The 55,748-nt window shown below is 66.3% G+C and carries 51 protein-coding genes and 1 tRNA gene (2 of these 52 only partly in view); 29 read left to right on the top strand and 23 right to left on the bottom strand.

Annotated features, from left to right (window positions below):
- The 3 genes from AC5YGJ_RS18195 to AC5YGJ_RS18185 form a co-directional block, all read left to right on the top strand.
- Window positions 1-300, top strand: the 3' portion of a protein-coding gene (locus AC5YGJ_RS18195; RefSeq protein WP_249843017.1) for a GNAT family N-acetyltransferase. It extends 297 nt beyond the left edge of the window; 300 of the gene's 597 nt are visible here — the last part of the coding sequence; its start codon lies beyond the left edge, outside the window; it ends in the stop codon at window positions 298-300.
- 180 nt (window positions 301-480) lie between these two features.
- Window positions 481-1,989, top strand: coding sequence for an alanine/glycine:cation symporter family protein (locus AC5YGJ_RS18190; protein ID WP_496187339.1), 1,509 nt, complete (start codon window positions 481-483; stop codon window positions 1,987-1,989).
- Window positions 1,990-2,823 carry a TrmH family RNA methyltransferase gene (locus AC5YGJ_RS18185; RefSeq protein ID WP_309334174.1) on the top strand — a complete coding sequence of 278 codons (834 nt, stop codon included), beginning with the start codon at window positions 1,990-1,992 and terminating at the stop codon, window positions 2,821-2,823. It begins immediately after the preceding gene.
- A 79-nt stretch (window positions 2,824-2,902) separates the two neighbouring features.
- Here AC5YGJ_RS18185 and AC5YGJ_RS18180 read toward each other — a convergent pair whose 3' ends face one another.
- The 4 genes from AC5YGJ_RS18180 to AC5YGJ_RS18165 form a co-directional block, all read right to left on the bottom strand.
- Complete coding sequence (locus AC5YGJ_RS18180; protein ID WP_249843020.1) at window positions 2,903-4,324, bottom strand: M28 family peptidase; 1,422 nt, start codon at window positions 4,322-4,324, stop codon at window positions 2,903-2,905.
- 222 nt (window positions 4,325-4,546) lie between these two features.
- Window positions 4,547-4,951, bottom strand: a complete 405-nt coding sequence (gene mscL / locus AC5YGJ_RS18175; protein WP_249843021.1) for a large-conductance mechanosensitive channel protein MscL — start codon at window positions 4,949-4,951, stop codon at window positions 4,547-4,549.
- A 56-nt stretch (window positions 4,952-5,007) separates the two neighbouring features.
- Window positions 5,008-5,724: a fumarylacetoacetate hydrolase family protein gene (locus tag AC5YGJ_RS18170; RefSeq protein WP_249843022.1), complete on the bottom strand. Its 717-nt coding sequence runs from the start codon at window positions 5,722-5,724 to the stop codon at window positions 5,008-5,010.
- A 75-nt stretch (window positions 5,725-5,799) separates the two neighbouring features.
- Entirely contained in the window at window positions 5,800-6,081 is a 282-nt protein-coding gene (locus AC5YGJ_RS18165) for a hypothetical protein (RefSeq protein WP_249843023.1), read from the bottom strand.
- 178 nt (window positions 6,082-6,259) lie between these two features.
- Here AC5YGJ_RS18165 and AC5YGJ_RS18160 point away from each other — a divergent pair, with 178 nt between their 5' ends.
- Window positions 6,260-6,595, top strand: a complete 336-nt coding sequence (locus tag AC5YGJ_RS18160) for a Rieske (2Fe-2S) protein (protein ID WP_409460410.1) — start codon at window positions 6,260-6,262, stop codon at window positions 6,593-6,595.
- A gap of 308 nt (window positions 6,596-6,903) precedes the next feature.
- On the opposite strand, the gene AC5YGJ_RS18155 is transcribed toward AC5YGJ_RS18160, so the two are convergent.
- The 4 genes from AC5YGJ_RS18155 to thiS all read right to left on the bottom strand — a co-directional run bounded on the left by AC5YGJ_RS18155 (window position 6,904) and on the right by thiS (window position 10,614).
- Window positions 6,904-8,751, bottom strand: coding sequence for an SLC13 family permease (locus AC5YGJ_RS18155; RefSeq protein WP_107231713.1), 1,848 nt, complete (start codon window positions 8,749-8,751; stop codon window positions 6,904-6,906).
- Between the two features lie 27 nt (window positions 8,752-8,778).
- Entirely contained in the window at window positions 8,779-9,513 is a 735-nt protein-coding gene (gene trmB, locus AC5YGJ_RS18150) for a tRNA (guanosine(46)-N7)-methyltransferase TrmB (RefSeq protein WP_496187338.1), read from the bottom strand.
- Window positions 9,513-10,307, bottom strand: a complete 795-nt coding sequence (locus tag AC5YGJ_RS18145) for a thiazole synthase (RefSeq protein ID WP_005410813.1) — start codon at window positions 10,305-10,307, stop codon at window positions 9,513-9,515. Before AC5YGJ_RS18145 ends, trmB begins: the two co-directional genes overlap by 1 nt.
- Before the next feature lie 106 nt (window positions 10,308-10,413).
- Window positions 10,414-10,614, bottom strand: coding sequence for a sulfur carrier protein ThiS (thiS, locus tag AC5YGJ_RS18140; RefSeq protein WP_057498832.1), 201 nt, complete (start codon window positions 10,612-10,614; stop codon window positions 10,414-10,416).
- A gap of 207 nt (window positions 10,615-10,821) precedes the next feature.
- On the opposite strand from thiS, the gene AC5YGJ_RS18135 reads away from it, so the two are divergent.
- Both AC5YGJ_RS18135 and AC5YGJ_RS18130 read left to right on the top strand, forming a co-directional pair.
- Window positions 10,822-12,657 (top strand): autotransporter outer membrane beta-barrel domain-containing protein, encoded by a 1,836-nt coding sequence (locus AC5YGJ_RS18135; RefSeq protein WP_107231716.1) that lies wholly within the window; start codon window positions 10,822-10,824, stop codon window positions 12,655-12,657.
- Between the two features lie 116 nt (window positions 12,658-12,773).
- A tRNA-Gly gene (locus AC5YGJ_RS18130) sits at window positions 12,774-12,847 on the top strand.
- A gap of 80 nt (window positions 12,848-12,927) precedes the next feature.
- Here AC5YGJ_RS18130 and AC5YGJ_RS18125 read toward each other — a convergent pair.
- On the bottom strand, window positions 12,928-13,419 hold the full coding sequence (locus AC5YGJ_RS18125) for a hypothetical protein (protein ID WP_496187337.1): 492 nt from the start codon (window positions 13,417-13,419) through the stop codon (window positions 12,928-12,930).
- A gap of 332 nt (window positions 13,420-13,751) precedes the next feature.
- Here AC5YGJ_RS18125 and AC5YGJ_RS18120 point away from each other — a divergent pair, with 332 nt between their 5' ends.
- Window positions 13,752-14,909 carry a hypothetical protein gene (locus tag AC5YGJ_RS18120; protein WP_496187336.1) on the top strand — a complete coding sequence of 386 codons (1,158 nt, stop codon included), beginning with the start codon at window positions 13,752-13,754 and terminating at the stop codon, window positions 14,907-14,909.
- Here AC5YGJ_RS18120 and AC5YGJ_RS18115 read toward each other — a convergent pair whose 3' ends face one another.
- Both AC5YGJ_RS18115 and AC5YGJ_RS18110 read right to left on the bottom strand, forming a co-directional pair.
- The gene (locus AC5YGJ_RS18115) at window positions 14,910-15,347 is read right to left on the bottom strand and encodes an acyl-CoA thioesterase (protein ID WP_496187335.1); all 438 of its coding nucleotides are present in this window, start codon (window positions 15,345-15,347) and stop codon (window positions 14,910-14,912) included. It abuts the gene before it with no gap.
- An 80-nt stretch (window positions 15,348-15,427) separates the two neighbouring features.
- Window positions 15,428-15,793, bottom strand: coding sequence for a hypothetical protein (locus AC5YGJ_RS18110; RefSeq protein ID WP_249843080.1), 366 nt, complete (start codon window positions 15,791-15,793; stop codon window positions 15,428-15,430).
- A 167-nt stretch (window positions 15,794-15,960) separates the two neighbouring features.
- On the opposite strand from AC5YGJ_RS18110, the gene rimK reads away from it, so the two are divergent.
- The 7 genes from rimK to AC5YGJ_RS18075 all read left to right on the top strand — a co-directional run bounded on the left by rimK (window position 15,961) and on the right by AC5YGJ_RS18075 (window position 21,582).
- Window positions 15,961-16,839, top strand: a complete 879-nt coding sequence (gene rimK, locus AC5YGJ_RS18105) for a 30S ribosomal protein S6--L-glutamate ligase (RefSeq protein WP_496187334.1) — start codon at window positions 15,961-15,963, stop codon at window positions 16,837-16,839.
- Between the two features lie 255 nt (window positions 16,840-17,094).
- On the top strand, window positions 17,095-17,574 hold the full coding sequence (locus AC5YGJ_RS18100) for a hypothetical protein (protein WP_057498810.1): 480 nt from the start codon (window positions 17,095-17,097) through the stop codon (window positions 17,572-17,574).
- A gap of 95 nt (window positions 17,575-17,669) precedes the next feature.
- Entirely contained in the window at window positions 17,670-18,152 is a 483-nt protein-coding gene (locus tag AC5YGJ_RS18095; protein WP_309334197.1) for a hypothetical protein, read from the top strand.
- Between the two features lie 115 nt (window positions 18,153-18,267).
- Window positions 18,268-18,729, top strand: a complete 462-nt coding sequence (locus AC5YGJ_RS18090) for a hypothetical protein (protein ID WP_107231725.1) — start codon at window positions 18,268-18,270, stop codon at window positions 18,727-18,729.
- A 159-nt stretch (window positions 18,730-18,888) separates the two neighbouring features.
- Window positions 18,889-19,566 (top strand): response regulator transcription factor, encoded by a 678-nt coding sequence (locus tag AC5YGJ_RS18085; RefSeq protein ID WP_005410804.1) that lies wholly within the window; start codon window positions 18,889-18,891, stop codon window positions 19,564-19,566.
- Window positions 19,529-20,899 (top strand): sensor histidine kinase, encoded by a 1,371-nt coding sequence (locus tag AC5YGJ_RS18080; protein ID WP_249843082.1) that lies wholly within the window; start codon window positions 19,529-19,531, stop codon window positions 20,897-20,899. Before AC5YGJ_RS18085 ends, AC5YGJ_RS18080 begins: the two co-directional genes overlap by 38 nt.
- Window positions 20,900-21,165: 266 nt before the next feature.
- Entirely contained in the window at window positions 21,166-21,582 is a 417-nt protein-coding gene (locus AC5YGJ_RS18075) for a hypothetical protein (protein WP_249843083.1), read from the top strand.
- 95 nt (window positions 21,583-21,677) lie between these two features.
- Here the strand turns inward: AC5YGJ_RS18075 and coaE are convergent, their stop codons facing one another.
- The 3 genes from coaE to AC5YGJ_RS18060 are packed head-to-tail and all read right to left on the bottom strand — an operon-like array spanning window position 21,678 to window position 24,432.
- Entirely contained in the window at window positions 21,678-22,289 is a 612-nt protein-coding gene (gene coaE, locus AC5YGJ_RS18070) for a dephospho-CoA kinase (RefSeq protein ID WP_496187333.1), read from the bottom strand.
- A gap of 11 nt (window positions 22,290-22,300) precedes the next feature.
- Window positions 22,301-23,164, bottom strand: a complete 864-nt coding sequence (locus AC5YGJ_RS18065) for a prepilin peptidase (protein ID WP_309334225.1) — start codon at window positions 23,162-23,164, stop codon at window positions 22,301-22,303.
- Window positions 23,165-23,172: 8 nt separating this feature from the next.
- Window positions 23,173-24,432 (bottom strand): type II secretion system F family protein, encoded by a 1,260-nt coding sequence (locus AC5YGJ_RS18060; protein WP_496187332.1) that lies wholly within the window; start codon window positions 24,430-24,432, stop codon window positions 23,173-23,175.
- A 357-nt stretch (window positions 24,433-24,789) separates the two neighbouring features.
- On the opposite strand from AC5YGJ_RS18060, the gene AC5YGJ_RS18055 reads away from it, so the two are divergent.
- The 3 genes from AC5YGJ_RS18055 to pilB all read left to right on the top strand — a co-directional run bounded on the left by AC5YGJ_RS18055 (window position 24,790) and on the right by pilB (window position 29,166).
- The gene (locus AC5YGJ_RS18055; protein WP_496187331.1) at window positions 24,790-25,188 is read left to right on the top strand and encodes a pilin; all 399 of its coding nucleotides are present in this window, start codon (window positions 24,790-24,792) and stop codon (window positions 25,186-25,188) included.
- Between the two features lie 129 nt (window positions 25,189-25,317).
- Window positions 25,318-27,348 carry a sulfatase-like hydrolase/transferase gene (locus AC5YGJ_RS18050; RefSeq protein WP_496187330.1) on the top strand — a complete coding sequence of 677 codons (2,031 nt, stop codon included), beginning with the start codon at window positions 25,318-25,320 and terminating at the stop codon, window positions 27,346-27,348.
- Window positions 27,349-27,438: 90 nt separating this feature from the next.
- Window positions 27,439-29,166, top strand: coding sequence for a type IV-A pilus assembly ATPase PilB (pilB, locus tag AC5YGJ_RS18045; protein ID WP_496187329.1), 1,728 nt, complete (start codon window positions 27,439-27,441; stop codon window positions 29,164-29,166).
- A gap of 81 nt (window positions 29,167-29,247) precedes the next feature.
- On the opposite strand, the gene AC5YGJ_RS18040 is transcribed toward pilB, so the two are convergent.
- Together AC5YGJ_RS18040 and AC5YGJ_RS18035 are read right to left on the bottom strand one after the other, a co-directional pair.
- Window positions 29,248-30,621 (bottom strand): sigma-54-dependent transcriptional regulator, encoded by a 1,374-nt coding sequence (locus tag AC5YGJ_RS18040; RefSeq protein WP_249843091.1) that lies wholly within the window; start codon window positions 30,619-30,621, stop codon window positions 29,248-29,250.
- A gap of 60 nt (window positions 30,622-30,681) precedes the next feature.
- Window positions 30,682-32,295, bottom strand: a complete 1,614-nt coding sequence (locus AC5YGJ_RS18035; RefSeq protein ID WP_496187328.1) for a sensor histidine kinase — start codon at window positions 32,293-32,295, stop codon at window positions 30,682-30,684.
- 382 nt (window positions 32,296-32,677) lie between these two features.
- Between AC5YGJ_RS18035 and sucC the strand changes: the two genes are divergently transcribed.
- The 3 genes from sucC (at window position 32,678) to AC5YGJ_RS18020 (ending at window position 36,579) form a co-directional block, all read left to right on the top strand.
- Window positions 32,678-33,847 (top strand): ADP-forming succinate--CoA ligase subunit beta, encoded by a 1,170-nt coding sequence (sucC, locus tag AC5YGJ_RS18030; RefSeq protein ID WP_004154430.1) that lies wholly within the window; start codon window positions 32,678-32,680, stop codon window positions 33,845-33,847.
- 21 nt (window positions 33,848-33,868) lie between these two features.
- Window positions 33,869-34,744, top strand: a complete 876-nt coding sequence (gene sucD / locus AC5YGJ_RS18025) for a succinate--CoA ligase subunit alpha (protein WP_005410793.1) — start codon at window positions 33,869-33,871, stop codon at window positions 34,742-34,744.
- A 200-nt stretch (window positions 34,745-34,944) separates the two neighbouring features.
- Window positions 34,945-36,579 carry an NAD+ synthase gene (locus AC5YGJ_RS18020; RefSeq protein ID WP_249843093.1) on the top strand — a complete coding sequence of 545 codons (1,635 nt, stop codon included), beginning with the start codon at window positions 34,945-34,947 and terminating at the stop codon, window positions 36,577-36,579.
- A 29-nt stretch (window positions 36,580-36,608) separates the two neighbouring features.
- On the opposite strand, the gene AC5YGJ_RS18015 is transcribed toward AC5YGJ_RS18020, so the two are convergent.
- Entirely contained in the window at window positions 36,609-37,802 is a 1,194-nt protein-coding gene (locus AC5YGJ_RS18015) for a lipase family protein (protein ID WP_496187327.1), read from the bottom strand.
- Window positions 37,803-38,007: 205 nt separating this feature from the next.
- Complete coding sequence (locus tag AC5YGJ_RS18010; RefSeq protein ID WP_107231747.1) at window positions 38,008-38,895, bottom strand: outer membrane protein assembly factor BamD; 888 nt, start codon at window positions 38,893-38,895, stop codon at window positions 38,008-38,010.
- Window positions 38,896-39,008: 113 nt separating this feature from the next.
- Here AC5YGJ_RS18010 and rluD point away from each other — a divergent pair, with 113 nt between their 5' ends.
- Genes rluD through AC5YGJ_RS17990 form a run of 4 tightly spaced genes read left to right on the top strand, consistent with a single transcriptional unit; the run spans window position 39,009 to window position 41,707 of the window.
- Window positions 39,009-39,998, top strand: coding sequence for a 23S rRNA pseudouridine(1911/1915/1917) synthase RluD (gene rluD / locus AC5YGJ_RS18005; protein WP_496187326.1), 990 nt, complete (start codon window positions 39,009-39,011; stop codon window positions 39,996-39,998).
- The gene (gene pgeF, locus AC5YGJ_RS18000) at window positions 39,998-40,768 is read left to right on the top strand and encodes a peptidoglycan editing factor PgeF (RefSeq protein ID WP_496187325.1); all 771 of its coding nucleotides are present in this window, start codon (window positions 39,998-40,000) and stop codon (window positions 40,766-40,768) included. The genes rluD and pgeF overlap by 1 nt, the downstream gene beginning before the upstream one ends.
- Window positions 40,769-40,788: 20 nt before the next feature.
- Entirely contained in the window at window positions 40,789-41,295 is a 507-nt protein-coding gene (locus tag AC5YGJ_RS17995) for a DUF4166 domain-containing protein (RefSeq protein ID WP_496187346.1), read from the top strand.
- Window positions 41,270-41,707 (top strand): thiol-disulfide oxidoreductase DCC family protein, encoded by a 438-nt coding sequence (locus AC5YGJ_RS17990; RefSeq protein WP_249843096.1) that lies wholly within the window; start codon window positions 41,270-41,272, stop codon window positions 41,705-41,707. Before AC5YGJ_RS17995 ends, AC5YGJ_RS17990 begins: the two co-directional genes overlap by 26 nt.
- 74 nt (window positions 41,708-41,781) lie before the next feature.
- Here AC5YGJ_RS17990 and AC5YGJ_RS17985 read toward each other — a convergent pair whose 3' ends face one another.
- The 5 genes from AC5YGJ_RS17985 to AC5YGJ_RS17965 all read right to left on the bottom strand — a co-directional run bounded on the left by AC5YGJ_RS17985 (window position 41,782) and on the right by AC5YGJ_RS17965 (window position 49,967).
- Entirely contained in the window at window positions 41,782-43,080 is a 1,299-nt protein-coding gene (locus AC5YGJ_RS17985) for an OmpA family protein (protein ID WP_496187324.1), read from the bottom strand.
- A gap of 342 nt (window positions 43,081-43,422) precedes the next feature.
- Window positions 43,423-44,787 carry an alpha,alpha-trehalose-phosphate synthase (UDP-forming) gene (otsA, locus tag AC5YGJ_RS17980; protein ID WP_496187323.1) on the bottom strand — a complete coding sequence of 455 codons (1,365 nt, stop codon included), beginning with the start codon at window positions 44,785-44,787 and terminating at the stop codon, window positions 43,423-43,425.
- On the bottom strand, window positions 44,784-46,565 hold the full coding sequence (locus AC5YGJ_RS17975) for a glycoside hydrolase family 15 protein (RefSeq protein WP_409460397.1): 1,782 nt from the start codon (window positions 46,563-46,565) through the stop codon (window positions 44,784-44,786). The genes otsA and AC5YGJ_RS17975 overlap by 4 nt, the downstream gene beginning before the upstream one ends.
- 41 nt (window positions 46,566-46,606) lie before the next feature.
- Window positions 46,607-47,365 (bottom strand): trehalose-phosphatase, encoded by a 759-nt coding sequence (gene otsB / locus AC5YGJ_RS17970; protein WP_309334252.1) that lies wholly within the window; start codon window positions 47,363-47,365, stop codon window positions 46,607-46,609.
- 166 nt (window positions 47,366-47,531) lie between these two features.
- The gene (locus tag AC5YGJ_RS17965) at window positions 47,532-49,967 is read right to left on the bottom strand and encodes a TonB-dependent receptor plug domain-containing protein (RefSeq protein WP_496187322.1); all 2,436 of its coding nucleotides are present in this window, start codon (window positions 49,965-49,967) and stop codon (window positions 47,532-47,534) included.
- A 214-nt stretch (window positions 49,968-50,181) separates the two neighbouring features.
- Between AC5YGJ_RS17965 and AC5YGJ_RS17960 the strand changes: the two genes are divergently transcribed.
- From AC5YGJ_RS17960 to AC5YGJ_RS17940, 5 genes are all read left to right on the top strand, one after another.
- Window positions 50,182-50,664: a DUF3574 domain-containing protein gene (locus AC5YGJ_RS17960; protein WP_496187321.1), complete on the top strand. Its 483-nt coding sequence runs from the start codon at window positions 50,182-50,184 to the stop codon at window positions 50,662-50,664.
- 36 nt (window positions 50,665-50,700) lie between these two features.
- Window positions 50,701-51,558 (top strand): XAC2610-related protein, encoded by an 858-nt coding sequence (locus AC5YGJ_RS17955; protein ID WP_496187320.1) that lies wholly within the window; start codon window positions 50,701-50,703, stop codon window positions 51,556-51,558.
- Window positions 51,559-52,037: 479 nt separating this feature from the next.
- The gene (locus tag AC5YGJ_RS17950; RefSeq protein WP_496187319.1) at window positions 52,038-52,670 is read left to right on the top strand and encodes an SH3 domain-containing protein; all 633 of its coding nucleotides are present in this window, start codon (window positions 52,038-52,040) and stop codon (window positions 52,668-52,670) included.
- Window positions 52,671-52,778: 108 nt separating this feature from the next.
- Complete coding sequence (locus AC5YGJ_RS17945) at window positions 52,779-54,497, top strand: thiamine pyrophosphate-dependent enzyme (protein WP_496187318.1); 1,719 nt, start codon at window positions 52,779-52,781, stop codon at window positions 54,495-54,497.
- Between the two features lie 160 nt (window positions 54,498-54,657).
- Window positions 54,658-55,748, top strand: the 5' portion of a protein-coding gene (locus AC5YGJ_RS17940; RefSeq protein WP_496187317.1) for a SulP family inorganic anion transporter. The gene runs 520 nt beyond the window's last position; only the first 1,091 of its 1,611 coding nucleotides appear in the window; it begins with the start codon at window positions 54,658-54,660; its stop codon lies beyond the right edge, outside the window.

Raw genomic sequence — 55,748 nt, 5'->3', positions numbered from 1 at the left:
GGTGCGCAGCAGGGCAGCGCCGAGCGCGGTCATATGGCTGAACTTGGCTACTGGCTGGGCCAGGCCCATTGGGGCCAAGGCCTGATGACCCGCGTGGTCGGCCTGTTCGCGCCGTGGGTGATGGACGAACTGCGCCTGTTCAGGCTGCAGGCCGGGGTGGTCGACTTCAACCTCGGCTCGGCGCGGGTGCTGGAAAAGAACGGCTTCCAGGAAGAGGGGGTGGATCGCTGCGCGGTCTACAAGCGCGGCGTGCTGCACGACCTGCGCCGCTTCGCCCGGGTGCGCACGCAGCTGCCCTGACGCGCGGGCGGGTCGCTGTAGAGCCGAGCCCATGCTCGGCTGCCCCCCGGGGCCCCAAGCCGAGCATGGGCTCGGCTCTACAAAACAGCGCTACCGCAGCGGCCTTCGATCAGGGAGAATCGACCGGTCCCTTCCAGCCGACGGGACGTCCTTACAACCCGCCGACTGGAGAGAGCGCGCGTGGAAGCTACCGTACATTTCATCAACAGCATCATCTGGAGCAAGGCACTGATCTTCGTGTGCCTGGGCGCCGGCCTGTTCTTCAGCCTGCGCACGCGCTTCATGCAGATCCGCGGCTTCCTCGAGATGTGCCGCCTGACCGTCAAGGGCGAGAAATCCGATGCCGGCGTGTCCTCGTTCCAGGCCCTGGCCATGTCGATGGCCGGTCGCATGGGCATCGGCAACATCGCCGGCGTGGCCACCGCCATCGCCTTCGGCGGCCCCGGCGCGATCTTCTGGATGTGGGTGATGGGTTTCCTCGGCGCGTCCACCTCGTACGTGGAATGCACCCTGGCGCAGATCTACAAGACCAAGGACGCCGAAGGCCGCTACCGCGGTGGCCCGGCGTACTACATCGAAAAAGCGATGGGCCTGAAGTGGTACGCGCTGGCCTTCGCCGTCGCCACGATCATTGCTGCCGGCTTCCTGATGCCGGGCGTGCAGGCCAATGCCATCGCCGACAGCATCATCAATGCCTGCCGTGGTACCGCGCTGTGCGGCCCGCTCGATGGCCAGGCCTTCGGCATGGAATCGGTGCAGGCGCTGAAGCTGGGCATCGGCATCGTGGTAGCCCTGCTGCTGGGCGTGGTGATCTTCGGTGGCGTCAAGCGCATCGCCAACTTCGCTGAAGTGGTGGTGCCGTTCATGGCCGCCGGCTTCATCCTGATGGCCATCATCATCATGATCATCAACTACGACCGCGTGCCGGAGATGTTCAACATCATCTTCAGCAGTGCCTTCGGCACCCACGCTGCGTTCGGAGCGATGATGGGCCTGGCGGTGGAGTGGGGCATCAAGCGCGGCATCTATGCCAACGAGGCCGGCCAGGGCTCGGGCCCGCATGCGGCCGCCGCCTCGGAAGTCTCGCACCCGGCCAAGCAGGGATACGTGCAGGCCTTCGCCATCTACTTCGACACCATGATGGTGTGCACCGCCACCGCGTTCCTGATCCTGGCCAGCGGCACCTACAACGTGTACTCGCCGGTGGCCGGCGGCGCACCGATCTTCCAGGGCCTGGCCGGCATTCCCGAAGGCGCCGGCTATGCGCAGGCGGGCGTGGAAGCAGTGCTGCCGGGCTGGGGTTCGGCGTTCGTATCGGTGGCCATCTTCTTCTTCGCCTTCACCACCATCATGGCGTACTACTACATGGCCGAGACCAACCTCAGCTATGTGAACCACAACAGGAAGCGTCCGCTGACCGTGCTGCTGCTGCGCCTGGGCATCATCGGCATGGTGGTGTTCGGCGCGTTCCACAATGCAACCCTGGCCTGGGCGCTGGGTGACATCGGCGTAGGCCTGATGGCCTGGCTGAACATCATCGCCATCCTCATCATCCAGAAGCCGGCGATGCTGGCCCTGCGTGACTACGAACGACAGAAGAAGCTGGGCCTGGATCCGGTGTTCGACCCTGATGCTCTTGGCATCAAGAACGCCGATTTCTGGCGCCAGCGCAAGCAGGAGAGTGTGTAAGTGAACAACCCTTGGAACAACCGCCGCCCGTCCGCCCGTCCGCCGCGTGCAACCCCGTTGCCGCGCCCGGAGGTGCCGGCCACGGGCGGTGGCGGGCGTGGCGGCAGCGATGAGCTGCGCCTGTACGGCCTCAATGCCGTGCTGGCCGCGTTCGAAGCGCGGCCGCAGGCGCTGCGCAAGCTGTACCTGCTGGAGGCACGTATTCCGCGCCTGCAGCCGCTGTTGAAGTGGTGCGTGGCCAACCGCGTGGGCTACCGCGTGGTCGAGGATGGCGATCTGAACAAGCTCGCCGGCACCACCCATCACGAAGGCGTGGTGGCCGACGTGCTGCGCGCACCGGCACTGCCGCTGGCGCAGTGGCTGCAGCAGGTGGGTGATGGCCCTGCGCTGGCGCTGTGGTTGGACGGTGTGGGCAATCCGCACAACCTCGGCGCGATCCTGCGCTCGGCCGCGCACTTCGGCGCCAAGGCGCTGCTGCTGCCGGCCGGCAGCACGCTGGCCCTGTCCGGCGCCGCCGCGCGCGTGGCCGAGGGCGGTGCCGAGGCGGTGCCGCTGGTGCAGCTGCCGGAGACCGCACAGGCGATGGCGCAGCTACGCGCTGCCGGTTTCGGCCTGGCCGCGACCCTGGTTGAAGGTGGTGATGACGTATTCCGGGCGCCGTTGCCGGCACGCTTGGTGTATGTGATGGGCGCCGAAGGTGAAGGCATGGACCGCAGCCTGGCCGCGCAATGCGACCTGCAGGTCTCCATTCCTGGCAGCGGCGCGGTGGAGAGCCTGAACGTGGCCTCGGCCACCGCGGTGCTGCTGGCGCAGTGGGCGAGTCGCCGCGGTTGAGTGACGCCCGGTGGGTGCGAACCTTGGTTCGCACCGCCGCTGCTGCTGCGCTCGCCGGGCATGGCCCGGCGTTACCGCATCATTCGTTCGGCGGCGTGGTCGCCTTCGCCTCACTGCCGAAGTTGCCATCGGCTTCGGCAGCCAGATAGGCAAACACGGTGTACGCGGCCACGTTCTGCGCCAGCGCCTTCGGGTCGATCTTGTCCAGCGTGTCGTCGGCGGTGTGGTGCAGGTGGAAGTAGTCCGATCCATCCTGCGCCAGCCACGCCCATGCGCCACCCTTGGCTGCCAGCGGGCCGACGTCCGGGCCCGGGCCACCCTTGTCGGCCTGGTATTCGATGCCCAGCGGCTTCATTACTTCGGCAATCTGCTTCGTCGCTTCGCGCGAACCTTCCGGATTCGGCGAACCGGTATTGAAGGCATAGATGCGGCCGGCGCCGAAGTCGCTCTCGGCGGCCAGCTGGTGCAGGGCCACGTCCTTGGCATGCGCTTCGGCGTAGGCCTTGCCGCCATACAGGCCCTGTTCTTCGTTGGCGAAGGCAATCACGCGGATGGTGCGCTTCGGTGCCTGCTTGAGCTGGCCGATCAGGTGGCCGGCGGCCATGGTGATGCCCACGCCTGCGCCGTCATCGACGGCACCGGTGCCCAGGTCCCACGAATCCAGGTGGCCACCAATCACCACCACTTCCTTCGGCAGGCTGCGGCCGGTGATCTCGCCGATCACGTTGTACGACGTCGCCGTGCCATCCCAGCCGCAATCCAGCGCCACCTTCACCGTGGTGCTGCCACGGGCCAGCAGGCGCGCCAGCTGGTCGGCATCGGGCACCGACAGCGCGGCCGACGGCACCGGGGTCAGGCCATCATCGAAACGGGTGATGCCGGTGTGCGGCACGCGGTGCGAGTCGGTACCGGCCGAGCGCATCAGGAAGCCGACCGCGCCCTTGCGGATCGCTTCGGAAGGGCCCTTGCTGCGGATCGCGCCGCCCCGGCCGTAGTCGCGGCCATCGCGGAACGGCAGCATCTGGTAATCGACGAAGGCGATCTTGCCCTTCAGTGAACCGGCCGGCGCAGCCTGCAGCGCGGCCAGGTCGGCGAAGCGCACCACCTCCGCTTCCACGGTGCCGCCGGGGCTGCCACCCAGTGCGGTGATCTGCAACGGCTGCGGGTGCTTGCCGGTTACGGCGGCGTGCTCACTGCGGCGTTCCCATTTCGGGAAGGTCACCGGTTCCTTCCACACCTTGTCAAAGCCCAGGGCTTTGAACTTGGCTTCGGCCCAGGCCACGGCGCGAGCGTCGGCTTCGCTGCCGGCGATGCGCGGGCCGATCTCGGTGGTCAGCGATTCGACCACCTTCCAGCCGGTGTCGTCGGCCAGCGCCTGGTCGCGCAGCTGCGCGGCGGTGGCCAGCGAGGCCGGGGGCAGGGTGGTGGTGCGCGGCGCCGCGAAGGCCGGGGCGGCCAGCAGGGCGAGGGAGGATGCGATGGCAAGGACGCGGCGACGCATGGGCAACTCCGGAAGGGACCAAGCCTTGGAGCTTAACAGTCGTTCAGGCCGGCGCATGGGCGGGAGGTCATGGCTGGCGCGAACGCTGTTTTCCGCCACGACCGGCAAAGCGAAAGCCCCGCCGGAGCGGGGCTTTCGCGTGCCTCTGCGTAGCGCCGGGCCATGCCCGGCGAGCGCAGCGGCAAGATGGCGTCCCGCCGGGCATGGCCCGGCGCTACCACCTTATTTCTTCAGGCTGTCGCGGATCTCGCGCAGCAGCACCACTTCCTCGGCCGGTGCGGCCGGGGCGGCTTCCTTCTTGCGCGACAGGCGGTTGATCACCTTGATCACCAGGAAGATGGCAAAGGCCACGATCACGAACTGGATGACGGTGTTGATGAAGTCGCCGTAGCCAACCACCACCGCCGGGATTTCCTTGCCATCCGGGCCAAGCCGGGCCGGCGACAACGTCCAGGCCAGGCTGGAAAAGTCCACGCGGCCGATCAGGTAACCCAGCGGCGGCATGATGATCTTCTCCACCAGCGCGGTGACGATCTTGCCGAAGGCTGCGCCGATCACCACGCCGACGGCGAGGTCGATGACGTTGCCGCGCATCGCGAATTCCTTGAACTCGGTGAGCATTCCCATTGTTGTTTTTCTCCGGTGGGGGGAAGTGGACAGCGCGCAGGGTAGCGCAGGTGATGTCAGCCGGCGATCACGCCGTGGCGCTCGGCCACGTTCTCCAGGCGCGCACTGAAGCGGTCGCCGGGCTTGAGCGCGGCCACGCCAGAGGGAGTGCCCATGAACACCAGGTCGCCGGCACGCAGCTGCCACAGCTTGGACAGCTCGTGCAGGATCTCCGGCACGTTCCAGATCATCTGGTCCAGCAGCGCCTGCTGGCGCACCTCACCGTTGACCTCCAGTGACAGGTTCAACGCGGCCAGATCGCCCACTTCGGCGGCATGCACGATCTCGCTGATCGGCGCGGAGGCATCGAAGCCCTTGGCCGAATCCCACGGGTGGCCCTTTTCCTTGGCGGCGGCCTGCAGGTCGCGGCGGGTGAGGTCCAGGCCCACGGCATAGCCGTAGACCAGCGCATCGGCGTCGGCCACGGCCAGCTCACCGGCCGGTGCGTCACGGCCGATCGCCACCACCAGCTCCACTTCGTGGTGCAGGTTGGTGGTCGCCGGCGGGTAGGGGATGGCATCGTCGTGGCCGACCACGATCGCATCGGCCGGCTTGCAGAAGAACATCGGGCGGCCGCGGTCATCGGCGGCCGGCACTGCGGCGCCCATTTCGCGGGCATGGTCGGCGAAATTGCGGCCGACGCAGTAGACGCGGTGCACGGGGAAACTGCCACCGCCGACCACCGGTACACGGGGCAGGGCTACGGCAGGAATCACATCGGAGACATCGGACATGCGGGCATCCAGGAAGGGCGTGCCTGCAGTCTAGAACGCATGGCGCCCGCCGTCAGCGGGCGCGAAAGGCGCGGCTCAGCGCGAGGCCGGCAGTACCGGCTTGCGCACCACGCGGTACTCGCCCTCGACCACGGTCGGATCGACCGGACGCGCGCTGCCCGGCTTGCGCGAAGCCAGCAGCTTCCACGCCAGACCGACCAGGATCATCGCTGCACCCACGAACACACCGATGAACACCATCGCGGCCAGGATCGCCAGGCCGAGCAGGCCCACGGCAACGCGCACCAGCGGGTGGCGCGGCTTGCGCGGCGCGAACAGGGTGCGGAACTGGGTAAAGGCGGATGCGCGATTGAACATGGCGGCTCGATAGGCTGGGATCAGCGAAACCAGAGTATCGGGAGGTGCCACTGTCATTGAGTGAAAAACTCGTTAAATATAGCCGAGGCTTATTACCAATCAATGACTTGTGTTCATGTCGCAGCCAGTCACCTGAGCAGGCATGCGACAATTCCGCTTTACCGCCCGAGCCTTCGCCATGACTACCGCTGCTGCCCTGATCGCCCTTGAAGCCATTGCCGATGGTGCGTTTGCCGAGGTCGAAGCGGTGGTTGATGGCGATGCCGAATCGCTGCTGCTGTATCGCGACGGCGAGCAGGTGCGCGCCTTCCTGAACATCTGCCCGCATGCCGGCCGCCGCCTGGACTGGGCGCCGGGCCAGTTCCTGAAGAGCCGCGAGGGCCATCTGGTGTGTGCCGCGCACGGTGCCTCGTTCGCGCTCGACAGCGGCGACTGCATTGCCGGCCCCTGCAAGGGCGACCGCCTGCGCGCGGTGCCGGTGGATATCCGCGACGGGCAGGTCTACCTGGCCTGAGGCCAGAAGCAGTCGAGCATGGCTCGACGCTACAAAGTCCGTGTCGACCAAGGTCGACAGCTGCCAGAACGGGATCCGTGCCGACCAACGGTCGGCACCCATCACCAGCCGCGTGAAACTGTCGAAGGCGGGGCACTGTGGGTTTGCGGGGTGTGAGCGGCATGGATGCGGCGACCAAGCCCCCATGGATGGGTTTACGGCGTCCCCGCAAACCCACAGTGCCCGCCATCCCACGGAATGCACGCTGTTGCTGTTGAGGTTACCGGCCAGCGGCCGGGTGCACGGCGCAGCCCTGCCGATCAATCCCCTCAGAACATCAGGTTGATCATCAGCACCACCACCAGCGTGTAGATCAGCGACAGCGGTCCGCCGACCCGCCACATCTCGCGCGGGGTGTAGTTGGCCGGGCCGGTGATCATCGAGATCACCGGGTTGGAGGCCGTCATCAGATTGTTGGACGCCGACAGCGCCACGATCAGCGCGAACGCAGTCGGGTTGCCGCCGGCCGCCAATGCCAGGTTCACCGCAATGGGCACCATCACGATGGTCGCGCCCACGTGGCTGATCACCAGCGAGAACGCGGTGGTCAGCAGCGCCAGCGCCACTTCCAGCACCCACAACGGAATGCCGGTGGGCAGCTTGTCGATGGTGTGCCCGGCCACCCACGCGGCGGCACCACTGGAATCCATCGCCCAGCCGAGCGGGATCAGCCCGGCCATCATGAACACCGTCTTCCAGTTGATCGAGGCATAGGCCTCGTCCATGCGCAGCACGCCGGTCAGCAGCATGCCGGCCACGCCGGTCATCAGGGTCAGCGCCACCGGCAGCTTGCTGGTCAGCGCAATCAGGATGGTCAGCGCGAAGATTGCCATGGCGATCTTGAACTTGTGCGGGCGCTGCTCGCCGGTCGGGTAGTCGGTTACCACCACGAAGTCGCGGCTGCGTGCGGCCTGCGCCAGGTCGGTCCAGATGCTGTGGAAGACCAGCATATCGCCCGCGCGCAGCTGCACGTCGCGCACATCCTCGCGGATCACCTGCTTGTCGCGGTTGATCGCCAGCAGGCTGATGCCACGTTCCTTGCGCAGGCGCAGGTCGGCCGCGCTCTTGCCGATCACGTTCGAGGTGGGCGGCACCACGGCCTCGGAAATGCCGGCGCGGCTGGGGTTGAACAGATCGCCCAGGTGCTTCAGGCGCGAAGACATGCGCAGGAACTGGTTCTGCGCGAAATCGCTGATCTGCTCGCGTGGGCCCATCGCACCGAGCACGCTGCCCACCCAGATGCGCATCTCAGCCGGCGGCGCCAGGCGGGTGTCGTTGCCGGTCTTCAGGGCCAGCAGCAGCGGCGCGTCGTGCAGATTTTCCGCCTCGCCCAGGGTCATGCCCACCAGCGGGCTCTCGGCGGTCACTACCAGTTCGAAGACATCGCCCTCAATGCCGTAGGTCTTGGCGAAGTAGCTTTCGGTGCGCGCCGGGGTCACCCCGTCGTTGACCAGGTTCTCTTCCTCGATCAGCTTGCGGTCGCCGTAGTAGCGGAAGTACAGCAGCGAGGCGACCAGCAGCGCCACGCCGATCGGCAGCGGCGCGAACATGCGCAGCGGCTCGATGGTGGCCAGGCCGGAGGGCAGGTTGTTGTTGGCCGAAGCCAGCAGATCGTTCAGCAGGATCAGCGGCGAATTGCCGACCATGGTCAGCGCACCGCCCATCACGATCGCAGCCGAAATGGGCAGCAGCAGCCGCTGCAGGGTCAGCCCGGTACGCGCGGCCAACCGCGAGGCCACCGGCAGGTACAAAGCCATCACCGAAGGGTTCTGCATGAACGAAGAGTTCAAGCCGGCAATGGCCGTGGTCATCATCAGCAGCCGCTGCTCGACGCCGTGGCCGCGCCGCAGCAGCCACGCGGCCAGCCGGTTCAGGGCGCCGGTGCGGTCCAGGCCTGCGCCGAGGATGGTGGTGGCGATGATGCTCATCACCGCGTTACCGGAGAAACCGCCGAAGATCTCCTCCGGCGCGATCAGGCCGGTGACGCCCAGCACCACCAGCACCACCAGCGCGACCACGTCGGCGCGGATGCGCTCGAACAGGAACATCGCCATCGTGAAGCCGACCAGCCCGAGCACGAGCTTCATGTCGTTGGTCAGCGTCAGCGCGGTATCCATGTGGGGCGCGGCGTCCTCAGGCGTTGATCAGGTGCGGTCGTACAACAGGTCCCAGACGCCGTGGCCGAGCTTCTGGCCGCGGGTCTCGAAGTGGGTCTGCGGGCGCCAGTCCGGGCGCGGCACGCTGCCACGCGGGCCGGCGCGGTTGACCAGCCCGGCGGTGGCGTCGAGCACGTCCCACATCTGCTCGGCGTAGTCTTCCCAGTCGGTGGCACAGTGCAGGCGGCCACCCGGGCGCAGCTTGCGCACCAGCAGGTCGGCGAACGCCGGCTGCAGCAGGCGCCGCTTGTTGTGGCGCTTCTTGTGCCACGGGTCCGGGAAGTAGATGCGCACTTCATCCAGCGCACCATCGGCAATCTCGTTCTGCAGCACTTCCACCGCATCGTGGTGGTAAAGCCGCACGTGGTCGGCGTTGTCCTCGGCCAGTGCGTTCAGCAGCCGGCCCACGCCGGGCGCGTGCACCTCGATGCCGATGTAATCGCGCGACGGGTCGTGCTGTGCGGCAAAGCGCATGGCGGCACCGTTGCCGAAGCCGATTTCCAGCACCTTGTGCGCCGGGCGGCCGAAGGTGGCGTCCAGGTCACGCGGCTGGCCGTTGTAGTCGATGCCGAAGCGCGGCCAGCGTTCGTCGAACGCGCGCTGCTGGGCGGGGGTGAAGCGGCCCTGGCGCAGCACGAAACTGCGCACTTCGCGGCGGCCTTCGCTGACGGTGAAGGGCTTGGGCGGGGTCTTGGAACCGGCGCTGTCGAAAGGATTGGTCATCAGCCGATCAACCCATCCACCGGCGAGGAGGCGCTGGCGTAGCGCTTGCGCGGAATGCGCCCGGCCAGGAAGGCCTCGCGGCCGGCCTCGACCGCTTTGCGCATGGCGCTGGCCATCAGCACTGGATGGCGCGCACCGGCAATGGCGGTGTTCATCAGCACGCCATCGCAGCCCAGCTCCATCGCAATGGCGGCATCGGAGGCGGTGCCGACGCCGGCGTCGACGATGATCGGCACCTTGGCATCTTCGATGATCTGCAACAGGTTGTACTTGTTCTGGATGCCCAGGCCCGAACCGATCGGCGCGGCCAGCGGCATTACCGCAGCGCAGCCGATCTCTTCCAGGCGCTTGGCCAGGATCGGGTCATCGGAGGTGTAGACCATCACCTCGAAACCGTCCTTGACCAGCTGTTCGGCGGCCTTGAGGGTCTGCACCACGTCCGGGTACAGCGACTTCTGGTCGCCCAGCACTTCCAGCTTGGTCAGGTTGTGGCCGTCCAGCAGCTCACGGGCCAGGCGGCAGGTACGCACGGCGTCCTCGGCGGTATAGCAGCCGGCGGTGTTGGGCAGGATGGTGTAGCGCTCCGGCGGCAGCACGTCGAGCAGGTTCGGCTCGCCCGGGTTCTGCCCGATGTTCGTGCGGCGGATGGCCACGGTGACGATCTGGGCGCCTGCGGCCTCGGTGGCCAGGCGGGTTTCTTCCAGATCCTTGAACTTGCCGGTGCCGGTCAGCAGCCGCGAGCCATAGGTCTTGCCGGCGATCACCAGCGAATCGGGGGAGACATGAACGTTCATGACGCGATTATCGCTTATCCGCCTGAAGATGGGGTCACGCAATGGCATGCCGGCCGTGGATCGGCATGGGTAGTGCCGGCCGCTGGCCGGCAAACCCGGGCAGGTCTCAACCGCCGCCCAGCGCGTGCACGATCTCCACCACGTCGCCTTCGGCCAGCACGTGCTCGCCGTGGCGGCTGCGGCTGACGATCTCGCCGTTGACCTCCACCGCCACCCGGCGCTGCAGCAGCTGCTCGGCCTGCAGCAGGTCGTGGAGGGTCGCCGAAGCGGGCAGGGTGCGGGGTTCGCCGTTGAGCTGGATGTCCATCCGCGCATTGTCGCTGATGGCCTGCTCGGTTCGGAACCCTTGCAAATTGCCGGTTCCGCCACCTGCCGCACACCCGGGCGTGGTCAAGGGCGGCGACAATCCATGCGGCGGCGCAGCGTGAGCAAACGACGGTCCGGTGAAACCATTCACCGTGCGCCGGCGTACGTGCGCCGGGTCCTCAACGATATCCCCACAGGAGTTTCTTACATGCAGCTCAGCAAACGCCCGATCCGCTCCCTGATGGCGGCCGCGATCGCGCTGGCCGCGCTTCCGGCCATGGCAGGCGAATCCCCGTTCTCGCGCACCGTGTTCCTCGGTGACAGCCTGACCGACAGCGGCTACTACCGCCCGCTCATCCAGCCGGCCGACGCGCGTCCGGTCACCGGCCAGTTCACCACCAACCCGGGCCTGGTCTGGGCGCAGGTGGTGGCCGGCTACTACGGCACCGACGCCAACCCGAACGGCAACGGCCAGGTCGGCGACAATTACGCCGTTGGCGGCGCGCGGGTCGGCGTGGACCTGACCCAGCCGGCGTTCGGCAACGTGCCGGTGCCGTCGCTGAAGACGCAGACCGCCCGCTACCTGGCCGCCAATGGCGGCAAGGCCGACGCCAATGCCCTGTACACCGTGTGGGGCGGCGCCAACGATCTGTTCTCCATCACCGCACCGGCGCAGGCCCCGGCGGTCATCGGCGCCGCCGTCACCGACCAGATCGGCATCGTCGCCAGCCTCAAGCAGGCCGGCGCGCAGTACGTGATGGTGCCGAACCTGCCGGACATCGGCAGCAGCCCGGGCTTCATCGACCGCGGCGCGGCCGGTCGCGCGCAGGGCACCGCCCTGGCCACCGCGTACAACAACGCCCTGTACGGCGGCCTGAAGCAGGCAGGCATCGAGTTCATTCCGCTCGATACCTACACCCTGCTGCATGAAATCATCGCCAACCCGGGCATGTACGGCTTCAGCAACGTTACCGGCCGCGCCTGCCTGGTGGCCTCGTCGCTGAGCTGCAGCCCGCTGGCCTACGTGCGTCCCGATGCGGCCAGCACCTATCTGTTCGCTGACGACGTGCACCCGACCTCGGCCGCGCACCAGATGCTGGGCCAGTACGCGATCTCGATCCTGGAAGGCCCGCGCCTGCAGCAGGTGCTGAGCCATTCGGCGCAGACCATCGGCCGTTCGCGTGCCGACCAGGTCAGCCTGCACCGCAGCGGCCGACCGGCTGATGGCCTGTCCTGGTGGGGTGGCCTGCGCGGTGACATGCAGCGCTACGACCACGCCGACCTGTACGACGGCATGGCCCCGGCCGGCCTGTTCGGTGTCGACTGGGCCCGCAACGGCATGGTGTTCGGCGGCTTCGCCGGCTTCGGCCGCATGGATGCCGACTTCGGCAACAGCCGTGGCGACTTCACCCAGAAGGACACCACCGCCGGTCTGTTCGCCGGCTGGTACGGCGACCGCATCTGGGTCAACGGCCAGGTCAGCTACAGCTGGCTGTCCTATGACGTGAACCGCAAGGTGCAGCTCGGCCCGGCCACCCGTGAGCATGGTGGTTCGCCGGACGGCAGCAACCTGACCGCCGCGCTGAACGCTGGTTACGAGTTCGGCACCGAAGGTGGCTTCCGCCACGGCCCGATCGCCTCGGTGATCTGGCAGAAGGTGAAGATCGACGGCTACACCGAAAGCGCCGACGCCGGCACGATGGCCACCGCGCTGGGTTACGGCAAGCAGGACGTCGATTCCACCGTCGGCCGCATCGGCTGGCAGGCCCGCTTCGACGGCGGCAGCGTCAAGCCGTACGTGCAGGTGACCTACGACCACGAGTTCGAGGACACCAAGCAGGCCAGCGCGTGGGTGCAGAGCCTGCCGGGCGTGGGCATGTACCGCGTGCCGGGCATGGAGTTCGACAAGAACTATGCGACCGCCATCCTCGGTGCCCGCATGGACCTGTTCGGCCTGCAGAGCAATATCGGCCTGAGCACCACCACGCTGCAGAAGCGTGCGATGGATACCTCGATCTTCGCCAGCTTCAGCGGCAGCTTCTGATGCAGAACGGGGTCAGATCCGTTTCCGCCCGGAAACGGCTCTGACCCCATTGCCGGCGGATGTGGCGGCCACCATTGCGCAACACCGGCCGCTGCGCATAGACTTTCACCCGCAATGCGGGCGTAGCTCAATGGTAGAGCTGTAGCTTCCCAAGCTACTGACGTGGGTTCGATTCCCATCGCCCGCTCCATCCTGCCTCTCACTCCTGATCGAACAGGCCGCCCAGCCGATTCCCTTGCAGAACTGGCTTCGTGCGAGGTGCTGGCGCGGCTAATCGGCTGAAAGCGCTTTGATCCCGGCAAGAAGTTCCTTGAGGCGCTCGTGCCGGGAAGTGTCCGCTGGCATTTTCGTCAGCCTTTCAACGTCACTGAGCACCTGCGAGGAGAACGTGTTCTCCTGCGTTGCTGCGGGCAGCACCACAGTGACATGAAGAACCCCGCTCAGCATCATGCCAACGTCGTAAGGGTCGAAGTCAGATTCGCCCTCGAACTCGAACAGGGAAAGCCTGGCGTAGAAGTCGACTTCGTCCACTTCAATGCCGACGCAGCCGCGACCCGCCCGGTCAACGTTGAATCCTACGTCGAGGTGGTGATCCAGCATGTCCTTGTCGCGGTAGAACAGGAAACCCAGGCCGTTCCCGAGGCGGTCCACCTCCATCTGATAGCCAAACGTATCCCGGAAACAGGCTATGAGGTCCTTTGCCAGTTCAAGGAGAGGACGGTTGGTATAGATGATCGTGGGATAACCAGTCCATTCCGCCATCGTGTCCGTCCGCCGTCAAGTGATCGAAGGTGTCAAAGCACAACGTATACAACGCTGAATATCGCGCTTGGCTACTCTTGGCCTGTGAACGCACATTCTGGGGGTCGACGTGATGGATCACAACGAACAATCAAAGCGGGAGGCCGCAACCCGTGTTGAATCTGCTGCGCCGGTGCGGCCTATTGGCCTGATAGTGGCGGCAACGCTGACGGCCCTCACCACGCTGCTGGCAGGCGTGAACAGGCTTTTGGCCCCCGTTCGCGCCTCCCCATCTGATTGGGGGCGCAGTAGCCGTACTTGGGGAGGGTGGCCCGCTCCTGCTGCCTGATCTCATGGCTTTGAATCGAATCGCTCTCCGCCGTTTCACCCAATGGTTGCCGTTCCTGGTCCTGGTCGCCGTCTGTGTGGCCTGGTGGTCTCCGCTGGGCGTGGTTGTCGCCCTTGTCGCGTGCCTTGCAGTGGGCGGCGTGCTGCAGCGCTTGGATCTGGTCGGTGATGTTGTAGGCGGCGCACGGCTGCGCTCGCGGGCGAAGCGGCCCTTTGCTCCCCGGCCGCCCATCCATGATGTTCTGTTGGAGTGGGGCGAGCTGGGCATGGGAGGGCCGGCCTACAGCACCCAGATGCTGCGCGATGGCGCCATTGTGGAAGGCGTGTCTACCGGCGGCAGCCATGATGCCAGTGGCGAGTGGCAGACGCTGGCGGGCAGCGCGCTGCGTGTGGCCAGTGGCTACATTGATCGTAGCGAAGCGGTGATCGTCTACGACGAAGCGGACAAGCGGGTGATGCACCTGCAGGCGATGGTGCCCAGCCTGTTCTGGCAGGTACTGCACGAGCATCGGCAGCGTGGCGGGGATGCCGAAGCTGCGATGTGGCTGCGTGGTCTTCCCAGCCGATCAACCACGCTGCGCCCCTGTCGGGGTCTATGGCTGGAACAGGGGCATCCGGCGCTGGCCGCCGGGCTGCCGCAGGCATTGCGGCATGTCCTGCCTGATGCCCGGGTGCTGCAGGCCATCCCGCTGCTTCCCGACGACCTGCGTCTGACCGCGCATCCGACCCTGTTCGCGCGTATCTGTCCGTACGCCCTGTGTCTTGATGGCGAACGCAGTGACCGCCATGCCTGCGATCTGGATACGGTGATCAGCAGCCCGGCGGGGCGATGCGTGGTGGTGGCGGGCAGCGTGCTTGATGGGGATCTGCGTCCCATCGAGGGCGTGTGGCTCGTACATTGGCAGGGGCATTGGCAGGCCATTGGCCGCCGTGCAATGGGCGGCAGCGGCAAGGCCCGGAGTGGAGCCTGGATCGACGTGATCGAAGCCGCCGATGACGGCACGCTCCGATGCGAGGCCTACGAGGAACGCTGGGAGTTTGACGACATCACGCGTTGCCCGACAGTACACACATTGTTGGAACTTCCTGTGGAGTGGCGGGACACTCCGTTGGCACTGCGTGTTCGCAATGGACGCTTCAGCCTTCGCATCCCTTCTTCCTGATCAGGCCTGGGTGGCAGGCTCGCTTGCTTCGCGCATCCGTTGCGCATACTCCTCGGTGAACAGCGCCGACAACGCCTGTCGCTGCCCTGCATCGATCTCGCGCGACGTATTGGCCGCATAGTCGAAATGCACCATCACGCAGCGTCCGCTGGCGACCAGTACATCGAGCTGGAATGCCTGCTGCACGATCGACAGCGAGGAGCGGCCAATGTTCTCGATGCGGGTCTCGATACGCACTTCGTGTCCTGCCTGTATCTGCTGCAGGAAGTCGATCTCGTAGCGGCGCAGGATCAGCGTCAGGTCGCGCATGCTGGCGTCGCCGCTGAAGTGCCGGAAGATCTCCTGGCGGCCCTCCTCGAACCAGACGGGCAGGGCGGTGTTGGTGACGTGGCCGAGTACGTCCACTTCGGAGAATCGCGGAAGGATCGTCAGCGGCATGAAGTCTCCGGGGGCGTAGTGGGTGGAATCTCCGGCGACGATGCTGCCATCGCCGGAGACAGCAGGGCGGCTATCGGCTGTCAGTCAGAGTAGAAGCCATTGCCGAGGGTGCCGGGCAGGCCGGGTTCCGGCCACGGCATCAGTGATGTGCAGGCGTCATACAGCGTGCAGAAGTCCTGCCGCAGTTGCGCAGGCACCCAGCTGCCGTAGGAAACGTCTGTCGAATCGCCCTGGCAGGCGTAGGAAACATCGATCCAGCGGGTATTGGCGTGTGAGGCAACGCCCTGGTGTTGTGTCTTGCCCGTGCAGTAACGCAGGCCCTGGCCGATCAGGGTGTTGTTGGCATCGAAGTAGAGCCGGGAGACTGCATGGGTCGGCGCAGCCTGTACGTGCGCGGCGCCCCCCACCAGGCCAAACAGCAACAACAGCGGAATTCCCATTCGCATCTGTGGTTCTCCTTGGATTATGTAGGCCGGCCGTGTCCTGTCCTGTAGCCGGCGAAAGGCATCTTCGCACAGCCCCGGCATGCACGCAGATGCGGCGGCCTGCGGAGCATCATCCGCCCGCCACACGCCCGCGCTATGCTTCGCGCCTGCCGACCGATCCTGCCGCGATGAAGCTCGCCATCCTGTCCCGCAACAGCTCCCTGTATTCCACCCGCCGGCTGGTCGAGGCGGCGCGCGCACGCGGCCATACGGTGCGCATTCTCGACCCGCTGCGCTGCTACATGCGCATCGCCGCCGATGGCTTCTCAATGCACTACAAGGGCCGGCCGATGACCGGCGTGGATGTGGTGATCCCGCGCATCGGTGCCTCGATCACCCGCTACGGCACCGCCGTGCTGCGCCAGTTCGAGCTGATGGGCGCACGCACCCCCAATCCCTCCGACGCGATCCTGCGCTCGCGCGACAAACTGCGTGCGCACCAGCTGCTGGCGGCCAAGGGCATCGACATGCCGGTGACGGTATTCGGCGACAACCCCGATGACACTGTGGACCTGCTGTCCATGCTCGGGCCGCCGCCGCATGTGGTGAAGCTCAACGAGGGCACCCAGGGTCGCGGCGTGATCCTCACCGAGAAAGCCAGCGCCTCGCGCGGCATCGTCGAGGCGTTGCGCGGCCTGTACGCCAATTTCCTCATGCAGGAATTCATCGGCGAGGCCAAGGGCGCCGACCTGCGCTGCTTCGTGGTCGGCGACCAGGTGGTGGCCTCGATGCAGCGACAGGCCCCTGAAGGTGACTTCCGCTCCAACCTGCATGCCGGTGGCACCGCGGTGGCGGCCAAGGCCAGCCGCGCCGAACAACAGGTGGCGGTGCGCTCGGCCAAGGCGCTGGGGTTGTCGGTGTGTGGGGTGGACCTGATCCGCTCCGCCCGTGGCCCGCTGGTGCTGGAGGTCAACTCCACCCCTGGCCTGGAGGGCATCGAGGCAGCCTGCGGGGTCGATGTCGCCACGCGCATCATCGCGCATGTCGAGAAGCTGAAAAAGGCCTGATTATTCAGTAGCTTGAGATTCTCATGGCGGGTGAGCCGGACTTTTAACAAGGCTTTAATCGGACCCGGCGTAGGCTTCAGCGAACCGCAGCTCTGCCTCTCAGCAGGATCGGTAATCGGGATACGACTTCAGGCCCAGGCGGGTGCACCGTCTGGGCCTTTTTTATGCTGCGGGGCAGCAGCGCCGGTCCCTTGTGGAGGCCGCGTGAGGGTCGTAGAGTTGGGCCTTCGTTCCGGGATGGATCGGGAGGTTGGCATGTACCGCATCATGATGATCGCGTTGTTGCTGGGCCTGTCTGGCGGGGTTGCCGCCAAACCAGAGAAAGCCGCTGTACAGATGGACCGGCAGGCGCCGGTGGCCGAACAGATGCGCCAGGTGGAAACCGCTCTGGGCACCCCCGAATACGCTGAACTGTCCCTGGAAGACCGCACCCAGGTGCAGCAGTCGCTGTCGCGCATCCGCCAGCACATGGGTGAGCGGCAGACCGTGCAGGAACTGCCGCCGCAGTTGCAGACCGAAGTCTTCAACGAGCAGGAGCGGATCAACACCCTGCTGGTGCGCGGGCACGACGACAGCCGGCAGATCTGCAGGTACGAGCGCACCACCGGCAGCAACATGCCCAAGAGCCGCTGCCTGACGGTGGCCGAGCGGCGCCGTATCGAAGAGAAGGGCAAGGCGCTGATCAATGACCAGCGCAGCTACAACACCCTCGCACCGCCGCCCGCGGGGCGTTGATCGCACCGTCTGTCGGCCTGTGCCGGCGCTGCCCTGCGGGGCGCCGGTGCGACCGCAGCTCGGACGTTCCACTCATGGATGACATGGAGATAACGATGCAGCGCATGATTTCCCTCACCCTGGTGCTGGGCCTGGCCCTGGCCACCACCGCCCAGGCCAAATCCGAGAAGGCCAGCGTGAAGCTCGATGGCAGCGCGCCAGTGGCCGAACAGCTGCGAACCGTGGAAACCGCCATCAACAGCGACGACTACAGTGAGATCGGGCTGGAAGACAAGAGCCGTGTGCAGCAGGCGGTGGGGCGCATCCGCGACCGGATGGGCGAGCACGAGCGTGTTGAGCAGCTCAGCCCGAATGACCAGACCGCGGTCTTCAACGACCAGGAAGTGATCAACACGATCCTGACCCGGGCCCGTGCCGACAGCCGCATGGTCTGCCGCCGCGAGCGCTCGACCGGCAGCAACATGCCGCAGAGCGTCTGCATGACGGTTGCCCAGCGGCGCAAGGCGCAGGAGGACAGCCGCAAGGTGCTCAATGGTATCCAGAGCTTCCCGGCGGACGACAAGAACTTCAGGCGCTGATGGTTGGCGTTCTGGCAGGGCCCCGCCAACGGTCACCCTGCCGTGCGTCCCTTGTGAACGCATCGGTGGAACCGTAAAGTCGGGGCCCTATTCACGGACGAACATGGAGCTCGTCATGTACCGCACCACCACGCTCGCGCTGATGCTTTCCCTGGGCCTGGCAGCCACTGTGCAGGCCAAGGCACAGAAGGAGGCCGTACGCATGGACGCCACCACGCCGGTCTCCGAGCAGATCCGCCGCGTTGAAACGGCCATGGGCAGCGAGGACTACAGCGAGATCGGCCTGGAAGACAAGAGCCGCGTGCAGCAGGCGCTGAACCGGATCAAGGTCAAGATGAACGGCCGCGAGAAGGTTGACGAGCTGGCAGCGCAGGAGCGCACGGACGTCTTCAACGAGCAGGAGATCGTCAACACGATCATGAGCCGGGCCCAGGCCGACAGCCGCATGATCTGCCGCCGCGAGCGCCTGACCGGCAGCAACATGCCGCAGAGCGTGTGCCTGACCGTGGCCCAGCGCCGCAAGGCCCAGGACGACAGCCGCCAGGCACTGACCGACCAGCAGCGCCTCAGCCGCTGAGCGGTGCCCACGGGGGCCTATCCACCTCGTGCCTTCGGTACGAAATGTTAAGACTGGAACCTGTATCGTTCAGCAGGTAGACGTCGCGTCCACCGCCCCCAGGCCATTCTGGGGCGGTGGGCCTGGCCCCCGACGACCCTTCAAGAACCAGAGGTTCCAGTGCGCATTCTCGTAATCGAAGACAACAGCGACATCGCCGCCAACCTTGGCGACTACCTTGAGGATCGTGGCCACACCGTGGACTTCGCTGCCGACGGCGTGACCGGCCTGCACCTGGCGGTGGTCCACGAGTTCGACGCCATCGTGCTGGATCTGAACCTGCCGGGCATGGATGGCATTGAAGTGTGCCGCAAGCTGCGCAATGAAGCGCGCAAGCAGACCCCGGTGCTGATGCTGACCGCGCGTGATTCGCTGGACAACAAGCTGGCCGGTTTCGACTCCGGCGCCGACGACTACCTGATCAAGCCGTTCGCGCTGCAGGAAGTGGAAGTACGCTTGAACGCGCTGTCGCGGCGCGGCAAGGGCGTGCAGACCCGCGTGCTGGAGACCGGCGATCTGGAATACAACCTGGACACGCTGGAAGTGCGTCGCCAGGGCAAGCTGCTGCAGCTCAACCCGACCGCGCTGAAGATCCTGCAGGCACTGATGGAAGCGGCCCCGGCCGTGGTGACCCGCCAGGAACTGGAAACCCGCGTGTGGGGCGAAGAACTGCCCGACTCGGATTCGCTGCGCGTGCATATCCATGGCCTGCGCGCCGTGGTCGACAAGCCCTTTGAAGTGCCGCTGATCCAGACCCGCCATGGCATCGGATACCGCATCGCCACCCCGGAAGCCTGATTCCGTGGCAACCAAGGGTGAGCGCCGACGTACGCCCTATCGGCGGCGTCTGCGCAGCCGCATCATCGTTTCATTCGTGCTGTTGGGCTTCTGCCTGACGACACTGTTCGCCTTCGCCACCAACTGGGCCCGCATGCGGGTGGAAAACCAGCTGGTGGAGGATGTGATCAACCACAACATCGAAGAGTACGCACGCCGCTTCTACGAGCATCCCGGTCGGAACCCGGCAGTGCCGGTACAGCAGATCCGGGCCTACGCGTACTCGGCCGACAAGTTCGACAAGGCGCGCGAGTCCTGGCCGCAGTGGGCCGACCTGCAGAACGGCAACTACAACCTCAGTGGCACCGACGAACAGGGGCAGCCCTACGCCTACAAGCTCGCGGTGCGCAAGGCCGATGACGCCTGGTTCTTCCTCGCCTATGACATGACCGACAGCGTGCGCGGTGGCAAGCAGCTCAACCGCGCGCTGGTGTTGTCGGTGCTGGTGTTCAGCGTGCTGTCGCTGGTGCTCGGCTGGTGGTCGGCCTCGAAGGTGATGAAGCCGGTGTCGGATCTGGCGGCGCGGCTGCGTGCCTACCGTGGCGGCACCAGTGATCCGGAGCCCTTGGCGCCGCGCTTCCCCGATGATGAAGTGGGGCAGCTGGCACAGGCGCTGGACGACTACTCCTCGCGGCTGACCGAAGTGGTACAGCGTGACCGCGAGTTCAACGCCGACGTCAGCCACGAGCTGCGCACGCCACTGGCGGTGATCCGTGGCGCCACCGAACTGCTGCTGACCCGTCCCGGCCTGGACGAGAAGGTGCTGCAGCGCCTGCAGCGCATCCAGCGTGCCGAACAGCAATGCAGCGATCTGATTGGCGCGCTGCTGCTGCTGTCGCGCAACGAGCGCGGGCAGGGCACCAGCAACGTGGCCCGCGTGGCCGAGCAGCTGCTGGATGCACACCGCGCGCAGCTGGGCGGCAAGCCGCTGGAGCTGGCGCTGGAAGGCGAGCGTGATCTGGTGATCGACGCGCCCGAAGCCGCGCTGTCGGTGGCGCTGGGCAACCTGATCGGCAACGCGGTGAAGTATTCCCAGGATGGCGAAGTGCGCGTGCATGTGGGCGCCAACGCCGTCTCGGTGACCGACAGCGGTCCGGGCCTGAGCGAGGAAGACGCGGCCAAGCTGTTCCAGCGTGGCTACCGCGGTACCCACGCGGGCCATTCGCAGGGCGGCGGCATCGGCCTGTCGATCGTCAGCCGCCTGTGCGACCTGTACGGCTGGCAGGTGAGTGTGCGGCCCGGTGGCCAGCGCGGCGTGATCGCCACACTGACGTTCTCGCCCAAGCCGCTGTAACGGCGGCGTGGCCGACCCGGGTTGGCACATGACGCTGCCCTGGTAGGTGCCAACCTGGGTTGGCATTGATGCCCGGTACTCGGCATCGGCCATCCACGCATGGCGTGGATCTACCGGAACATGACTGTTTCCGCCTGCCTCGGCGTGCGGTGGCTCACGGTTCCGAGCACCCTCACCCTCGTTGACGCGTTTGCCTCCTGACGGGCCGAAGCGCAGATGGCCAGATGCCAGTGTCGGATCGTCCGTCGCCTGCCAGGAGCCTCGTTGTGTCACACCATGCCCGTTACCCGAACCTGCACCAGTTGGTTGGCGATTCGGTCAGCCAGCTCTCCACCGCGGTCGCCCAGCGCGTCGAGGATGTGCTGTCCCGGCCCGATGGCCTGATGCCGATCCTGATGGCACAGATGGACGTCGACGGCTTCACCGCAGACGCTGCGCGGCGCGCCGGCTTGAAGCCCCCGCAGGCCGGCACCCCGGCCGGCTTGAGGCACACCGTGGCAGGCATCTCCACCTTGACCCGGATGATGTATGCCGCGCATATCGCGCGCACCCGCGGAGGTCCGTTGCAGGTCGTGCCACCAGATGCCATCGAAGGCCTGCTGCTGGCCGCGCGCGAGCTGACCTGCTACGCGCAGCAGCAATTGCAGGCCGAAATGGCCCGTGGCGCAGCAACCCTGCAATAGTTGCGGCAAGCCTGCGCGCGGATTCGGAACGCCTCAGATCCAGGACGCGCGCTGGATGCGCCTGGGTAGTGCTGGCCGCTGGCCGGCAACCCGCCTCAGCCCCCGGCCAACCCCAGGTACCGCGCATGCAGGTGTTCCACCTGCGCCTGCAGGTCGTCCGGCTGCCCATCATTGACCACCACGTCATCGGCCAGTGCCTGGCGCTGTGTGCGGCTGGCCTGGGCGGCAATCATGCGGTCGGCCAGCGCGGCATCGATGCCGTCGCGCTGCATCAGGCGGGCATGCTGCACCGCTTCCGGCGCATCCACCAGCAGCACCCGGTCCAGCCATGGGTAGGCTTTCCGGCCACCCACCTCGGTCAGCAGCGGAATGGCCGCGATCGCATACGGGCTCCGGGCCTGTTCGCACTGCTGCTGCATCAGCCGGCGGATGGCCGGGTGGGTGATGGCTTCCAGCGCCGCCCGTTCCGCCGGGTCGGCGAAGACATGGGCGCGCAGCCGGGCCCGGTCCAGCTGGCCATCGGTCAGCAACATCCCGGCGCCGAAACGCGCGGCAATCTGCACCAGGGCCGGGCTGCCGGCCTCCACCACCGCGCGGGCGGCCAGATCGGCGTCGGCCACCACGATGCCCAGCGCCTCGAAGCGCCGGGTCACTTCACTCTTGCCGGCGGCGATGCCACCGGTCAGGCCCACCACATAATGGCTCATGGGGGATCCCCTCAGCGCAGCCCGCTCAACACCAGGTAATGCTCCACCAGCGGCGCGCCCCACATGAAGTAGAGCCAGCCGGCGATGGCCAGGTACGGGCCGAACGGAATCGGGGTGGCGCGGTCACGGCCGCGGCTGTACAGCCAGATCGAGCCGATGATGGCGCCCAGCACCGAAGACAGCAGGATGATCGGCAGGATGCCCTTCAGCCCGCACCAGGCGCCGAGGGCCGCCAGCAGCTTGAAATCGCCGTGGCCCATGCCTTCCTTGCCGGTCAGCTGCTTGAACAGCCACCAGACCGTCCACAGCGACAGGTAGCCCACCGCCGCGCCCACCAGGGCGGGTTTGGCCGGCATGTACAGGTTGTCGATGCTGCCTATCAGGCCCAGCCACATCAGCGGCAGGGTCAGCTGGTCCGGCAGCAGCTGGGTGCGCAGGTCGATGCCGGACAGGGCGACCAGGAAACAGGTCAGCACGATGGCGCCGAACCCCTGCCAGCCGAAGCCGAACTGCCAGACGCAGGCCAGCACCAGCACGGCGGTCAGCGCCTCCACCAGCGGGTACTGCAGCGAGATGGGGGCCTTGCAGTGGCGGCATTTGCCCCCCTGAACGAGCCAGCTGAACAGGGGGATGTTCTCGTACCAGCTCAGCTTGTGCTTGCAGTGCGGGCAGTGCGAGGGCTCCACCACGATCCCCGGCGGTGGTGGCTCGTAGAAGTCCGGTTCTTCCAGCACCTCGCGCGCGTCGCGCTTCCACTGCCACTCCAGCCGCTTGGGCAGGCGCAGGATGACCACGTTGAGGAAACTGCCCAGCAGCAGTCCAAAAGCGGCCGCGGCGGGATAGCCGAGGCCGGGGTGCTGGTCGAGAAATGCCATTGATGCCTTTAGCCGACGACGGCGCCGAGTTTGAAGATGGGCAGGTACATCGCGATGACCAAGCCACCGACAATGGTACCAATGAACACCATGATCATCGGTTCGAGCAGGCTGCTCAAGGCATCCACGGCATTGTTCACTTCCTGCTCGTAGTATTCAGCCACCTTGAACAGCATGGCATCCAAGGCGCCGGCCTCTTCACCGATGCCGGTCATCTGGATGACCATGTGCGGGAACAGGTTCAGTTGCTTCATGGCCATGTTGACCGGGTAACCGACCGACACGTCGTCGCGCATGCGCAGCACGCCCTCGGCGTAGACCTTGTTGCCGGTGGCGCCGGCCACGATGCCCAGCGCTTCCACCAGCGGCACGCCGGCCTTGAAGGTCACCGCGGTGGTGCGGGCGAAGCGGGCGATGGCGCTGTTGTGCATGATCTGGCCGATCACCGGCACCTTCAGTACCAGCCGGTCAACGGTGTGCTGCATCTTCTCCGAGCGCCGGTAGGCCATGGCAATGGCCACCACCGTGCCGATGACAGCGATGGCGATCAGCCACCACCAGGACACCATGAACCGCGACAGGTTCACCACCATCTGGGTGAACGCCGGCAGGTCGGCGCCGAAGCTCTGGAAGACCTCCTCGAACTGCGGCACCACCCACACCAGCAGGATGGTGCTGACCAGGAACGCCACCACCAGCACCATGGCCGGGTAGAACAGGGCCTTCTTGATCTTGCCCTTCAGTGCCTCGATGTTCTCCTTGTAGGAGGCGATCGTGTCCAGCACGGTTTCCAGCACACCGGCGCTCTCGCCGGCGCGGACCAGGTTGCGGTAGAGCTCGTCGAACTGCACCGGATGGCGGCTGATGGCCTCGTACAGCGAGGAACCGCCCTCGATGTCGGCGCGGATGCCGTCCACCATCTTCTTCATGCGCGGGTTCTTGTGCCCGCTGCCGATGATTTCCAGCGCCGAGACGATCGGCACGCCGGACTTCATCATGGTGGCCATCTGCCGGCTGAAGAAGGCGATGTCCTTGGGCGTCACCGGCTTGCCGGCGGCACCGAACAACGGCTTCGGCTTGGGCTTGACCTGGCCCGGGTTGATGCCCTGCTTGCGCAGTTCGGCACGCAGCAGGTTGGCGTTCTTGGCCAACTGCTCGCCCTTCATCTTGATGCCCCGCTTGTCGGTCCCCTCCCAGACAAACGGTTGCAGCTCCATCGTGGCACGGGCCACGGGCTCTTTCTTGATCGCACTGCGACTGACAGACATGTTGGCTCCCCAAGGCCCGCCATCCCCAGGCGGGCATCCTGACCGGCGATGGTAGCCGGTTCGGGGCCGTCCGGGGAGCCCGCTGGCGTGACGCTGCGCAGGGTTTTCGACCTGCCGAGACGAAAGGTGACGTACCGCGTCACATTGCCGCGTCCATCGCAGATTCGACGCGGGGGGGTTCCCATCCGCGAAATTGCTGCCATCATTGGCGCGGGGAAATCGGGGAGACGCTGCCATGGGAGATTGGCACGTTACCTGCGTCGATCCACCCGCGGGGACGGGCAGCCTGCTCATCCGGTCATCTGGCCGGCCGTCGGCCCCGACATCAACCACCACTCATCTTGGGGATGTACCACCATGAAGAACCAGAAGGGCTTCACCCTGATCGAACTGATGATCGTCGTTGCGATCATCGCCATCCTGGCCGCCATCGCGCTGCCGGCTTACAGCGACTACACCAAGAAGGCCAAGGTCTCCGAAGTGATCCTGGCTGCCTCCGCTGTGCGTACGGCTGTGTCCGAGTACGCTGCGGGTAACGGCACCCTGCCGCCGAGCTCTTGGACCCCGGAAGCACAGAAGTCTGATTACGTCTCGGGTGTGACTTGGGATGGTAGCAAGATCACTGCGACTTCGACTGTTAATGGTGCCACCGGCAATGTCACCCTGACTGCAACCCTGAAGTCCAACCAGCAGGTTACGTGGGTTTGTGGCGGCACCGTTGACAAGAAGTACCGTCCGGGCACCTGCCAGGGCTAATCGCCTCTGGTAGAGCTGTGGCATGAACGGGGGGGCTTCTGGCCTCCCCGTTTTCGTTTTGGGGGAGTGTGACCGCTTACCGCTGCAGCTGATGTGTGTGGTCGTGCAATTGCGGTCTCTGGGAGTTATATGTACTACGTCGTGTCCTTCCTGTGGTGGGGCCTCTGGTTAGGAGGCCAGTTCGCGCTCGTCTTCGAGCGCCAATCCGAGCTGATCAGTGGTCTGCCGCGGGTTGGTGGCGACGGTTTGGCTACCTTCCCAGTGGAGCAAGCACTGGCAGGCGCTGCTTCATACTTTGGGGTGATGCTGCTGCTACACGTTGCTCTGGCGTGGGCCAGCGCAGCCGCCTTTAAGACGGTATTGCTCCCCCGTGTGAGACCGAGGCAACGGCTTCTGACCCTGCTTGCTCAACTGCTGCTGATGACATTGGCATTGTCATTTGCAGGAGCTTGGATCTATCCGCAGTCGGCTATGGGTGACGTGCTGGGCCTCGCCCTGCTGCAGCCAAGTACGCGAGTGATTGCAATTGCCCTGCTGTTTGCCAGCGTGGCCTTGTTGCTGATCTGGGTTTATGTGATCTGTCGTCGTTCCCGTCCAACGCGGGTCATCTTGGCATTGATTGCAGTCGCGTTGGTGCTGCCGGGCGCGGGGCTTTGGTTCAGCGTGCCGCGCTCGGCCTCGGTACAAGCGCCAGATGTGATCATCATTGGCATAGACTCGCTGCGCCCAGACCACCTTCAGCGCAATCATGCGCCGTTCCGGGTGATGCCCCAAGTGGAGGCGCTGCTAGATCGTTCTGTGGTATTCGATGACGCGCTGAGCACGCAGCCCCACACCTCGCCTGCTACGACTAGCGTATTGACCGGTCAGTGGCCAGCTCACAGTGGCGCACGCGGCAATCTGTTCCCCGCCAGCAATTCGACAGCCTCCGCAAGTATGGCACACGCTTTTGCTGCGGCTGGTTACGAGACCATGTTTGCGATGGATGAAACACGATTCGCGAACATCGATCAAGTCTATGGTTTCCAGCGCGTACTGTCGCCAGGCATGGGAGTCAGCGAGATGCTGCTCGGCGTGCTTGGCGACAACGTGCTTAGCAATCTGCTGATGGCTGCGCCGGTTTCTCGAATGCTAACTCCGAATGTGTACGGTAACCGAGCACATGTGTCGGTATATAGGCCGGAGGCCTTCAGTCGGCGGCTAACTGACGGAGTACAGCGAGCACCGGCCAATAAGCCGCTGTTCCTGTACGTACACTTCTGCATGGCGCATTGGCCCTACCAGTTTACTCGCCTAGGTGACGACGATCGATTCGAGGATCTGCCCACGGGAGAGTATGCCGATGCCAAGCCGCAGTACCTGCGTGGGTTGGCTACCGCTGATCAGCAAGTGGCTCAACTGCTGGACGATCTTCGGCGCAATGGTCGACTGAATAACGCCATCGTAGTGGTTATGTCTGACCACGGCGAAGATTTCGATTTGCGAAAGGATCTGTGGCCGGCTGGTGACATCCAGGTGCCCGGCGGTATCGTCAATGGACATGGAGGGTCAGCTATTCGTGCGCCGCAGACGTCTGTACTGCTGGCTTTCACGCGGTTCGGCCAAGGAAGCTTCGTGCCGACAGTGCGTCATGACCCGGCCAGTTTGGTGGATGTTGCGCCGACGGTGCTGAAGGCTGCCGGAGTGACAGACCACGTGCTGCGAGACGGACGTGACCTGCTGGCGCCGAGCCAAATCCCAATGAATAGCCGCATCAGATTCGTAGAGTCATCCTACTTCCCCGGTTCGCTGCGCAAGTCCGAGATTGACGAAGGGGCAGTTCTACGCGAGATGGCATCGATGTATCGAATCACCTCGGCTGGGCGAGTGGAGGTGAAGCCGCAGTGGATGGCTTACCAGATTAGCCACCGGCAGCGTGCTGCCTATCTGGGCAATTGGGTGCTAATGGCTGCGGAGACCCCGGACGATGGCTTACTGGTGATCGATCGGACGGCCCGTCGTGGCTGGCGCCTGCAAGACGCGCCACCGCAGGCGCCATTGAAGGAGTTGCATGAAGCTTGGTGCGAGCACTGGAAGATGGACGATTCTGGTCGTTTGTTCTGCCATTTAGCTCCGGCCGTGAAGAGCGTTTCTACGGTTACGGCAGTACCAGTGTTGTAGGGTTAACATGCCTGCGGACGCAATGGGCCAGGCCTTGTGACAGCGCGTCTAACCGAAACACGTCGTCTAAACCCTTGTTTGGAAACCAGCATGAGCGCAGTCACCACCCCCAACCTCGTCGGCATCACCGGCCTGGCCCGGCGCCTGGTCCAGGACGGTGCCCTGGACGAGTCCACCGCGCGCGATGCCATGGCCAAGGCCACGGCGGCCCGCCAGCCACTGCCCACCTGGTTCGCGCAGAACAAGCTGGTCAGCGCCTCGCAGCTGGCGGCGGCCAATGCGGTCGAGTTCGGCATGCCGCTGTTCGACGTGTCCACGTTCGATGCCAGCCAGAACGCGATGAACCTGGTCAGCGAGGAGCTGCTGCGCAAGCACAACGTGCTCCCGCTGTTCAAGCGTGGCGGCAAGCTGTTCGTGGGCACCAGCAACCCGACCCACGCGCTGGATGAGATCAAGTTCCACACCAATCTGGTGGTGGAGACCATCCTGGTCGACGAGGATCAGATCCGCCGCACCCTGGAGCAGTGGCACGCCAGCCATGACACGCTGGGCGATACGCTCGGCGGCGACGACGAGGGGATGGCCAACCTCGATGTCGGCCTGGGCGACGAAGACAATGCCGGTGGCGACTCCGGCATCGACGCCAAGGGCGACGACACGCCGGTGGTGAAGTTCGTCAACAAGGTGCTGGTCGATGCCATCCGCAAGGGCGCCTCGGACATCCACTTCGAGCCGTACGAAGACGACTATCGCGTGCGCCTGCGCATCGACGGCCTGTTGAAGATGGTCGCGCGTGCGCCGGTGAAGCTGAACCAGCGCATCGCCGCGCGCCTGAAGGTGATGGCGCAGCTGGATATCGCCGAAAAGCGCGTGCCGCAGGACGGGCGCATCAAGCTGAACCTGTCCAAGACCAAGCAGATCGACTTCCGCGTCAGCACGCTGCCGACCCTGTTCGGTGAGAAGGTGGTGCTGCGTATCCTGGATGGCAGCGCCGCCAAGCTGGGCATCGACAAGCTGGGTTACGAGCCGGACCAGCAGAAGCTGTTCATGGATGCCATCCACAAGCCCTACGGCATGGTGCTGGTGACCGGCCCGACCGGCTCGGGCAAGACGGTGTCGCTGTACACCGCGCTGGGCATCCTCAACGATGAGACCCGCAACATCTCCACCGCCGAAGACCCGGTGGAAATCCGCCTGCCCGGCGTCAACCAGGTGCAGCAGAACAACAAGCGCGGCATGACCTTCGCCGCCGCACTGCGCTCGTTCCTGCGCCAGGATCCGGACATCATCATGGTCGGCGAAATCCGCGACCTGGAGACGGCCGAGATTGCCATCAAGGCCGCGCAGACCGGCCACATGGTGCTGTCCACGCTGCATACCAACGATGCGCCGCAGACCATCGCGCGACTGATGAACATGGGCATCGCGCCGTACAACATCACCAGTTCGGTGACGCTGGTGATCGCCCAGCGCCTGGCGCGCCGTCTGTGCCCGAACTGCAAGCGCCCGGCGCAGTTGCCCGAACACGCGCTGTTGGCCGAAGGCTTCAGCCAGGCACAGCTGGATGCGGGCATCGAGCTGTATGAGGCGGTGGGCTGCGATGAATGCACCGAAGGCTACAAGGGGCGTACCGGCGTCTACCAGGTGATGCCGATGACCGATGAGATCGCCACCATTGTGCTGGCCGGCGGTAATGCACTGCAGATTGCCGAGGCGGCGCAGCAGATTGGAGTGAATGATCTGCGCCAGTCGGCGTTGAAGAAGGCCGCGGCCGGCGTCACCAGCCTGGCCGAGATCAACCGCGTGACCAAGGATTGAGGTAGATCCACGCCATGCGTGGATGGCGCGGCCCGCCGCCGGTTAGAGCCCTTTCCCATGGAAAGGGCTCTGACCCTGGGTTTACTCCATGCCCAGCTTTTTCAGCTTGTAGCGCAATGCACGGAAGGTGATGCCCAGCTGTGCGGCGGTGCGGGTCTTGTTCCAGCGGTTCTCTTCCAGCGCGCGCTGGATGGCACTGCGCTCGAGCTGCTCGATGTACGAGGGCAGGGCGGCGCTGCCGGGTTGCAGGTCGGCCACGGCTTCAGCCGGCGCGGCGCTGCCCGGTGCGCGCGGTGAATGCTGGGGCAGGCGCAGGTCATCAGCACCGATGCAGTCTTCTTCGGCCAGCGCCAGTGCGCGTTCGAGGATGTTCTCCAGTTCGCGTACGTTACCGGGGAAGCTGTACTGGGCCAGCGCCTCCAGGGCCGAAGGCGCCAGCAGCGGCGTGCCGCGTCCATGGCTGCGGGCCAGGCGCGCCAGTACCGCTGCGGCCAGCTCCGGCAGATCCTGGCGGCGCTCGCGCAGCGGCGGCACCTTCAGCTCGATCACATTGATGCGGTAATACAGGTCGTGGCGGAAGCGGCCATCCTCGACCAGCTCGGCCAGGTCCTTGTGGGTGGCCGAGAGGATGCGCACGTCCACCGGTTCTTCGTTGGCGGCGCCGACCGCGCGCACCGATTTTTCCTGGATCGCGCGCAGCAGCTTTACCTGCATCTGCAGCGGCAGCTCGGCCACTTCGTCCAGGAACAGGGTGCCGCCATGGGCAGCCTGGAACAGGCCGGGCTTGTCGGCATGGGCGCCGCTGAAGCTGCCCTTGCGATGGCCGAAGAACTCGCTTTCCATCAGTTCGCCCGGGATGGCGCCGCAGTTGACCGGCACGAACGGGCCGGCCGCGCGTGCGCCCTGGGCGTGGATGGTGCGCGCCACCAGCTCCTTGCCGACCCCGGATTCACCCAGGATGTAGACCGGCGCCTGGCTGCGCGCGACCTTGCCGATGGTGGTGCGCAGCACGTCCATCGCCGGCGAGGCGCCCAGCAGCCGCGCGCCCTGTTCGGCACTGGGGCCGGGTGCGGGGCGGTCGGCGTTGTTGAGTTCCAGCGCGTGCTTGACCAGCCCGCGCAGCACGGCGATGTCCACCGGCTTGCTGACGAAGTCGAAGGCGCCGGCCTTCAGCGCTTCCACGGCCAGGTCCATGCTGCCGAAGGCGGTGATCATCGCCACCGGCGTGCGTGGGTAGTGCTGGGCAATCTCACTCACCAGCTCGATGCCGTTGCCGTCGGGCAGGCGCATGTCGGTGATGCACAGGTCGTACGGATTGCTGGCCAGCAGCTCGCGCGCCTCGGCAAGGTTGGCCGCGGTACTGATGCGCAGCCCCATACGGCCAAGCGTCAGGACCAGCAGTTCGCGGATGTCGCGTTCATCGTCGACGACGAGGGCGCTGCGGGTTTCGTTCATGGGCGGAGAAGATAAACGAGGGGGCTGGAAGCGACAAATGTTTGACGCACAGAATCGGAATCAGGTGGGCAGCAGGGTGTGCGGGCCGGGCAGCACCAGGCGGAAGCAGGAACCACCGGCAGGCACCGGGATGTAGTCCAGGCGCGCCTGATTGGCGCGGCACAGTTCGCGGGCGATATACAGCCCCAGGCCGGTGCCGTGCTCGGAGGTGGTGAAGAACGGGCGGAACAGCTGCGCGGCCACGCTTTCGGGAATACCGGGGCCACGGTCCATCACGTCGATCACCGCGCTGCGTTCATGCTGGGCCACGCGCAGGCGCACGCGTGCCGGCTGCTGGCCGATGCGCCCGTACTTGAGCGCGTTGTGCACCAGCACGGTCAGCACCTGGTACAGGTGCTTGCTGTCGACCTGGGCCATCACCGAGGTGTCGTTGATGATCGGCTCGATGCTGTCCGTCTCCAGTGTCTGGCCCTGCTTGTACTCCAGCACGAAGCGCCGGACGAAAGCGGCCAGGTCGACGTTCTCCGGTGTGGCGCGTTCGCGCCGGGCCAGGCCCAGCACGCTTTCGACGATGCCGTTGGTGCGCTGGCACTGCTGGCGGATGATCTGCAGCAGGCGGCGGTCGCTCTCGTTGAATCCGGTGCCTTCCTCCAGCAGCTGCACGGCGTAGTTGATGGCCGCCAGCGGATTGCGGATTTCATGGGCCAGGCTGGCCGAGAAGCGTCCCATGGCCGACAGCGTGAGCGATTCGGCACGGCGCGAGACCACGCTGGAATCGTCCAGGAACACCAGCGCCAGATCGCTGCCGGCCAGCAGGCGGGCGAAACGCGGCTGCACTTCCGGTTGGTCCGGGTTGAGCTGCAACGGCAGTTCTTCCTGCGCCCAGCCATTGCGCCAGCGCTGCAGGCGGCGGGCCAGTTCCGGCGCGGCGCTGGTCAGATCCAAGCGGCCGCTTTCGCCGTTGCCGTCGTTGTCGCCCAGCAGCATCGAGGCCGCTTCGTTGGCCAGGGTGATGCGGTTGTCGGCGTCCACCACCAGCACGCCGGTACGCATGCGGCGGATGATCAGTTCATTGATCTGGAACAGGTTGGCCACTTCGTCGCCGCGCTGGTTGGCCAGCTGCTGGTTGCGACGGGCGCGGTTGCCCACCTGGTAGCTGATGAAGGCCAGGGCCAGGTAGCTGGTGGCGAACATCGCCAGTTCGGCCAGGGTGCGGGTCGGGTCTCCGCCCTCCAGCAGTTTCCAGGTGTACTCCACGCCGGTGGCCAGGCTGGCGGCCAGCGCCAGGCCCAGGCCCCAGCTGAGTGGCAGCAGGGTGGCGGCCGCGGCGATGTTGAACAGCAGCGACATCGAGATGCCCGCGCTGGCACCGGGCAGGGCATGCGAAAGCAGGGTGGCGGCGACGATGTCCACCAGCACGCCACTGACCACGATCGGGCGCAGCCAGCGTTCATTGCGGCCGATCGCCAGGGCCAGCAACGACAGCAGCAGGTAGATCACCGCGACGGTATCGGCCAGGCGCGGGTGGTGGGCTTCGCCGACCATGGCCGACAGCGGGCTGTACAGCAGGCCGGCGATGACGGCGGCGATCAGTACCCGGTACAGCGCGAAGAAGTACAGCTCGCGCCGCGGGATCGATTCGATGCGGTCAATCAATGAAGCACTGGGTGACACGCCGGAACTCCCCTTCTGGCTGCCTGGAACTGGGTTTTGACGGCGGTGGCCGACAGCGTAGCCGATGTTCCCCCGATCATCGGAACCGCGCCATGTAGCGTCGAGCTTGCTCGACTCTACCCCGACACCGCCGCCCCAAGTATAGGCTTGTGGAAGCGATTTCCTGCGCAATCGGGCCCGGGCGGGTGCCTGGCCGGGCCCGCCCTGCGCCCGCAACCGCCTGAATGACGGCGGAAAACTGGCCGGGCCTGGCGTTTGGTACAGACTTCTTTGCGCCCCGGCGCCGGCTCGGCCACAATAGTGGGCCCGCCGCGGTCCATGCCGGCGCCCCGCCGGGGCCCTGAGGAATTGCGTGCGGTCGTTCCTATTCCCACGGTGACGCATGAATTTCCACGAATACCAGTCAAAACAACTGCTTGCCGAGTACGGCATCCCGGTCCCGGCCGGCAAGGTCGCTGCGACCCCGGACGAAGCGGTTGCCGCTGCCAACTCCCTGGGCCAGGGCCCCTGGATGGTCAAGGCGCAGATCCACGCTGGCGGCCGCGGCAAGGCTGGCGGCGTCAAGTTCTGCAAGACCACCGACGACGTGAAGGCCGCTGCGGCCAAGATGCTCGGCACCAAGATGGCCACCTACCAGACCGCTGGCGTTGAACTGCCGGTCAACCTGGTGCTGGTGACCACCGCCGGCGAGATCGTCAAGGAACTGTACCTGTCGGTGCTGGTTGACCGTGGCACCAAGACCATCACCTACATCGCCTCTTCGGAAGGCGGCGTGGAGATCGAGCAGGTTGCTGCTGAAACCCCGGAACTGATCCACTCGCTGAACGTCGACTTCGTCGAAGGCGTGCAGGGTTACCACGGCCGTGATTTCGGCTTCAAGCTGGGCCTGACCGCCAAGCAGGCCGGCCAGTTCGCCAGCATCATGGTGAACCTGTACCGCCTGTTCAACGAAAAGGACCTGGCCCTGGTTGAAATCAACCCGCTGGCCATCCTGGACGACGGCAACCTGTACGCGCTGGACGGCAAGTTCGACAGCGACGACAACGCCGCGTTCCGCCAGAAGGCCCTGGTCGCCATGCGCGACAAGACCCAGGAAGATCCGACCGAAGTGATCGCTTCGGAACTGGACATCAACTACGTCACCATGGACGGCAACATCGGCTGCATGGTCAACGGCGCCGGCCTGGCCATGGCCACCATGGACGTCATCAAGCTCAACGGCGGCGAGCCGGCGAACTTCCTGGACGTGGGCGGCGGTGCCAACAAGCAGCGCGTCATTGAAGCCTTCAAGCTGATCCTGTCCTCGGACAAGGTCGAAGGCATCTTCGTCAACATCTTCGGCGGCATCGTCCGCTGCGACATGATCGCCGAAGGCATCATCGCCGCCGTGAAGGAAGTGGGCGTCAAGGTTCCGGTGGTGGTGCGCCTGGAAGGCACCAACGTGGAAGAAGGCAAGCAGCTGCTGCGTGACAGCGGCATGGCCATCATCCCGGCTGACAACATCAACGATGGCGCCAAGAAGATCGTTGAAGCTGTCAAGAACGCCGCCTGATACCGACACCAAGGAATTCCAATGTCTGTTTTGATCAACAAGAACACCAAGGTGATCGTGCAGGGCTTCACCGGCCAGCAGGGCACCTTCCACGCCACTCAGATGATCGAGTACGGCACCCAGGTTGTCGGCGGCGTGACCCCGGGCAAGGGTGGCACCACCCACATCGACCTGCCGGTCTTCAACACCGTGGCCGACGCCGTGCAGAGCACCGGCGCCAACGCGTCGGTGATCTACGTGCCGCCGCCGTACGCGGCTGACGCGATCCTGGAGGCCGCTGCTGCCGGCATCAAGGTCATCGTCTGCATCACCGAAGGCATTCCGGTGCTGGACATGCTGCGCGTGAAGAACGTGCTGACCCGTTCGCATCCGGACACCGTGCTGATCGGGCCGAACTGCCCGGGCGTCATCACCCCGGGTGAGTGCAAGATCGGCATCATGCCGGGCCACATCCACCAGCCGGGCAAGATCGGCATCGTGTCGCGTTCGGGCACCCTGACCTATGAAGCGGTCAAGCAGACCACTGAAGTCGGCCTGGGCCAGTCCACCTGCATCGGCATCGGTGGTGACCCGATCAACGGCCTGAACTTCGTCGACTGCCTGAAGCTGTTCAACGAAGACCCGCAGACCGAAGGCATCATCATGGTCGGCGAAATCGGCGGTGACGCTGAAGAAGCCGGCGCCGAGTACATCAAGAACCACGTGAAGAAGCCGGTCGTCGGTTTCATCGCCGGTGCGTCGGCTCCGGCCGGCAAGCGCATGGGCCACGCCGGTGCGATCGCCTCGGGCGGCAAGGGCACCGCGGAAGGCAAGTTCGCCGCCATGGAAGCTGCCGGTGTTGTCACCGTCCGCTCGCCGGGCGACCTGGGCGCTGCCATCGCCAAGCTGGTCAAGTAAGACCGGCTGCTCTTGTAGAGTCGAGCTTGCTCGACTGCTGCATGCGAAAACACAAAGGCCGCCTCCGGGCGGCCTTTGTGCGTCTGGGGTCCCGCGTTCCGGCGGCCCCATCCACGCATGGCGTGGATCTACCGGGCGCGCCCGGCGCGCGCATGGCGCGGCGTTACAATGGGTGCATTGCAACCACAGGCTGGATTCCCATGGCTTCGATCCGCATCGCGATGGCGCAGTTCGACTTCCCGGTCGGCGATGTTGCCGGCAACACCGAGCGCATCATCGAGATGATCGGCCAGGCGCGCGACGAATACGGCGCCGAGCTGGTGATGTTCCCCGAGCTGGCGGTCAGCGGCTACCCGCCGGAAGACCTGCTGCTGCGCCCGGGCTTCCTGTACGAGTGCGAGCAGGCAATGACACGCATCGCGGCGGCTTGTCGTGGCATCACCGCCGTGGTCGGCTGGCCGCAGGCCGCCGGTGCGGTGGTCTACAACGCCGCCAGCGTGCTGCGTGATGGCCTGGTCGAGCAGACCTATCGCAAGCGCGAGCTGCCCAATTACGCCGTGTTCGACGAACGCCGCTACTTCGATGTTGATCCCGACGGTGGCAGCTGCGTGTTCGAGGTCAACGGCATTCCGGTGGGCCTGCTGATCTGCGAGGACCTGTGGTTCGCCGAGCCGTTGGCCGATACCGTGCGCGCCGGTGCGCAGCTGGTGGTGGTGCCCAATGCGTCGCCCTACGAACGCGGCAAGCATGCCCAGCGCGATGCAGTGCTGGCCGCACGCACGCGCGAGAGCGGCGCGGCGATTGCCTACCTCAACGTGGTCGGTGGCCAGGACGCGCTGGTGTTCGATGGCGCCTCGGTGGTGGCCGACGGTGACGGCACGGTGCACCCGGCCGCCGCCGCCTTCGTCGACCAGTGGCTGGTGGTGGAGTATGACGGCGCCAGCCGCCGCTTCCTGCCGCACGTGTGGATGGACGACGGCGACGAGAGCATGGATGCGCTGGCCTGGCGCGCGGTGACCCGTGGCATCCAGGACTACTGCCGCAAGAACGGTTTCAAGAAGGTCTGGCTGGGCCTGTCCGGTGGCATCGACTCGGCGCTGGTGCTGGCCATGGCGGTGGATGCGATGGGCGCGGACAACGTCACCGCAGTACGCCTGCCGTCGCGCTACACCGCCGGCCTGTCCAACGACCTAGCGGCCGAGCAGTGCCAGGCACTGGGCGTAAAGCTGGAAGCGGTGTCGATCGAGCCGGCGTTCAAGGGCCTGATGGAATCGCTGGCGCCGATGTTCGAGGGCACCACGCCGGATGTGACCGAAGAGAACCTGCAGTCGCGCAGCCGTGGCGTGATCCTGATGGCGCTGGCCAACAAGTTCGGCGGACTGCTGCTGACCACCGGCAACAAGAGCGAGTACGCAGTGGGCTACGCCACCATCTACGGCGACATGTGCGGTGGCTATGCGCCGCTGAAGGACCTGTACAAGACCGAGGTGTTCGGCCTGTCCAAGTGGCGCAACACCGTGGGCGGCGCGCCGGTGATTCCACCGGCGGTGATCAGCCGCCCGCCGTCGGCCGAACTGCGCGAGAACCAGCTGGATCAGGATTCGCTGCCGGCCTATGACGTGCTGGACGGCATCCTGTACCGCTACATCGACCAGGAACAGTCGCGTACCGAGATTGTTGCCGCAGGCTATGACGCGGCCGTGGTCGACCGCGTGCTGCGCCTGGTGCGCATCAGTGAATGGAAGCGGCACCAGGCCGCGCCGGGGCCGAAGGTCTCGCGCCGCGCGTTCGGCCGCGAGCGCCGTTACCCGATCAGCAACGGCTACAAGGGCTGAGGTAGCGTGCATCCGCGTATGGCGTGGATCTACTGTGCGGTGTCCAGTAGTTTTTCCAGGCGAGCGGTTTCGGCGGCCTCGTCGAAGCGGCCGTCTTCCAGCCGTGCGCGCACGAAGGCCAGCCCATCGGCCGCTGCTGCATCCAGCGTGGCGCGGTGGTCGACCGGGTACTGCCGGAAGGCCACCGGCTCGCCACGCAGGGCCAGGCCGGCGGCGTACAGCAGGGTGGTCAGGTAGGGCACATCCTGGTCGGCGGTGCCGTGGGCCAGCATCAGCGGCTGGGTGAACCCGTGCCGTGGCACACCCAGATAGTCGTGCAGCAGCGTCCAGATACCCGGCACCGAGGTCAACGGTGCGCTGAACATCTCGCCGGTGCTGGCGCCCTCCAGCTGCGCGGCCAGATCGGTCAGGCAGTGCTGGCGGGCCAGCGCGATACGGGCCCGGCCTTGCGCGCTCAGCACGCGGTCGATCTGCGGTGCCACCTGCAGCAGGCCATCGAGCAGGTAGGCGTGGTAGGCGTTGAGTGCCCCCGGATTGGCGGTGCGGCTGTCGGGCCTCATCACCAACGCGGTGATTTCCACGGCCGTGGGCGTGCCGGCGGTAAAGCTGCCCTTGAACTGCAGGGCGGGGCCGGCGTAGTCGGCCGCCAGATGGCCGGCGCTCAGCGCCGCCGACGCCCCCTGCGAATAGCCCACCGACACCCAGCGTGGCGACAGGCGACCGCCGTCCAGGAACTGGTGGCTGGCCTTGACCATGTCGATGCTGTTGCGCGCGGCGGTGCGCACGTGCAGGTAGGTGTGCTGGCCCGGGCTGCCGAGGCCCTGGTAGTCAGCTGCGACCACGGCATAGCCCTGGCCGAGGAAGTGGTCCAGGAAGCGCCCGTCGCGCTCGGGGCGGGTGGGGCCGGACACCGACGGCGCGCAGTGGTCGGCAATGCCCTGGGTGCCATGCGCCCAGGAGACCACCGGCCAGCCGCCCGCCGGCGCGGTGCCGGCAGGCAGATAGAGCAGCCCGGTGCCCTGGGCCAGCCGCCCGCTGTGATCGGGGGTGTGATAGCTCAGCAGGTACGCCTGGGCCGCCTTCGATGGCACCCAGTCGGCGCGATAGGGGGCTGCCGTGAGCAGATCGCCGGGCTCGGCAGCCGCGGCCGCAACGGGCAGGGCCAGCAGGGTGGCGGCGAGGGTGGCCAGCAGGGGCCGGGTGCGGGAAACGGTTGAGGTCATGCGGACTCCAGGCAGGCGGGAATGGCCGTGCGATGGAGTGTGGAGGGCCGTGCGGGTCCGGTTTGGGAGCGGCATCGCAACGGCGGCCGATTCGTAGAATTCCTAGTGCCGGGCCGAGTGGGACGGGGCAAGCGGCGGGGGAGAGCCGTCAAGCATGGCTCGACGCTACAAAAAGAAAGGGCCCCTTGCGGGGCCCTTCGCTTTCTTATTTCTTTTCCAGTCGCGCGTTGCGCTGGCCGGTACTGGCTGATTTCTCGCCGGCAAACGGGTTCAACTTGCGGATCATCCACGGGTACTTCGGCCACTTGCCTTCCAGCCACGGGTGGTCCGGCTGGTTCAGCTGCAGCACGCGACGGGCATCGTCGGCCAGCGTCTTGTTGCCCAGGTGGGTGTAGGAATCGGCCAGTACGGCCACCGCGTCGTACTGGAAGGCGCTCTGCGGGTAGGTTTCCAGCAGGTAGTTGGCGCGGCCCACGGCCGAGACCCAGGCGCCGCGGCGCATGTAGTACAGGGCGTTGTCCAGCTCGTGCTGGGCGAACACGTCACGCAGCTCCACCATGCGCTGGCGGGCATCGGCGGCGTAGCGGCTGTTCGGGTAGCGGTCGACAACGATGTTGAAGTCCGAATAGGCCTGGTGCGGCGTGGACAGGTCGCGACGGCTGGCGTCCAGCGACCATACGCGACGCAGGAAAACCGTACTGCGGTTGGAGTTGGCCAGGCCGCGCAGGTAGTACAGGTAGGCGATGTTGCGGTGGGTCGGGTAGGTACGGATGAAGCGGTCGATGCTGGACACCGCGTCATCGTGCTTGCCGGCCTTGTACTGGGCGTAGGCGGTCTCGATCATCGCCTGTTCGGTGTACGGGCCGTAGGGGTACTGGGCCACCAGGCGGCGGAAGCTGGCTTCGGCGCCGCTCCAGTTGCCACCCTGCATCAGCTTGTGGCTCTTCTCATACAGCTGTTCGACCGGCACGCCTTCGTCGGGGCGATCACCCTTCTTGGCGCCGCGATGGCAACCGGTGGCGGCGATGACCAGCACCAGCAGCAGGGCGGTGAGGCGGACGGGCGCGGAGAGCATGACGGAGCGTCGGATCATGGGGTCGAGGCGGGACGCGGCTGGAATACGAAGGGTCGATGATAGCCTAGTGTCCTGTCCAGCGACTGAAACCGGCCGCCGGGACCCCAAAATTTCAAAGAATGCCCCCTGCCATGTCTGAACAACCCTCCGAATCGGCCCGCCAGGCCATCGTCCCCGACACCGCCGCCGGCCGCCGTTTCGACGCCGTCGTGGCCGAATTGTTTCCCGAATACTCGCGCTCGCGCCTGACCGAGTGGATCAAGGCCGGCGATGTGCTGCTCGACGGCGCACAGGTGCGCCCGCGCGACCCGCTGCGCGGTGGCGAGGTCGTGACCCTCAACGTGGTGCTGGAAACCCAGACCGATGCGCAGCCGGAGGACATCCCGCTGGACGTGCTGTTCGAGGACGAGCACCTGCTGGTGATCAACAAGCCGGTTGGCCTGGTGGTCCACCCGGGTGCCGGCAACCACAGCGGCACCCTGGTCAACGCGCTGCTGTTCCGCGACCCGTCGGTGGCGGTGTTGCCGCGTGCCGGCATCGTGCACCGCCTGGACAAGGACACCAGCGGCGTGATGGTGGTGGCCAAGACCCTGGAGGCGCAGACCGCGCTGGTCGAGCAGCTGGCCGCGCGCGATGTGCACCGCCAGTACCTGGCGATCGTGATGGGCGCACTGGTGGCCGGCGGTACCGCCGATGCCCCGATCGACCGCCACCCGCGTGACCGCCTGAAGATGGCGGTGCGCGAAGACGGCAAGGAAGCGATCACCCATTACCGCCTGCGCGAGCGCTTCCGTGCGCACACCGCGCTGGAGTGCCGCCTGGAAACCGGGCGTACCCACCAGATCCGCGTACACATGGCGCACGTGCGCCATCCGATCATCGGCGACCCGCTCTACGGCGGCGCGCTGAAGCTGCCCAAGGGCGCCAGCGACGAGCTGGTGGCCGCGCTTCGCGGCTTCAAGCGCCAAGCGCTGCACGCCGAGACCCTGGAGTTCACCCACCCGATCACCGGTGAACCGGTGCGCAACACCGCGCCGGTGCCGGAGGACATGCTGCAGCTGATGAAGGTGCTGCGCGAGGACAGCGAAGCCTTCGCCGCACGCGAGCGGGACCGCTGGTAATGACCGCCGCGCTGCCCCTGCTGCAGGCTGACTGGCCGGCGCCTCCGGGCGTTCATGCGTTGACCACGCGGCGGCATGGCGCGGGCATCTCGCCGGCGCCGTTCGCGCAGTTCAACCTGGGCAACCGGCACGCGGCCGATGGCGATACGCCGGCCAACGTCGAACACAACCGCCAGCTACTGCGGCAGGGGCTGGCGTTGCCGTCGGCACCGCACTGGCTGCGCCAGGTGCACAGCAGTACCGTGCTGCGCTTCACGGCGCCTCCGGTGGAAGGCGCCAGCGAGCCGGTGGCCGATGCGTCGGTGACCTCGGTGCCCGGTGTGGTGCTGGCGATCCTGACCGCCGACTGCCTGCCGGTGGTGTTCGCCGCCGCCGACGGCAGCGAGGTGGGCGCGGCCCACGCCGGCTGGCGCGGGCTGGCCGACGGCATGCTGGAGGCCACAGTGGCCGCCATGCAGACGCCGCCGGCGCAGCTGCGCGCGTGGCTGGGCCCGGCTGCCGGACCGGCCGATTACGAGATCGGTGAAGAGGTCTATCACGCGTTCGTCGGCCATGATGCGGCCGCCGCATCGGCGTTCGTGGCGACCCGGGCCGGGCACTGGAAGGTGGATCTGTTCGCACTGGCGCGGCAGCGCCTGCAGGCGGCGGGAATGGACCCGGCGCAGGTGTACGGCGGCACGCTGTCGACGATGGCTGACCCGGATCTGTATTCGCACCGGCGCGATCGTCGCACCGGGCGCATGGCGACGCTGGCCTGGATCGCACCCTGACCCCACCGTTGTTCGCACGCGTGCTGGGGCCGGCGTTCGCCACCCTGGCCGGCCCGGTGCGTGCGCTGCACGCCACGCCATTGCCCTGCCGTTACCTGGGGCAGGCGCGGATCGAGCGTGGCCGGCACTGGCTGGTGCCGCTGCTGGCTGTGCTGGCACGCCTGCCGCATAACGGCGACGCGCTGCCTACCGAAGTCCTGTTCAGCGCACACGGGCAGGGCGAACGTTGGGCGCGGCGCTTTGGTCGCTGGCCGATGGTGTCGCGGCTGTGGGCGCACCAGGGATATCTGCGCGAACAACTCGGCGCGGTGTGCTTCGAGTTCAATCTGCAGGTCCGCGAGGGCGGCATCGACTGGTCGGTGCGGCGGGTCTGGGCCTTCGGGTGCGTGCCGTTGCCGGCGCGTTGGTTTGGCGGTGTGCGCTGCCGCGAAGCCTGGCACGAGCAGCGCTACACTTTCCTGGTGGATGTGACCTTGCCCTGGGCAGGAGCCCTGATCCGCTATGAAGGCTGGCTCGAACCGCAGTGATACCGCCGCAGATGCCGGCAGTGCGGTGATTGTCTTTGATGGCGTCTGTGCGCTGTGCAACCGCTGGGTGCGCTTCCTGCTGCGGTTCGACCGGCAGCGGCGCTACCGGTTCGCGGCCATGCAGGGCGCGCAGGGCAGTGCGCTGCTGCGCCAGCATGGACTGGACCCGCAGGATCCGGCGTCCTTCCTGCTGCTGGATGCGCACGGCGCGTGGACCGATACCGATGCGATCCTGCGTGTACTGGCCGGGCTGGGCGGTGTGTGGCGCCTGAGCGGCGCGCTGCGTGTGCTGCCGCGCGCCTGGCGTGACGCGGCGTATCGGATGCTGGCGCGCAATCGCTATCGCTGGTTCGGACGCCACGACGCGTGCCATCTGCCGGCGCCGGAACACAGCGCGCGGTTCCTGGATTGACCTTCCGTCTCCTGTAGCGCCGAGCAGATGCAGCCGAGCATGGCTCGGCACTACAGGGGGCCGCTGTCTTTTTCTCAGTCGAGCAGGCGGTAGTTGATGCGACGGTTCTGTGCGCGGCCGCTGTCGCTGCGATTGTCGGCGATTGGCCGATCCTGTCCGTAGCCAACCGCGACCAGCGTGGTGGCTGGGATGCCCAGCGCCTGCAAGGCCTGTGATACCGCCTCGGCGCGCTGCTGGCTGAGCTGCAGGTTGGCCTCGGCGTGACCCACGCTGTCGGTGTGCGCGCCGATCTCAACGCGAAGGCCGGCCGGTGTACCGCGCAGCGCATCGGCGACCGCCTGCACGGTCTGCCGCGAGTCGCCGGTCAACTCGGACGAACCGGCATGGAACTTCAACGTCGTCTGGTTCAGTGCGGCAACCCGTTGCGCGGTGTCGACGCCGGCGGGCAGCTGCGCCAGCGCGGCCAGGCCCGGGCCCCACAGGCCACTCATCTCCAGCGTCGGAAAGTCCTGGCGCAGGCGCCGCGAGATGGCCTGCCGCTGCGCGTCTTCCATGGCGGTGGTATCGATGGTCAGCTGCATGCCGGCGAACTCCAGGTGCAGGCCGTCGCCCTGCAGATGGGGGAGATCGGCAATCAGGCGGTCCAGCCAGCGGGGTGACTGCGCGCGCGGGTCCAGTGCAATGCCTCCGTACAGGTTCGATGCACCGTGCACGGCGCGCAATGCGTTCCAAGCGCGGCGTCGCTCGCCTTCGCTGGGCAGGCTGCCGCTGACCTGCACCTGCGTGCCGTGTTGATGCAGGGACAGTCGCGCGGTGTGCTCACGCGGAACGTCCTGCACGGTCCACAGCGGCGTGCGCGCCTTCAGCAGCACCCAGGTGGTCAGGCCCAGCACGGTGGCGACCGCCAGCATCCACAGCACGCTGCGGATCGCCATGCCGTACATCGCGCGCGAGGGCACGCTGCCGGCCATGCGCCTGGGCGAGCGGGTGCCGTGTGCGCGCCGGGCTCCGGCCGGGTGGGCGCCGCCGTCCGGTGCCGAGCGCAGGGTGACCACGCCGGGCAGCAGATGGCAGGCCACCACGCGGAACGATCCCGGAGACATTCCGCTGCGGTGGGCGATCATCGCCAGCGTGTGTGCGCCCAGTGCGCGCTCCAGTTCACTGGCCACGATCGGCAGCCGCAGCGATGCGGACTGTCGCCAGGAATGGAAACGGGCGGCCAGGCCCGCCTGCTCGAACCGCCGCTCCAGGCCGGCCAATCCGTCGGGATGCGAGTCCACCCAGGCACTGATCACATCCACCACCCAACGGGTGCGATGGCCCAGCTCCAGGCGTATTGCGGCATCTTCGATGAAACGGTCGTAGGCGGACATGCGGTGACTCCCCGGCAGGTGATGTGCAACGCCACGCGGCGGCCGTGGAGGCGGCACGCGTGGCTCAGGGGGCGTCACTCTGGGCAACGGCTGTCAATGCCGAATGAAATCGCCGGCGCCGCACGCCGCTCGGTGGCCTGCCTGCACGTTGTCCACGCCCGCCGAAGCCTTGTGCGCAAAGGCTTTCACCGGCTGCTGAGTGCATCGGTAGCGAGACCGCGAGGGCGCGCATGCGCCCGTTGCGATGGTTTCAGTCGCAATTGCTTTCGGGCCGAAAGCGTCAATTTGCGGTCGTCATCGACGTGGTGGCGTCGCGTCCGGCCGATCAGTGGTGGTGGCGGCTCAGCCCTCCAGCGCCTCCAGGTAACTGCGTCGCCAGTGATTGATGTCGTAGGTCCGCAGGTGCTCCATCATCGCGTGCCAGCGCTCCTTGCGCTTGCGCAGCGACATCGTTGCGGCGGTGGCAATGGCATCGGCCATGCCGTCCAGATCGTAGGGATTGACCAGCAGCGCCTGCTTCAGCTCGTCGGCGGCGCCGGCCAGCAGCGAGAGCACCAGTACGCCGGGATCGTCCGGATCCTGCGAAGCCACGTATTCCTTGGCCACCAGGTTCATGCCATCGCGCAACGGCGTCACCAGCCCGACCGCCGCGGCCCGGTAGAAGCCGGTCAGCGTGGCATGGGTGAAGTTCTGGTTGACGTAGCGCAGCGGTGTCCAGTCCGGCTCGGCATGGCCGCCGTTGATGTGGCCGGCAATCTGCTCCAGCGTGCTGCGCAGCTGCCGGTACTCGCTGACGTCGCCCCGCGAGACCGGCGCGATCTGCAGGTAGGTGAGCGAACCGCGCTGGTCGGGATGGCGTTGCAGGTAGCGTTCGAAGCCACGGAAACGCTCCGGAAGGCCCTTGGAATAATCCAGCCGGTCCACGCCGATCGCCAGCTGGCGGTCACGCAGGCTGCCACGCAGCTTCTTCACTGCCGCCTTGGTCGCTGCGGTACCGGCCTGGCGTGCGATCAGGTCGGTGTCGATGCCGATCGGGAACGCGGCCGCGCGGAAACGGCGTCCGCCGGGGGCTTCCAGTTCGCCGTTGTCGAGCACGCGGCCGCCACCGAACAGGCGCAGGTAGGTCTGGAAGCGGTCAGCGTCGCGCTGGGTCTGGAAGCCGACCAGATCGTAGGCGTACAGCGCGGAGAACAGGCGCAGATGATCGGGCATGGCCTGCAGCAGGTCGGCCGAGGGCATCGGAATGTGCAGGAAGAAGCCGATGCGGCAGCCGATGCCACGTTCGCGCAGCAGCGCGCCCAGCGGAATCAGGTGGTAATCGTGGATCCAGACGATGTCGTCCTCGCGCAGCAGCGGCGCGAGTTTGTCGGCAAACAGCGCGTTGACCTTGTGGTAGGTCTCGCGGGTGCCGCGGTCGTAGTCGACCAGATCCAGGCGGAAGTGCAGCAGCGGCCACAGCGTGCGGTTGGCAAAGCCGTTGTAGTAGCCGTCCACCTCGCGCTTGCTCAGGTCCAGAGTGACGAACTCGATGTCGCCGTCGGTCTGCCGGTGCAGCGTGCCACTGCCATCGCGCACGCTCTTGCCGCTCCAGCCGAACCACATTCCGCCACGTTCCTTCAGTGCAGCCAGCAGGCCCACGGCCAGGCCGCCGGCACGGTTCTCGCCGGGCACGGCCACGCGGTTTGAAACCACCACCAGACGACTCACGAGGCCTCCTGCCAGGAACGCGACAGGCGCATCGCGGCGGTGATCAGGCCGACGTGCGAATAGGTCTGCGGGAAATTACCCCAGGCCTCGCCGCTGTCGAAGGCCAGATCCTCCGACAGCAGACCCAGGTGGTTGCGCTGCTTCAGCAGCAGCTCGAACATCTCGCGTGCCTCGTCCATGCGCCCGATCGCCGCCAGCGCATCGATGTACCAGAACGTGCAGATGGTGAAGCTGGTTTCCGGTTCGCCGAAATCATCCGGCGCGACATAGCGGTACAGCGAATTGCCATGCTTGAGGTCGCGGCCGATCGCATCGACGGTGGCGATGAAGCGGGCGTCCATTGCGTCGATGAAGCCGATGTCGGCCAGCAGCAGCAGCGAAGCGTCCAGGCGGTGGCCGCCAAAGGTATCGGTGAAGTGACCGAGCTGGTCACTCCAGGCTTCGGCCATGATGCGCGCGTGGATGGTATCGGCACGCTCGCGCCAGTAGCGTGCGCGGTCGTCGCGCTTGAGGCGTACGGCGATCTTGCACAACCGATCGCAGGCGGCCCAGCACATTGCACTGGTGTAGGTGTGCACCTCGGTGCGGCCGCGGAACTCCCACAGCCCGGCATCGGGTACGTCGTGCAGCGCGAAGGCCTGCTCGCCGAGCGGTTCGAGGCGGGCGAAGGTGTGCGCGTCGCCCGGGTCCTGCAGGCGACGGTCGAAGAACAGCTGGGTGGAGGCCAGTACCACGCTGCCGTAGACGTCGTGCTGGCGCTGCACCCAGGCCAGGTTGCCGCGACGTACCGGGCCCATGCCGCGGTAGCCGGACAGGCTGGGTACTTCGTCCTCATCCAGTTTGGCTTCGAAGCCGATGCCATACAGCGGCTGCAGCGTACCGTCGGTGGTGGCCAGGTTGAAGATGTAGCCGAGGAACTGCTCCATCGTGCGCGTTGCGCCGAGGCGGTTCAGCGCGCGCACCACGAACGCTGCATCGCGCAGCCAGCAGTAGCGGTAATCCCAGTTGCGCACGCTGCCGGGCGCTTCGGGAATGGAGGTGGTCATGGCCGCGATGATCGCGCCGCTGTCTTCGTACTGGCACAGCTTCAGGGTGATCGCACTACGGATCACCGCGTCCTGCCATTCCAGTGGAATGGACAGGTAACGCACCCATTCGCGCCAGTAGTCGCGAGTGCGCTGGAAGGCCTCCTGCACGTAACCGCTGATCGAGCGGTCCAGCGATTCGTCCACGCCCAGGATCAGGTGCACGGGATGGTTGAGCACGAACGGCAGGCCGTCGCGCACCATGCGCACCGGCACGTCGGTGGTCAGCCGCAGTACGTGCTCGGGCAGGATCCAGCGCACGTGGTTGCTGCCCCAGGTGGACTCGGGCACGCGCGCACCCCAGTCGGCCAGCGGACGTGCGCGCACCGTGATGCGTGGGCTGCCGGCCAGCGGACGTACCTGGCGGATCAGGCTGACCGGGCGATAGAAGCGGTCGTTCTGCCGCCAGCGCGGGGCGAAGTCGAGGATCTCCAGTGCGCCGCCATGCTGGTCGCGCAGTATCGTGCGCAGGATCGCGGTATTGGTGAGGTATTCCTGTTCGCTGTCGGCGAAGTCCTCCAGCTCGATGGCGAAGTCGCCACCGCTCTGCTGGTTGGGGCCGAGCAGGGCACAGAAGGTTGGGTCGCCGTCGAAGGTGGGCAGGCAGCTCCAGACAACGCGGGCATGTTTGTCGACCAGGGCGCCGAAGCTGCCGTTGCCGACCACGCCCAGATCAAGATCGGGTTGGGTCATCACGCGGTACATCTCGGTTGCGGCCGTGGGGGATGGCCGGGTCAATAGGCATTCTCACGCAGCCAGGCGTGCACGCTGCGTATGTCAGGCAGCGCGAACACCGCCGCGCTGGATTCGCGTTCACCCACCAGCACGCTCCAGCCATGCTGGCCGTTGGCGGCGGCGAAGCCGAATTCGTCGGTAAGGTCATCGCCGAGGAACACCGGCAGGCGTCCACGGAAAGGCAGGTACTGCATCATCCGGCGCACCGCCCGGCCCTTGTCGGTGCCCACTGGCACGAACTCGACCACGTGGTCGCCCGGTTGCAGGCGATAGCCGGCGCGGCCGCGCGCATGGCGATCGGCGAAGGCGCGGACTTCGTTGGCCGCATGAGGTGCGCCGCGCCAGTGCAGGGCAAGGCCGACGCCCTTGTCCTCCACCAGCACGCCGGGATGGCCATGCGCGAAACGCATCGCCTGCTGGTGCAGGGCGTGCAGCCATTCGGCGGTGTCTTCGTCGTGGTCATCGCGCAGTACGTGCCCATCCTGGCCGCGCAGCTCGTGGCCATGCAGGCCGGCGGCGGGCAGTCGCAGGGGGGCGAACAGCCGGTCCAGCTGTTCCAGCGGCCGCCCACTGACCAGTGCCACGGCACCTTCCAGGCGGTCGCTGATGCGGCCGATGGCTTCACGTACATCAGGCAGCAGCTGCACGGCATCCGGGCGTGCAGCGAATTCGATCAGGGTGCCATCGACATCGAGGAACAACGCGCAGGCGTCGTCCAGCAAGGGCGGTGGCGGACGCAGGGGGAGCGGTTCAGCCATGGCGCACAGCTTGCCAGCGTGTGCGTGTACGTGGGGTCGAGGGCGGGCTACGGCCCTGCTTCGGTGGGTGCCGACCCTTGGTCGGCACGGCAGGTCAGCCTGCATTGAACCCAGGCAGTGCGGACCAACGGTCCGCGCCTGCCCACGGCAATCACACCCCGAGCGCTCAGAACGTATAGCGGACGCGGCCGTAGTAGTACGCACCGTTGCTGCCGATCGGCGACAGCACGTCATACGGCAGGTTGCCAAAGTAGTGGATATCGCTGTTGGATCGATCCGGATAGTTGTCGGTCAGGTTCTGCCCGCCGATGGCCACGCTCCAGCGCGGGGTGATGCGGTACTCCACTTCCGCATCCAGCTGCCATTCGGCCTGGTAGGTCTGGCGCGGGATGTAGCCGCCACCGAAGTTGAACACGCGGGTGACGCTGCCATAGCGGTTCACCCGCGTGCTCAGCGACCAACGGTCGTTGCTCCATGCGGCCGAGAAACTGCCACGGGTGCGCGGTGTCGCGTCGGTCAGCGTGTTGGTCTCTTCAATGCCGAACAACACGTAGTCCGGATTCAGCGCCTGCAGCTGCGCCGGCGTGGCCAGTACGTTCTTCAGCGTGGTCTTGGTGTAGGCGTAGGTGCCGGTCAGCAGCAGCTGACCATCGCCCAGCGACTGGCGCCAGTTGCTCACCAGCTCGGCGCCACGGGTGCGGGTGTCGGCGGCGTTGACGAAGAAGCTGGCGCTCTGCAGGCCGCTGACGCCGTAGTTGGCGGCCACGTAGTCGGTAAGTGCGTCGCCGGTGATGCTTTCCGACAATGCGATGCGGTCGTCGATGTCGATCTGGAAGAAGTCCAGCGACAGGTCGAAGTGCTCGCCGATGCGGCTGGTGAAGCCCAGCGAGGTGTTGAGCGACTTCTCCGGCTTCAGGTCACGTGCGCCGAGGCCGCGTGCGATCGGATTGTTGACCGAGAGCAGGCGGCCCTGCACCAGCTGGCCGCCGGCGTTGTAACCGGTGGAGGTGGATTCGTAGCCGATCTGCGCCAGCGACGGCGCGCGGAAGTTGTTGGAGATGGCACCACGCAGCGCGAAGGCCGGGGTGAACTCATAGCGCAGGCCAAGCTTGCCGGTCAGCTCGCCGCCGAAATCGTCGTTGTGCTCGTAGCGTGCAGCCAGATCGGTGGAGAGCTTCTCGCCGAACTGGCTGGACAGGCTGGCATAGGCACTGGCGACATCGCGCGACAGGCGCGCCGCATCCTGCGGGGTCAGGCCGCCACCGGCCTGCGAGCCGGTCGGGCGATCGGTGTACGGGCCGGCGGCGTAGCTGGCCGGGTCACCCGGGCGGGTCTGGTAACGCTCGTGGCGCGCTTCCACGCCCAGGCCGAGCGTGTGGCTGATGCTGTCGCTCTGGGTGAACACGCGGCTCAGGTCGAGGTTGCCCACGGTCTGTGCGTACGCGTAGTCGGCGGTCTTGAAGCGGGTCGGGCTGGTCGGGCCCAGCGAGGCATTGAGCGAATCGCGCAGCCGGTAGGTGAAGTCGTTCTGGCCGTAATCGACGCTGCCGTCGTAGCTCCATTCACCCCACTGGCCACGCACGCCGGCCACGGCCTGCACATCGCGGTTCTCGCCTTCGGAGATCGGCCGGTAGCCGTTCGGATAGACCTGCTTCCAGTTCGCATCGCCATCGGGATAGCGGAAATAGTTCGCGCCTTCGGTGTCACGCTGGTTGAAGGTGCCGAAGGCATAGAAGGTGGAGGTCTGGCCGACCGGGATCTCGGTGTTCAGCCACAGGTTGATGTCCTTGCTCTTGCCATCGCCCAGCACATAGTTGCGCTTGCCCTGCAGCGCCAGGTTGTCCGGCGTCTGGTCCCACGGCGGAATCTGGTCGAAGCCGGCACGGTTGGTGCCGTTGCGGTGCTTGTATTCCAGGCCGACACGCAGGAAGCCACCATCCTCGCCCAGCGAGGTGCCGACCTTGGCGCTGATGTTGCCGGTCTGGCCGTCGGTAAGGGTGCGCCCGATCGGCTTGAGGTCGGTGTGGTTGGCGCCGTAGCTGGCTTCGATCTCGCCGCCGTCGCCGCCGTTGTCGAGGATCACGTTGATCACACCGGCCACTGCATCGGAGCCGTACAGCGCGCCGGCGCCATCGCGCAGCACTTCGATGCGCTTGATCGCGCTGACCGGAATCGAGTTGAAGTCGACCGGGGTGGTGCCCTTGCCGATCTTGCTGTCGGTGTTGACCAGCGCGGTGTGGTGGCGGCGCTTGCCGTTCACCAGTACCAGCACCTGGTCCGGCGACAGGCCACGCAGCTGCGCGGCGCGCACGTGGTCGGCGCCGCCGGAGTTGGACTGGCGCGGGAAGTTGAACGACGGCAGCAGCGCCTGCAGCGCGCTGCCCAGTTCACCGTTGACCACGCCGGCCTTGCGGATGTCCTCGGCGGTGAGCACGTCCACCGGCGAGGTGGATTCGAGCACGGTGCGATCGGCGGCGCGGGTGCCGGTGACGATCACGGTGTCCAGGTTGGTGGCGTCCTGGGCCAGGACCGGGACGGCAGCGGAGGAAAGCACGAGGGCGATGGCGAGGCCGAGCGGCGACGCGGGCAGGCGGGCGGACATGGGGGCTCCAGCAACAACGACGACGGGGAAGGGGGAGATAGTTTCACTTACATCCATCCGGATGAAGCGATATATTATCTTCGCGTGATGGCCGGTGCCGATGCAAGTCCCTGCCGGTCCGGCATGAGCTGATGCCCGGTTGGCATCAGCACGCCGGGCCAGTGGCGCTGTACGCTGCCGGCTCGCCCTGTTCCCCTTCCCCGGAGCTGTACCGATGAAACACCTTGGCCTCGTCTTCGCCGTGCTGCTGGCCACCAGTGGCTGCGCCAGCCTCTCTTCGCAGGCGCCCAGCGCCTATGCCACGGCCACCACCGCCGAACTGAAGGGCGATGCCGCGCGTCCGTCCGCCGGCCACGGCTGGGTGCGCAGCGAGCTGTACTTCGGCGTGGGCGAGGAGCAGGGCGCGGGTAACCGTCCGCAGGCCGACACCATCACTGAGGCGCAGTGGCGCGCCTTCCTGGACAAGCAGGTGACTCCCCGCTTCCCGGATGGCCTGACCGTGTTCGATGCCTATGGCCAGTGGCTGTTCCGCGGTGATGCCTCGCCCAACCGTCTGCGCACCAAGGTGCTGGTGGTGCTGCACGAAGACACCCCGCAGCGCCGTGCCGATATCGAAGCGATCCGTCTGGCATGGAAGCAGCAGACCCAGCATCAGTCGGTGCTGTGGTCGCGGCAGCCGGTCGAGGTATCGTTCTGAGTTGAAGGTGCCGCCGAGGTGCCGCCGGGAGCAATGATGAACTACAGGGAATGCATGCTCGGCCTGGTACTGGCAGGCGTGCTGGCACCGACGGCGCAGGCGGGTGGGGACGACGGCGAAACGCTGCGCTTCCAGGTGGCCGCGCACGTGCAGGCGCAGGCCGACCCCCAGCAGGATGGCAGCATCGCGGTGCGGTTCTCGCCGTCGGGCAAGCGCCAGTCGCTGGCAGGCGCGGCCGATGCCGACGGCAATTCGCGGTGGTCGCTCGAAGACGTCGATTTCGATGGCTACCCGGAACTGGTCGCGCGTGCCTCGGTGGGCATGGTCAATGAAGCGGTGGCGGTGTACCGGTTCGATCCGGGCAGTGCCTCGTATCGCGCGCTGCAGGCCGAAACGCACGGCAACGACAGCTGCGGTGACCTGATGGGGCTGAGCGTCGACGCAAAGACCCGCACCCTGACCAGCAGCTGCCGCAGCGGCCCGATGTGGTACACCGACCAGTATCGGTTTGCGGGCGCAAAGCTCTATCTGTACCGCGGCGAGCGCCTTCTGATGCTGGGCGGTACGCTGAACGCGGCCCTGCATTGGGTGCAGACCGACGATCAGGGGCCGTTGGCAGTCTGGCGCACCTATGATCCTGCCGGCCGTGTGCTGGAAAGCGCGATTGCCGATGGCCTGGGCGTGCCACCCGAGGGACCGTTGCGTGGCCAGCAGGCCTCCGTGCTGGCGGCGCGCGTGTTTCTGTTCGACCGCCCCGGTGCATCCAGCACCAAGCGTTACCTGGTGCAGGGCGACCGCGTGGAGATGCTGGATGAACAGGACGGCTGGGTGAAGCTGCGCTACCGCAACCCGAAGCAGGGCGCGGTGGAGGGCTGGATCAACGTCAACGATTGATTGATCTGAACTGACAGCTATCAGACGCCCGGATGTCCGGGCGGTTGCTGCCTGGTGTGTTTCTCGCTTACAGGGGTGGAGTCCCCTCCATTCTGCAAGCAATTTCGGATTTCTTGCATGGAGTCACTGGGTGCTCCGCAACATGATCGTGGTGCCGGCTGAAAAGCCAGTTTCTGCACGGACATTCAATGACAATGGGAATCGGTTTCCCGCCGCCGCGACTGAAGCGGTTGCTTGAGAGAGGGGGCCCACAGTCGGTTGCTGTGCTGATTTTGCTCCAGAGTGGGCTCCTTCAGCCAGGAACTGCCTGGCCGAAACCAATCGCGGAACAAGCGCAGCTATCGTTCGAGGTAGCGCCAGCAACACCGGTAACGGTCTCCCATCAACGTGACGGGAGCATCCAGGTGCAACTACCCTCAGGCGCGACACAACAGTTGCCACGCGCTCCATCGGAGTCGCCAGAATCTGAAACAAAGCTAATGGCGTTGGATGTGGACTTTGACGGTCAGCTTGATCTTGTAGTGCAGATACCCGTTGGAATGGTCAATTTTTCAACACTTGTCTACAAATTTGATCGGAAACTTGGCAGGTTCATAACACTGCCCGTCATCCGGAAAGCCAAGCGAAGTTGCGGGGAGTTTGGCTGGATCGAACTGGATTCCGAGAATCAGGTGCTCCGTAATAGCTGCCGAAGTGCCATCTGGCGTGTTGATGTATACCGCCCTTCCAACGGAGTTCTGTACCTTTATCGCTCCGAGCGTATGCTTGCGTTGCCCAGGTTGGACGGAGAAGTGCTGAGCTTGGAGGCGACGCGGTTTGATGGCCCGCTAGCCGTTTGGACCGGCTACTCGGCGACCGCAGAGATTGAAGAGCAAGCCATCAATGACGGACTGGCTGTGCCCGACAACGGCAGCCGGCTGGTTGCGTTGAAAGCCACCGTGGTACCCGCGCGCCTGTTCCTGTTCGATCGACCCGGCGCATCCAGCACCAGGCGTTACCTGGTGCTGGGAGACCGCGTGGAACTGCTGGATGAACAGGACGGCTGGGTGAAGCTGCGCTACCGCAACCCGAAGCAGGGCGCGGTGGAGGGCTGGATCAACGTCAACGATTGACTCGATCTCCGCCGGTAGTTTGCCTATCGAGGTGATGTGCGCCTTGCCCACGGAGGCATCACTTCTTCGGGTCTAGCCTCGGATGCTCTCCCCTCGAGGATGTATCCGATGAGCAAGCGCGTTGCCGAGATCGTTGTCGATACCCTGCAGCAGGCGGGCGTCCGCCGCTGTTACGGCATCGTTGGCGATACGCTCAACCATGTGACCGATGCGATGCATGGCAGCGATATCGCATGGGTGCACGTCCGCCATGAAGAAGTGGCCGCCTTCGCTGCCGGCGCCGATTCGCTGGTGAGCGGCGAGTTGACCGCCTGTGCGGGTTCTTGTGGTCCCGGTGGCCTGCACTTCATCAACGGCGTCTTCGAGAGCAATCGCAACCGTGCACCGATGGTACTGATCGCCAGCCAGGTGGTGACCAGTGAGCTGGGCATGGAATTCCCGCAGGAAGTGGACTTCAAGGCGGTGTACGCCAGTTGCACGGTGTTCTGCGAGCAGGTGCACAGCGCCGAGCAGGCACGGCGCGTGGTCACTCTGGCCTGCCAGGCGGCGATCAGCCGCCGCGGCGTGGCGGTGGTGATCCTGCCGGCCGACATCAGCCAGGCCGAGGTGAAGCACGATGTGCCGTTCTCAGTGCACTATACCCAGCCGGTGCTGCGCCCATCCGACGCCGAACTGCAACGCATCGCCGAGCTGCTGGCGCAGGGCAAGCGCATCGGCATCTATGCCGGCGCCGGCTGCCAGGGCGCGCATGCGCAGCTGCTGGAGCTTGCCCGGCGCCTCCAGGCACCGGTCGCGCACACTTCGCGCGCCAAGGATTTCGTCGAGCCGGACAACCCTTACAACATGGGCATGACCGGTATCTTCGGCATCGAGTCCGGCTTCCACACATTGATGGAGTGCGACACGCTGCTGCTGCTCGGCGCCGATTTCGCCTGGGGCCAGTTCTACCCGGACAAGGCGACGATCATCCAGGTCGACCGCGATGGCAGCCACCTCGGCCGCCGCCATCCGGTAAACCTGGGCGTGGTGGGCGATATCGCACCGACGCTGGACGCGCTGCTGCCGATGTTGCCGCCGCGCGAGGACAGCACATTCCTGGACGAATGCATCGAGCGTCGCGACAAGGCGCTGAAAAAGCGCGAGCAGGAAGAGCAACCGGGCGAAGGCGAGCTGATCCACCCGCAGCATCTGACGGCGCTGCTGTCGAAGTACGCCGCAGACGATGCGCTGTTCACCGCCGACGGCGGCTCGCCGATGGTGTGGGTGCTGCGGCATATCCGCGTCAACGGCCGCCGCCGCACGCTGACCAGCCTGCTGCACGGCACGATGGCCAACGCGATGCCGCAGGCGTTGGGCCTGCAGAAGGCCTTTCCGGGCCGGCAGGTGATCTCGCTGTCCGGCGATGGCGGCCTGGCGATGCTGCTCGGTGATCTGCTGACCGCGGTGCAGGAGAACCTGCCGATCAAGGTGGTGGTGTTCAACAACGGCTCGCTCAACTTCGTCGAGCTGGAGCAGAAGGTGGAAGGCCTGCTGGACAACTACACCGATCTGAAGAATCCGGACTTTGGTCGCCTGGCCGAGGTGATCGGTTTCCACGGCCGCACTGTGACCCGCAGCGAGGATCTGGAGGACGCGGTGCAGGACTTCCTGGCACAGCGCGGCCCGGCATTGCTGGATGTGCACACCAGCCGCGCCGAGCTGGTGATGCCGCCGCAGATCGAGGCCAAGCAGGTGGCGGGCACGGCGTTGTACGCGGCCAAGGCGGTGTTGAACGGCCGCTTCGACGACGTGAAGCATCTGCTGGTGGACAACTTCCTGAAGAAGTGAGCCGCCTGCCCCCCGGTAGTGCCGGCGCTGGCCGGCAACGCCGGGGTCACCGCCACCAAGGGCCCAGCCGTTGGCTGGAACCCATCATTCCAGCGTGGAATTGGCGCCCGGGCCCCGCTGGGCCTACCATCGGCGGTCCCCACCCCCCACCGCCCCTTCCATGTCCGCTCCCGTTTCCGCCGCACCGCGTCGCTGGTTCGTCGCCGGCGACTTCAATGGCTTCTTCGGCCTGGTCGTCGACAACCTCTCCATCCTTGGCTTCATCGCCATGGCCCTGGTCGGTATCTTTCAGTTCCCCGCCGACGTGGTATTCGGCCGCATGTTCCCCGGCACCGCCTTCGGCGTTCTGGTCGGCAACCTGCTGTACACCCTGATGGCGCGGCGGCTGGCTGCACGCACCGGCCGCGACGACGTCACCGCCATGCCGCTGGGCCTGGATGCGCCCACCAGCATCGGCATGGCCCTGCTGGTGCTCGGCCCGGCCTTCATCGCCTTCAAACAGCAGGGCATGGACCCGCACGCGGCGGGTATCGCCACCTGGCAGCTGGGCATGGCCGCGCTGGTCATCATGGGCCTGCTCAAGCTGGTGCTGTCGTTCTTCGGCGAAGCGGTCACCCGCGCGCTGCCGCGTGCCGCGCTGCTGGGCTCGATCGCCGGCATCGCGCTGGTACTGATGGGTCTGCTGCCGCTGCTGGAAACCCTGCGTTCGCCGCTGGTCGGCTTCACCACGCTGGGCCTGCTGCTGTACGTGCTGATCGCCAAGGGCCGGCTGCCGGTGCGTGGCCCGGGCGTGCTGCTGGCCTTCGTGTTCGGCACCGTGCTGTATTACGGCCTTGGCCTGGCCGGGCTGGGTGCACCGGGCTTCCATGTGCCGGCCTGGGTGCCGCCGCAGGTGGTGCTGCCGCTGCCGACGCTGGGCTTCCTCGAGGGCCTGCCCACCGCGATGACCTACCTGCCGCTGCTGCTGCCGTTCGGCCTGCTGATGGTGGTGGGCGGCATCAACGTGTCCGAGAGCGCGCGCGCGGCCGGCGATGACTACCGCACCCGTGACATCCTGCTGGTGGAAGCGGTGGCCACGCTGGTGGCCGGTGTCTGCGGCGGCGTGGCGCAGACCACGCCCTACATCGGCCAGCCGGCCTACAAGCACATGGGCGCGCGCAGCGGCTATACGCTGCTGACCGGCCTGTTCGTCGGCATCGGCGGCATGCTGGGCATCATTTCCGGGCTGGTGCAGTGGCTGCCATTGGCGGT

Source organism: Stenotrophomonas sp. CS3K5 (assembly GCF_059515225.1).
The sequence above is the reverse complement of the archived record's forward strand: the minus strand, read 5'-3'. Positions and strand labels throughout refer to the sequence as shown.

What these genes read in the sequence shown, in the direction of transcription:
- AC5YGJ_RS18065 (WP_309334225.1), bottom strand. Translation starts at nt 23,164, where the DNA reads ATGGCATTTCTCGACCAGCACCCCGGCCTCGGCTATCCCGCCGCGGCC.
- AC5YGJ_RS18050 (WP_496187330.1), top strand. Translation starts at nt 25,318, where the DNA reads ATGTACTACGTCGTGTCCTTCCTGTGGTGGGGCCTCTGGTTAGGAGGC.
- AC5YGJ_RS18170 (WP_249843022.1), bottom strand. Translation starts at nt 5,724, where the DNA reads ATGTCCGATGTCTCCGATGTGATTCCTGCCGTAGCCCTGCCCCGTGTA.
- pilB (WP_496187329.1), top strand. Translation starts at nt 27,439, where the DNA reads ATGAGCGCAGTCACCACCCCCAACCTCGTCGGCATCACCGGCCTGGCC.
- AC5YGJ_RS17990 (WP_249843096.1), top strand. Translation starts at nt 41,270, where the DNA reads ATGAAGGCTGGCTCGAACCGCAGTGATACCGCCGCAGATGCCGGCAGT.
- AC5YGJ_RS18060 (WP_496187332.1), bottom strand. Translation starts at nt 24,432, where the DNA reads ATGTCTGTCAGTCGCAGTGCGATCAAGAAAGAGCCCGTGGCCCGTGCC.
- AC5YGJ_RS18145 (WP_005410813.1), bottom strand. Translation starts at nt 10,307, where the DNA reads ATGAACGTTCATGTCTCCCCCGATTCGCTGGTGATCGCCGGCAAGACC.
- AC5YGJ_RS18090 (WP_107231725.1), top strand. Translation starts at nt 18,268, where the DNA reads ATGTACCGCACCACCACGCTCGCGCTGATGCTTTCCCTGGGCCTGGCA.
- rimK (WP_496187334.1), top strand. Translation starts at nt 15,961, where the DNA reads ATGAAGCTCGCCATCCTGTCCCGCAACAGCTCCCTGTATTCCACCCGC.
- AC5YGJ_RS18110 (WP_249843080.1), bottom strand. Translation starts at nt 15,793, where the DNA reads ATGCGAATGGGAATTCCGCTGTTGTTGCTGTTTGGCCTGGTGGGGGGC.
- AC5YGJ_RS18160 (WP_409460410.1), top strand. Translation starts at nt 6,260, where the DNA reads ATGACTACCGCTGCTGCCCTGATCGCCCTTGAAGCCATTGCCGATGGT.
- AC5YGJ_RS17985 (WP_496187324.1), bottom strand. Translation starts at nt 43,080, where the DNA reads ATGTCCGCCTACGACCGTTTCATCGAAGATGCCGCAATACGCCTGGAG.
- AC5YGJ_RS18100 (WP_057498810.1), top strand. Translation starts at nt 17,095, where the DNA reads ATGTACCGCATCATGATGATCGCGTTGTTGCTGGGCCTGTCTGGCGGG.
- otsB (WP_309334252.1), bottom strand. Translation starts at nt 47,365, where the DNA reads ATGGCTGAACCGCTCCCCCTGCGTCCGCCACCGCCCTTGCTGGACGAC.
- mscL (WP_249843021.1), bottom strand. Translation starts at nt 4,951, where the DNA reads ATGGGAATGCTCACCGAGTTCAAGGAATTCGCGATGCGCGGCAACGTC.
- AC5YGJ_RS18125 (WP_496187337.1), bottom strand. Translation starts at nt 13,419, where the DNA reads ATGGCGGAATGGACTGGTTATCCCACGATCATCTATACCAACCGTCCT.
- AC5YGJ_RS17955 (WP_496187320.1), top strand. Translation starts at nt 50,701, where the DNA reads ATGAACTACAGGGAATGCATGCTCGGCCTGGTACTGGCAGGCGTGCTG.
- AC5YGJ_RS17965 (WP_496187322.1), bottom strand. Translation starts at nt 49,967, where the DNA reads ATGTCCGCCCGCCTGCCCGCGTCGCCGCTCGGCCTCGCCATCGCCCTC.
- AC5YGJ_RS18040 (WP_249843091.1), bottom strand. Translation starts at nt 30,621, where the DNA reads ATGAACGAAACCCGCAGCGCCCTCGTCGTCGACGATGAACGCGACATC.
- pgeF (WP_496187325.1), top strand. Translation starts at nt 39,998, where the DNA reads ATGACCGCCGCGCTGCCCCTGCTGCAGGCTGACTGGCCGGCGCCTCCG.
- AC5YGJ_RS18115 (WP_496187335.1), bottom strand. Translation starts at nt 15,347, where the DNA reads ATGCCGCTGACGATCCTTCCGCGATTCTCCGAAGTGGACGTACTCGGC.
- AC5YGJ_RS18020 (WP_249843093.1), top strand. Translation starts at nt 34,945, where the DNA reads ATGGCTTCGATCCGCATCGCGATGGCGCAGTTCGACTTCCCGGTCGGC.
- AC5YGJ_RS18095 (WP_309334197.1), top strand. Translation starts at nt 17,670, where the DNA reads ATGCAGCGCATGATTTCCCTCACCCTGGTGCTGGGCCTGGCCCTGGCC.
- rluD (WP_496187326.1), top strand. Translation starts at nt 39,009, where the DNA reads ATGTCTGAACAACCCTCCGAATCGGCCCGCCAGGCCATCGTCCCCGAC.
- sucD (WP_005410793.1), top strand. Translation starts at nt 33,869, where the DNA reads ATGTCTGTTTTGATCAACAAGAACACCAAGGTGATCGTGCAGGGCTTC.
- coaE (WP_496187333.1), bottom strand. Translation starts at nt 22,289, where the DNA reads ATGAGCCATTATGTGGTGGGCCTGACCGGTGGCATCGCCGCCGGCAAG.
- AC5YGJ_RS17950 (WP_496187319.1), top strand. Translation starts at nt 52,038, where the DNA reads ATGGCGTTGGATGTGGACTTTGACGGTCAGCTTGATCTTGTAGTGCAG.
- AC5YGJ_RS17975 (WP_409460397.1), bottom strand. Translation starts at nt 46,565, where the DNA reads ATGACCCAACCCGATCTTGATCTGGGCGTGGTCGGCAACGGCAGCTTC.
- AC5YGJ_RS18010 (WP_107231747.1), bottom strand. Translation starts at nt 38,895, where the DNA reads ATGATCCGACGCTCCGTCATGCTCTCCGCGCCCGTCCGCCTCACCGCC.
- AC5YGJ_RS18155 (WP_107231713.1), bottom strand. Translation starts at nt 8,751, where the DNA reads ATGGATACCGCGCTGACGCTGACCAACGACATGAAGCTCGTGCTCGGG.
- thiS (WP_057498832.1), bottom strand. Translation starts at nt 10,614, where the DNA reads ATGGACATCCAGCTCAACGGCGAACCCCGCACCCTGCCCGCTTCGGCG.
- AC5YGJ_RS18135 (WP_107231716.1), top strand. Translation starts at nt 10,822, where the DNA reads ATGCAGCTCAGCAAACGCCCGATCCGCTCCCTGATGGCGGCCGCGATC.
- AC5YGJ_RS18015 (WP_496187327.1), bottom strand. Translation starts at nt 37,802, where the DNA reads ATGACCTCAACCGTTTCCCGCACCCGGCCCCTGCTGGCCACCCTCGCC.
- AC5YGJ_RS17945 (WP_496187318.1), top strand. Translation starts at nt 52,779, where the DNA reads ATGAGCAAGCGCGTTGCCGAGATCGTTGTCGATACCCTGCAGCAGGCG.
- trmB (WP_496187338.1), bottom strand. Translation starts at nt 9,513, where the DNA reads ATGACCAATCCTTTCGACAGCGCCGGTTCCAAGACCCCGCCCAAGCCC.
- AC5YGJ_RS18180 (WP_249843020.1), bottom strand. Translation starts at nt 4,324, where the DNA reads ATGCGTCGCCGCGTCCTTGCCATCGCATCCTCCCTCGCCCTGCTGGCC.
- AC5YGJ_RS17960 (WP_496187321.1), top strand. Translation starts at nt 50,182, where the DNA reads ATGAAACACCTTGGCCTCGTCTTCGCCGTGCTGCTGGCCACCAGTGGC.
- AC5YGJ_RS18120 (WP_496187336.1), top strand. Translation starts at nt 13,752, where the DNA reads ATGGCTTTGAATCGAATCGCTCTCCGCCGTTTCACCCAATGGTTGCCG.
- AC5YGJ_RS18165 (WP_249843023.1), bottom strand. Translation starts at nt 6,081, where the DNA reads ATGTTCAATCGCGCATCCGCCTTTACCCAGTTCCGCACCCTGTTCGCG.
- AC5YGJ_RS18080 (WP_249843082.1), top strand. Translation starts at nt 19,529, where the DNA reads ATGGCATCGGATACCGCATCGCCACCCCGGAAGCCTGATTCCGTGGCA.
- sucC (WP_004154430.1), top strand. Translation starts at nt 32,678, where the DNA reads ATGAATTTCCACGAATACCAGTCAAAACAACTGCTTGCCGAGTACGGC.
- AC5YGJ_RS18055 (WP_496187331.1), top strand. Translation starts at nt 24,790, where the DNA reads ATGAAGAACCAGAAGGGCTTCACCCTGATCGAACTGATGATCGTCGTT.